Here is a 55975-nt window from a genome sequence, read left to right as displayed (position 1 = left end):
GGGTGGCCCGGTCGAAGGCCCGGACGAACGCGGTGGCGCCGAGCCCGGCCAGAGAACGCCACTGCGCGCTTCGGCCGGTGTGCCCGAGCCGGGCCGCCTGGGCCTCCCGGATGCGACGCACGGAGTCCAGCAGGAGGAAGCTCATCCGGTACGTCACCAGGGCGACGTCGACGACCGCCGCGGGAATCCCGGCCCGGACCAGGCGCGGCAGTAGATCGGACATGGGTGTGGTGAAGGCGAACAGCAGCAGGCCCAAGGAGGCCGCCGAGGTGCGCAGCAGCAACTCCCCGGCCCGCAGCGGCCCGTCGGCGGCGAGGGAGACGAGGCCGCCCGGGCCGCCCACCTGGACGAGCAGCGTGACCGCGCCGGTCACACAGAAGCCCAGCGGCACCCGGTAGGCGCGCCACAGCCGCCGGCCCGGCACGCCCGCCGGTCCCAGCAGCAGCACCACGGCCGCCACCACCACCACGGCCGCGCCCGGCCAGGGCGGCAGCGAGATCGCGAGCACGGTCAGGCCGAGTCCGAGCACGGCCTTGTCCACGGGGTGGCGGCGGCGCCAGCGACTGCTGTGCGCCGCCGCGTCGATCGGCAGCACCCCGGCTCAGTCCTGCCCGTCGGCGGACTTCCCGGCACCGGCGGGCACGTTCCCGGCTTCCCGCTCCACAGCGCGCTGTTCGCCCTGCCGCCGCCCCCGGTGCAGGCCGAAGTAGTAGGCGAGGACACCGGCGCCGAGAGCCGCCTGGAGGGAGAACAGGGCCGACTCGATCTCCCCGGACGGCGGTTCGTACAGCGGGGAGAACCACGGCTCGTAGTCCGGCTCGATCTCGGTGATCGCGGACTCCGCCTCACCGTCGGCGCCCGCGAACGGCTCCTTCTTGTGGTCGCCGAGCCCGAGGGCCAGCGGCAGCACGGCGAGCGCGGCCACGACGAACAGCAGCACCAGGTTGATCTTCGTGTTCCTGCTCATCGGGTCACCGCCTCGGTCTCGGTCCGGGTCTGCTTCTTGGCGCGGAGCACGCCCAGCCGGGTCAGCTCGCCCTTGCTGGACTGCACCAGCAGCCGCATCACGAGCACGGTCAGCAGACCCTCGCTCACCGCGAGCGGGATCTGGGTGACGGCGAAGATGGAGCCGAACTTGCCGAGCGCGCCGAGGAACCCGCTGCCCGGGTCGGGGAACGCGACCGCCAACTGCACGCTGGTGACGCAGTAGGTGGACAGGTCGGCGACGAACGCGCCGGAGAACACGGCCACCATCAGCGGCGCGTTGGAGCGCCGCAGCAGGGTGTAGACGGCGTATCCGGCCCAGGGGCCGACGATCGCCATGGAGAAGACGTTGGCGCCGAGCGTGGTCAGGCCGCCGTGCGCGAGCAGCAGCGCCTGGAAGAGCAGGGTGATGGTGCCCAGCACCGCCATGACGGGCGGCCGGAACAGGATGGCTCCGAGGCCCGTGCCGGTGGGGTGTGAACAACTGCCGGTGACGGACGGCAGTTTCAGGGCGGACAGGACGAAGGTGAAGGCGCCGGACGCACCGAGGAGCAGGGTGCTCTCGGGGTGCTCGCGCACTTCACGGGTGAGTGACCGGACCCCGTGGACGACGAATGGCGCCGACGCGACGCCCCAGGCGACCGCGTGCGCCGGAGGAAGGAAACCCTCGGCAATGTGCATGGCTCAGCAGACCCTCTCCAGCACCTCGTGGATGGTTGACGCGCCTTGGCCGGTCTCCTGGCTGACGGGTACCACCGCCCGAACTCCGCCTTCCCGGGTCGCGTTGACCCAGTGGCTGCCCGTGAGGGCTGGAGCCGGACTTCCCGATTCACAGTGGCGAGGGCCGCACCGGCATCACACCGGATTTCCCGTTCACCAAGGCCTGGTGACAATAAGGCCGGGGTAAGGGCGATGACAAGCCACCCCGGGGGCGCGCGAGGGGGCGTCCGCTCGCACACCGGCGCATCCCCCGGCTGATCCACGCGCTGCGGGAAGGATTCCGTCGCGCGCCGTCCGGGCCGCGTCAGTCGTCGCCCCCGTCGTCTCCGCCGTCGTCGCTCTCCCTCTCTTCCCCGACGGGGCGCGGCTTCTCCGGCTTCGGCTGCTCCGGGCCGCCGTCGCCCGCTTCCCCGGCGGGAGTCGGGGTGCCGGACTCGGGCGCGTAGGGGGTCGGGGAGGCGGCCGGCGTGGACGGAGTGACATCGGCCACGGTGCCGGTGCCCGGCGTGCCGGCGGTCTCGGGGGCGGCTGCCGGGCCGGTGTCCGGGTCGGAGGAGACAGACGTGGCGGAGTCGGTGGCGGGCGTGGCGGCGGGGCTGCTCGCGGACGGGGAGGCGTCGGGTTCCGTGCCCTCCGTGGTGGTGTCGGGCGAGAACCAGCGCATGCCGAGGAGCATCGCGGCGAGGAAGAGCGCCGCGGCGGCGGCCGTCGCGGCCACCCGGGAGCGGTTGCCGGGGCCGCCGGGCCCGCGTGAGCGCCCCGAACGACCCGCCTGGGCCGCCCGGGCCGCGGTGCGGTGTCCCGTGGTCGCGGGCAGCGCGTAGGTGGTCGGGCTGCTGGTCTCGTCGTACGGGCCCGGCACGGCGGACGGCGTCGCGGACGCGGTCTTCGGCCGCAGCGGCGGCGAGACCTCCGGCAGCGGCTCGGGCAGGCCCCGCCAGGCGCCCCCGGCGAACCACTCGGCGGTCTGCTGGGCGGTGGGCCGGTCCTCGGGCTGCTTGGCGAGCAGACCGAGAAGGTAGTTCTCGAACGCCGGCGGCAGTCCGGAGACCCCGAGCTCGCGAGGCGGCACGGGAGCCGAGTCGAGATGCTGGTGGAGCAGGGCGACGGCGGTGTCGGCCTGGAACGGCGGGCGGCCGCTGAGGAGCTGGTAGAGCACGCAGCCCAGGGAGTACATGTCGGAGGCGGGCCCGGCGGGCTTGCCCAGGGCCCGTTCGGGCGCGAGGTAGAGGCCGGTGCCGACGATCTGGCCGGTGGCGGTCAGCGCGGCGCCGGGGTCGTCGAGGAACCGCGCGATGCCGAAGTCGCCGATCTTCAGCGTGCCGTTGGCGTCGAGCAGCAGGTTGGCGGGTTTGACGTCGCGGTGCACGATGCCCTGCCCGTGCGCGGCGGCGAGCCCCGCCGACGCCTGCGCCGCGAGATGGGCCACCCGCTCGGCGGGCAGCGCGCCGGAGCCGTTCAGCACCCCGGCGAGACTGTCGCCCTCGACCAGTTCCATCACCAGGTACAGCCGGTTGTCGAACTCGCCGAAGTCCAGGACGCCCACCACGTTGGGGTGGTTGAGGCGCCCGGCGGTCTGAGCCTCCAGACGGAACCGGGAGGTTGCCGTGGCGTCGGTGTCCTGGGGCAGCAGCAGCTTGACGGCCACCGTTCTGGCGAGCGTCTCGTCGTACGCACGCCAGACCTCGCCCATTCCACCGCGCCCGATCTCAACATCCAGCCGGTAGCGGCCCGCTAGCAGCACTCGTCCTCGTCTCATGCATGTGGGAAGGTCATCGCCGCAGGCCGAACTCCCCGCTTACGCACGGGGGTTGGTGGGGGTGCCGCAGCCGACCCAGGATACTGGCGCGGCGAGCCCCATGATCTCCACCGCGGTCTCCCCGGAGGGTGCGGTCCGGAAAACCCCGAGCGGGGAAAGCGCCCGCCGGGGTGACGCACTTCGGGCCTCCGCCCGCTAGTGTCCCGCGCCGGAAGTTCCTAGGTAGTTCCCGCTGAGCTGCGGACGGTCAACGCCCCTGGTCGGCGGCGAGAATCCGACCGCCGAGACGAGACAGATCTACCGACGGATTTCTGGCGCAGCACACTAGCCGCACGGCCCCCACCGCAAGGGCGACCGCCTCCGCATCGCTGACGACCGCCGCGCTCCCGCGCACCGGATGCAGGGATGTGCCGGGCGCCTCCCGACGCCGTATCAGGCCGTCGCGCCCGCCCCCTGCGCCCGGCGCGGCAGCAACGCCACCGCCAGGGCGGGTACGGCCGCGAGGACCAGCCACGGCACGGCGGCCGGCAGGCCCAGGTCGAGCAGGGAGCCTGTGGCCGCGCTGCCGACGAGGACGATCAGGCCCGAGACCGACGACAGCGCACCCGTGTAGAGGCCGAGCCGGCCCTCCTCGGCCAGGTCGGGCACCCAGGCGCGGGCGGCGGGAACGACCAGCATCTGCCCCACGGTGAGCAAGATCACGAAGCCCGCGGCCGGCAGCAGCCCGGCGATCCCCGTCCAGCCCGCGGGCCGCGCCACGGCCACCACCGCGAAACCGGACGCGATCAGCAGCAGCCCCGCGGCCATGGAACGGCGCAGATCGAGCCGGACGCCCGCCCAGCGCGTCACCGGCAGCTGGGTGAAGACCACCAGCACGGAGGACAGCGCGAAGAGCCAGGACAGGGGCGCCTGGGACCCGGTCGCGCGCTGCACCTCGTCTGGCAGGGCCAGATACAGCTGGTTGTAAGCGAGGAGATAGGTGCCGTAAGCACAGCACAGGGCGAGGAAGCGGCGGTCGCGCAGCAGGGCGCGGGCCCCGCCCCGCTCCCGGACGCGGACCCGGCCGGGAATGTGCTGCGGCATCAGCCACAGGTGCCCGGCGAGGACGAGCACGAACACCGCGGCACCGGCGAGGCACGCCGTGCGGAAGTCGACGGCGAGCAGCAGCGCGCCGAGCAGCGGCCCGACGAACGCCCCGGCCTGGCCCGCCACACTGAACAGGGCCAGGACCCGGGTGCGCGGGCCGTGCCCGTCCTCCTCCCAGACCACCGCCTGGCGGGCCACCTCGGACTCCACGGCGGGGGAGAACAGCGCGGCGGCGAAACCGATCACCAGCACCGCCCCGATCACGGCCCCACTGGCCTGTGCGTACCCGAGCCAGGCGAATCCGGCGATGCGCAGCACACAGCCCGCCAGCACCACCGGCCGCACCCCGAACCGGTCGACGAGCCAGCCGCCGACCACGAACAGGCCCTGCTGGCTGAAGGTGCGCAGCCCGAGCACGAACCCGACCAGCCAGCCCGCCATGCCGATCGCGGTGCCGAGGTGCTCGGCGAGGAACGGCAGGACGGCGTAGAAGCCGACGTTGAAGGCGAGCTGGGTGAGGATCAGCAGCCGCAGCAGCGGCGACAGCTCCATGCAGAGCCGCCAGGTGCTCTCGCGCGGCGCCCGGGACGCCTCCTTGCCGGCGGACGCGCGGGCGGTCCCGCGGGCCAGCACGCGGGAGATGAGATCGGTCATCGTTCTTCTGTCGGTGAGGCGGACACGGGGGTCAGGAGGGCATCGGTGCGGTCCGGCCGCCGCTGCGGGCCGGGGGCGCCCCGATCCTCCGCCGATACGGCCGGGGCCGTGGGCCGGGTGCGCCGCCGGGGCCGTCGCAGGCCGCCGGCGGCCGTCACCGCGAGCGCCCCGAGCAGGGCGAGCACGGCGGCGGGGAAGAGGACGGCCCACGGGGCGCGCTCGGCGTAGGGCTGGTTCTCGGCGAGCAGCAGGCCCCACTCGGGGGACGGCGGCTGGGCACCCAGCCCGAGGAAGCCGAGCGCGGCGAGGCTCAGGGCGATGCCCGGCAGCCGGAGCAGGGCGTGCCGGGCGACCGGCGGCACGACGGCCGGCAGCAGCTCGTGCCGGAGCAGGTACCAGCGGCCGGCGCCCAGGGCCCGGGTGGCCGTCAGATGGACGGTCGCCCGCTCCTGCCGCAGCAGGGAGGAGGTGTGCGCGGCCAGTGGGGACCAGGCGACGACGGCCACGGCCAACGCGGGCGTCCAGGGCCCGCTGCCCGCGATGCCGGTGACGAGGAGGCCGGCCAGCACCGGCGGCAGCGCGCTGAAGGTGTCGACCAGCGGTCCGGACAGCCTCGGCAACAGACCCAGCAGGATCCCCGTGACGAGGGCTGCGGCGCTCACCGCGAGGGCGAGGCCGAGGGTGGTCAGCGCCCCGTGGGAGATCCGGGCGAGGACGTCCCGGCCGAGGGCGTCCGTCCCGAAGGGGTGCGCCAAGGAAGGGGCTCGGAGCCGGGCGAGCGCGTCCAGGGCGAGCGGGTCGCGGGGCAGCCCGAAGCCGATGACGGCCGCCAGCAGTCCGCCGTAGAGCAGCGGGAGCGCGCGGGGCGCGGGCGGCCGGGGCCGGTGCAGGGACTGCAGGGCGCCGTCGCGCAGCGCCGGACCGATCAGCAGCCGGGCGGCGAGCCGGGCGAGGACCCCGGCGGTGGCCGCGACCAGTACGAGGGCGAGCGTGCCGGTCTGCAGGACGGGCAGGTCCTGGGCGAGTGCGGCGTGCAGGGTGAGCCGGCCCAGGCCCGGGATGTCGAAGATCTGCTCGACGGCGACCGATCCGCCGGTCAGACCGACGACGAACAGCCCCAGGTTGGGCAGCAGTCCGGGCACGCAGCGGCGCACCGCCTGCCGCGCCACGGACCTCTGCGCGACACCGCGTGCCGCGGCCGCCATGGCCCAGGGTTCCGCGAACGCGCTGGGCAGCAGGTCGTCGAGCATCCGGCCCAGGACCGCCCCGGCGGGCAGGCCGAGGGCGAGCGAGGGCAGCACCATCCACTGCGGCCCGTACCAGCCCAGCGCGGGCAGCCAGCCCAGCTGCACACCGATCACCGAGACCAGCACCGAGGCGACGAGGAACTCGGGCAGCGCGGCCAGCACGGCCGTCGCCGTCCCGCCGGGACGGCGCGCCCCGAGCCGGCCGCGCGCGCCCAGCCGGAGCGTACGGGCGCAGACGGCGGCCGCCGTGCCCGCGGCGACCACCAGGGCTCCGGCCATCAGCAGCAGCGACACGCCGAGCGCCTGCGCCACGCCCGGCAGCACCTGGCTGCCGGACACCCAGGACGTGCCCGCGTCCCCGTGCAGAAGCCCGGTCAGCCAGCGACCGAGGAGGGCCGGCGGGCCGTCGTCGAGGCCCAGTTGGTCCCGGATGGCGCGCAGGGTCTCGGGAGTGGGATCGCGGTCCGCCGACCGCGCCCTGAGCACGGTCAGCGCGGGATCCGTGCGGGACAGCCACGGCAGCAGGCCGATCCCGCACACCAGGCCGGCCACGAGCACGGACCGCCACAACAGCGCCGGGGCGCCGCTGCGGGCCAATGCGCGCAGACCCGCGGCGGCGCTCTTCATCGGGGGCGATGTGTCGCTGTTCAGCGCCGGGTCCCCGTACCGATGAGAGTGCGCTCGTACGGGTCGGGCAGTGCGCCCTGCACGGCGGTCGCGATGCCCGCGACGAGCTTGAGATGCACCAGGGGGATCACCGAGTCGGTGCCGAGGACGGCCGCCTCCGCCTTCAGGGCGGCGTCCTGCCGCTCGGCCGTGTCGGACTCGTTCTGGGCGGCGGCGACCAGTTTGTCCACGTTCTTGTCGCACAGGAAGGACAGGTTGTTGGAGCCGTCGCAGGTGTAGTCGCTCGCCAGGACGGTGACCGGGTCGCCGGTGTCCAGCATCATGTTGCGGGAGAAGACGACGGCGTCGAACTTCCCGGCCAGCATGTCGCCTTCGAGGCGTGCGTAGGTACGCACCTCGAGCTTGACCTTGAAACCGGCCTTCTGCAGCTGCTGCTGAAGTATCTGGGCGGCCTCCGGCATCTCGGGCCGGTCGGTGTAGGTGGCGAGGGTGATGCTCTTGCCCTCGGGGTCGGCCGCCTTCGCCCGCCCGGTCGGCTCGGTCCGCTTGCCGGCCGCCCAGGTCAGGGCGGGTCCGTAGAGGCCTTGGGCGGGCACGGCGTGTCCCTCGTAGGCGCCCTTGGCGACGACCGAGGTGTCGATCGCCTCGCGGGCGGCTGCCCGCAGCCCCGCGTCGGTGAAGGCACCGGACTTGGTGTTGAGGTAAAGGCTGGTGTTGCGGGCGGTGTTGACCTCGTGGACGTCCTTCTCGTCCAGGGAGGCGACCTGGGCGACGGGAAGGGACTCGGCGATGTCGACGTCGCCGGTGCGCAGGGCGTTGGCGCGGGCGGTGCCGTCGGAGACGAACCGTGCGGTGACGCCGGCCGCCTGGGCCCGGCCGCCCCAGTAGTCGTCGAAGCGGTTCAGTGTGGCCGCGGAGTCGCCGTCGATCTTGGCGAGTGCGAAGGGGCCGGTGGCGGTGCCGACGACGTCCACCGTGCCCTTCTTGGCGTACGCCTTCGGCGCGAACACGGCGAGGGACGGGTTCGACAGCCGCAGGGGCAGGACGGGGTCGGCCTTCGCGGTGCTGACCCGGACCCGCTTGCCGTCCTCGGCCGTGGCGGTCAGCTTCACGCCGGAGAGGGCGGAGGGTGCCGGGTCGGCCTTCGCGGCGGCCGTGAGGGCGGCGGCGACGGCTTCGGCGGTGACGGCCTCGCCGTCCTGGAACCTCGCGTCCCGCAGGGTGAACACCCAGCTCTTGCCGCCGTTCTCACTGCTCCACGACTCGGCCAGCGCGGGTACCGCGGTGCCGTTGGCGTCCAGCTTGGTCAGCCCTTCGATGACACCGAGCCGGGACAGGAGCATCGCGTCCTGGCCGTACGGCGAGTAGTTCTCGGTCGGGGCGAAGGGGAGGGCGACACGCAGGCGCGCGCCACCGGCCGAGCCGGACGAGGCCGGGGCGTCGTCGCCGGAGGACGCGAAACAACCGGAGAGCAAGGGCAGCGCGAGCAGGCCGGACAGGAGCCGACGGCGGGAGGTTCTCATAGCGTATATGAATATCATTTTCGCTAGTTGAGGGGTATCTCGAAGTGCACGGCGCCGCTGCCGCCGCCGGGCACCTCCTCCCGCTCGTCGCACAACTCCTTGCCCAGCGCTCGCCACAGGCCCAGCGCGCCGGGGGAGTGCGGGTGCGTGTGCAGATACACGGACCGGTATCCGCCGTCGGCCCGGGCGAACTCCAGCAGCGCTCCCACCAGATGGCGGGCCAGTCCGCGCCGCCGGTGCTCCGGGCGCACGTTCACCCGCCGGAGCTGCGCGGTCTCACCCGACGGGAATCGCTCGGCCAGCCAGCGGGGGTTCGGTGGGTGCGCCGGGCCGCGCGCGTCCAGTGCCGCCGTGGCCGCCACCGTCCCGTCCCGCTCGTCCACGGCGACGAGGAGGGTGTGCCGTGGCGGCTCGATGTAGAACGACGCCGGATCGATGATGTCGGCGTGCCACCGCGGCACGTAGCCGGTGGCGAAGTCGCGGTACACCGTGTCGAGCATCACCGCCCGGGCCCCGTCGATGTCGGCCACCGTGGCTTCCCTGATGCTGTAGTCACGCATTTGCACATCATATGCAAAAAGGTGCCGGGTGATCGCCGCCCGCCCCTCACCCCGTACGTCCCGGCGGCGGGCCGGACTTCAGCTCTCGGACGGGGTGAGCACCACGAAGTCCGCGTTCGCCGGGTCGAGGCAGACGGCGAGCCGGCCGACACCCTCCACGTCCTCCGGGCCCATCTGTACGCTGCCGCCGCTCTCGGTGACCTTGGCCACCGCGGCGTCGCAGTCGCCGACCGCGAACACCGGGTGCCAGTACGGCCGCCCGCCCGTCAGCGCCAGGTCCTCCGCGCGAAGCTGCATGAGGCCGCCGTGCATCCGGTCCTCGGGCAGCCCGGCCGGGGTGATCAGGGTGTACGTGCCCGCGTCCCCCGCCAGTGGCATGTCGCTGAACTGCCAGCCGAAGAGGCTGCCGTAGAACTCCCGCGCGCCCGCCGCGTCGGTCGTGAACAGTTCGGTCCACGACAGCGAGCCCGGCTGGTCCACCAGTTCCAGGCCCTTGTTCGTCCCCGGCTGCCAGACGGCGAACTGGCCGCCCAGCGGGTCGCTGTACTGCGCCATCCGGCCCCAGTCGTCGAGGTCCATCGGCGCGACCCGCACGGTGCCGCCCGCCTGTTGTACGGCCTGGGTCGTGGCGTCGGCGTCGTCGACGCAGTAGTAGAGCATCCAGGCCGGTCGGGCGCCCTCCTCGGTGAGCTTGCCGAGCCCTGCGACGATCTTGCCGTCCTTCTTGAACATCCCGCCCTCGAAGTCCTCGCTCTCGCCCATGGACTCGTAGTCCCACCCGAGGACCGCGCCGTAGAAGTCGGCGGCGCCCGGGACGTCCGGGGCGCCCAGGTCGAGCCAGCAGGGGGAACCGGGGACGTACTCCGTGGTGATCATCGCGATGCTTCCCTTCCGCGGGTCGTGTCCGCCCAGCGTGACACCGGGCACCGGCCACCGCCCGTCGGCCGCTCCCCGTTCGGGGGAGTACCGGTGACCGACCCGGGCGTGGAACCATCGGGATCATCGCCCGGGCGGGCGGTCTCGGATCTGCGTGCGGTGAGGGCGGTGGTGGGGGTGGCGGCCGGCTGGGAGTGGGACGACACGTTGTTCGCGGGGACCGCCGCCCACTACCGGCGCGGCCGGCTCCCGTACGCCCCCGGGCTCGCGGACGCGCTGGCCGAGGCGCTACGCCCGGACGGGCGCGGGCGTCTGATCGACGTGGGCTGCGGTCCTGGCACCATCGCCCTCGATCTCGCCCATCTGTTCGGTGAGATCGTCGGTGTGGACCCCGACAGCGGGATGATCGCCGAAGCCGGACGCGCCGCCGCCGGGCGCGGAGTCGACGGGAAGTGCCGGTGGGTGCGGGCCCGTGCGGAGAGCCTGCCCGCGGGGCTCGGCACCTTCACCGTCGCCTCGTTCGCCCAGTCCTTCCACTGGATGGACCGTGGCCCGGTGGCGGCGAGAGTCAGGGACATGCTCCGGCCCGGCGGGGTCGTGCTGCACATCGCGGACCTGAAGGGGGAGTCCCGGGCCGTCGACGGCCTGCCGCACCCGGCGGTCCCCTACGCGGCCCTCGACGACCTGGTCAAGCGGTATCTGGGGCCCGTGCGGCGGGCCGGGCGCGGGGTACTGCCGCAGGGGACACCGGGGGGTGAGGCCGAGGTGTTCGCCCGTGCGGGATTCGCCGGGCCCCGTCGGCTCGTCGTCCTCGGCGGGCAGGTGCTGGAGCGGACCTGCGACGACATCGTCGACCAGGTGTTCTCGATGTCGTTCTCCGCTCCGCACCTGTTCGGAGGGTGCCGGGACGCCTTCGAGGCGGACGTGCGGCGCTCGTTGCGGGAGGCGTCACCGTCGGGCCGGTTCTCCGAACGGGGGCCGAGCACAGAGGTCTTCGTGTGGGGGAAGGACTCGCCCGGAGGGTGACCCGGCCACCGGACGGTTACGGTTGCATCGGCGGCGGGCTGCTCATGCTCGTCGTGCGCGGGGACGGCATCAGTGGACGGACAGCCCGCCGTCGACGAAGACCGACTGCCCGGTGACGTAGGCGGAGGCCGCACTCGCCAGGAAGACCGCCGCGCCCGCGAAGTCCTCGGGCAGGCCGTTGCGGCCCACCATCGTGCGGGCGGCGAGGGCGGCCACCTTCTCCGGGTCCGACGACAGGCGTGCGTTGAGCGGGGTCATGACGAAGCCCGGCACCAGGAGGTTGCAGGTGACGCCGCGCGGCGACCACGCCTCGGCCTGGGAGCGCGCCAGTGCCTCCAGCCCGCCCTTGGACGCGCCGTACGCGCCGCTCTGCACGAACGCGCGATGCGCCTGCTGCGAGCTGATGTGGATGATCCGCCCGTACCCGCGCTCCGCCATGCCGGGGCCGAAGCGCTGCCCCAGCAGGAACGGCGCCTCCAGGTTGACGGCCATCGTGGCGTCCCAGACGCCCTCGGTGAGTTCGTCCATCGGCGGACGCAGGTTGATCCCGGCGCTGTTGACGAGGATGTCGGGCTCCCCGAACGCCTCGACCGCCCGCTCGGCGGCCGTCCGCACCCCCTCGCGGGTGCTCAGATCCGCGCTGACCCACGCGGCGCGGCACCCCTGTGCCGTCAGCCCCTCGACCGTCGCGGTCAGTTCGGCCTCGCCGCGAGCCACGACCACCACCCTCGCCCCGGCGCGCGCGAGGGCACCGGTGATGGCACGGCCGATGCCGGAACTGCCACCGGTGACCACCGCGACCCGCCCTTCGAGGGAGAACAGCTCCGCCAGGTAGGCCCGGGCTGCGGGCGCCGGCTGTGTGGGTGAGGTCGGCTGTGTCGTCATGACGGCCCACTCTAGGGCGATCAACGTGCCGGGTCTCGCGCATATACGCCCTGCACTGCCTGACCGGCTGTGCCGTCGGGGAGAGGCTCGGCACGGTGATCGGCACGACACCGGGACGGGGCAACGTACCCACGACGCTTCCGGCGACCGTGGGCGCCGCGTCCATGGCAGTGGCCTGGATCACATGGCCGGGATTGAGTGCCCGGCCCCGGTGATCTCCGTACTCATGGGTGTCGGAGCGGGGCCGGATGCGAGGATGAGGCGCCATGACAGCTGGGTGGTGCGCTCGCACGACACGGGCCGCGGTGTTCGCGGCCGTCTGTGTCGTGCTCGCCGCCCTGGGGCACGTCATGATGTCCGGCGACCATGTGCCCCTGCCGACGCTGGTGGCCGGCTGGGCCGTCACGGGCGTGGTGGGCTGGTGCCTGGCGGGACGCGAGCGCGGACCGGGGACGGTCATGGCCGTCGCCGTGGCCGTCCAGACGGCTCTGCACTCGGCGTTCTCGCTCGGGCCGCCGACACCGGCCGCGCGTGGGGCGGACTCCAGGGACATGCCCTCCATGGGCCACTCCTCCATGGACCACACCATGCCGTCCACGGGGCACGACATGGGATCCATGGCGCACGACATGGGCTCCCTGCCCCTGCACACAGGGCACTTGGGGCACGCACCGGGCGGTGACGCGTCCCTCGGCATGCTCGCCGCCCACCTCCTGGCCGCGCTGCTGTGCGGCCTGTGGCTGGGCCACGGGGAGCGGGCCGTCTTCCGGCTGCTGCGTGCCGTGGGCAGCCGGCTCGCCGCACCACTGCGGCTCCTGTTCGCCCTGTCCACGCCGCCGCCCCCGCCCGTGCGCGCACGGCGGCGGCCGTCGCACCGCACGCCACGGCGTCTCCTTCTCGTCCACGCGATCACCACCCGGGGACCACCCGCGGGGGCCGCTGCCGCCTGACGGCAGCCGGTGGTGACCCGGGGCAGCCCCTTGCGCGCCCCGGCCGCGGCCGTCCCTCCGTACTCGTGCGCACCCGCCGGCGGCCACGCCTTGCCGGTGCGCCGTACGGGCACGCCCGCACCCCCCGCTCACCGGACCGCGCCCGCGCACGGCCGACACCACGGCCTGCTCCGTGTCCACGCGGTCCCGGACTCCGAGAAGGACACCAGGTGATCACTCCTGCCCTGCCCCTTCCGCACGCGAGATCGGCGTCGGCCGACGAGTCGATAACCGCCTGGGCGCTGGCCGCCCGCGGCGGCGACTCCGAGGCCGTCGACCACTTCGTGCGCGCCCTGCACCGTGACGTCATCCGTTACGTCGCCCATCTGTGCGCCGACCCGCAGGCGGTGGACGATCTCGCGCAGGACACGTTCCTGCGCGCGCTCGGCAGCCTGCACCGGTTCGAGGGCCGCTCCTCGGCACGGGCCTGGCTGCTGGCCATCGCCCGGCGGGCGGTGGCCGACAGCATCCGGTACGCCGCCGTACGCCCCCGCCCGGCCGACCTGCCGGACTGGGAGCCTGCGGCCGAACTCGCCCAGCCACGCGGCCTGCCCGGTTTCGACGACGGTGTGGCACTGCTGGAACTGCTGGCCGGGCTGCCGGACGAACGCCGCGAGGCGTTCGTCCTGACCCAACTGCGCGGCCTGCCCTACGCGGAGGCCGCCGCCCTGAGCGACTGCCCGGTCGGCACGATCCGTTCCCGCGTGGCCCGCGCCAGGGCGACGCTCATCGCGCTGCTCGCCGAGGCGGAGGAACGGGAACCCGCCCTCGCCGCCGCCTGACGCACCGGCACCGGCGGCGCCCCCCGGACCTGCCGGGCGGGCACCGCCGGCGACGGCCGCGCAGGACCGGGAACGACCGCGCCGCCGGACACCCGTCGACCGCTCACCTCACCCGCCGTACCGACTGCCGGATCACCAGCCGGTGCTCGGCGCCGCGTGGCCGTCACGGGCAGGTCGTCTTCGAACGGTGAGGCGCCCTCAGACCGCCCGCACCGCCGTACACCGCGCCACCCACCGCCGGTTCCGGTATCGGCCGGGGCGACCCGGCACACCGCGTCCACCGTGAACGAGATCGTCGTGACGTACGGGCTGATGGGGACGCCGCTGCCCAGCGCGAGGAGGCGGTCGACTCCTGGACATCGGCTGGACTGTCTATCCAAGTGCTGGACGAACGGTCTAGAGTGGGGGAGGTGAGAGGGGGCCGAATGGCCGACGAGCTGAACACCGAACGGGACGCGATCCTCGCGGCGCTGGCACCGGTCGTGGAGGGCATCGCCGCCACGTTCGGGCCGGTGTGCGACGTCGTGCTGCACGACTACCGCACCCCGGACCAGTCGGTGGTCGCCGTGGCCGGATCGGTGACCGGGCGAAGGGTCGGCGGCGCGATGAGCGAGATCGGCATGCGCGTCCTCGCCCGTGGCGACGAAGCCTCCGACGAACTGAACTACGTCACCCGCACCCGGAACGGGACGCTGGTGAAGTCCTCCACGATGGTGCTGCGCGACTCCTCGGGAGCCGTGTTCGGCGCCCTCTGCGTCAATGTGGACGTCGGTGCCGTCACCCAGGTGCACGGCCTGCTCGGCGCGCTCGCCGGGCTCGGCGCCACCCCGGCGGAGCTGCCGACGACCACCTTCGGCAACGACATCGACTCCGTGGTCGACGCCCTCTTCGACGCCCACCGGTCGAAGCAGCGGGGCAGCTGGGCGGAGCTCGACCGCGCGGAGCGCCTGGAGCTGTTCGGCGGGCTGGACACCCGCGGTGTCTTCGCCGTGCGCGGTGCGGTCGAGCAGGTCGCCGCCCGGCTCGGCATCTCCCGCGCCTCCGCCTACCACTACCTGGCCCAGGCCCGGGCCACCCACGACACCGCCATCGGAGGACCCGCGTGACGACCACCACCCCACCGGTCACCCTCGACGACGTCCGGGACGCCGCAGCCCGGCTCAAGGGCGTCGCCCACCGCACGCCGGTGCTGCGCTCCCGCACCCTGGACGCGCTCGCCGGAGCCGAGATCTCCCTCAAGTGCGAGAACTTCCAGCGCATGGGCGCCTTCAAGTTCCGCGGCGCCTACAACGCCGTCTCCCGTCTCACCCCCGGGCAACTGTCCCGGGGCGTCGCCTCCTACTCCTCCGGCAACCACGCCCAGGCCGTCGCCCTGGCCGCCCGCGAACTCGGCACCACCGCCGTGATCGTCATGCCCGAGGACGCCCCGCCGTCCAAGCGCGCGGCCGCCGCCGCCTACGGCGCCGAGATCGTCACGTACGACCGTTACACCGGCGACCGCGTCGCCATCGCCGAGGCCCTCGCCGCCGAGCGCGGCCTCACCCTCATCCCGCCGTACGAGCACCCGCACGTCATGGCGGGGCAGGGCACGGCCGCTCTTGAACTCCTCGAAGAGGTGGGGGAGCTCGGGGCGCTGCTGACGCCGGTCGGCGGCGGCGGGCTGATGGCCGGCAGTGCCACCGTGGCCAAGGCCCTGCATCCCGGCATCAGGACCATCGGCGTGGAACCGGAGGCCGGGGACGACACCAAGCGCTCGCTGGAGGCCGACCGGCGCGTCAGCGTCCCGGTCCCGCACACCATCGCCGACGGCCAGGCCCTGCACACACCCGGGGAGCTGACCTTCTCGGTCAACCGACGGCTCCTGGACGAGGTCGTCCTGGTCACCGACGACGAGATCCGGGACGCCATGCGCTTCGCCTTCGAACGCCTGAAGATCGTCGTCGAGCCGAGCGGCGCCACCCCGCTGGCCGCCCTGCTGACCGGCCGCGCGGGCACGCTTCCACCCCGGGTCGGCGTCATCGTCTCCGGTGGCAACATCGACGCGGAGCGTTTCGCCGAGCTCTGCCGCGGCGGCTCCCGCTGAGATGGCGCCGCCCGTAGGACGGACGGAGGATGGAAGCCCACCTAGTCGAGGAGGAGCGTCATGTTCGAAGTGAAGACGCTCGACAAGCCGGACGAGCGGCGCGACTATCCCCGAGGCCACCTGGAAGCCGTCCACATGACGGGACTGGACTTCGCCGTGGCGACCTTCGAACCGGGCTGGCGCTGGTCCGAGTCCGTGGCCCCGATCGCCGGGACGGACAGCTGCCGGATCCACCACAACGGCTACGTCGTCTCGGGCCGTATGCACATCCGCATGGACGACGGTGCGGAGAGCGAGGTGGGACCCGGCGACGTGTTCGTCTGCTCGCCCGGCCACGACGCCTGGGTCGTCGGCGACGAGCAGTGCGTGGTGTACGACTTCGCGGGCAGCATGGCCAAGGAGTACGCCAAGAAGGACTAGCACCGGCACCCGCGCGTCACACGGTGATCACCACCTTGGCCCGTGCGTGTTCCACCTCCAGGTACCGGATCGCCTCGGCCGCCTCGCTGAGCGGATACGTCCGCTCGACGACCGGGGCGATCTTCCCGGACTCGGCCAGCTCCCGCAGCACCGCCAGATTGGCCCGGCTCTGCCGCGCCGAGACCTCCAGCAGCCGCCGGCCGCGCGTGAAGGGAGCCAGGATCCGGCGCTCGAGGAAGAGCCCCATCGGCCCCACGACGCTGCCGCCCTCGTACACCCCTCCGCAGGACAGGACGAGCGTCCCGGAGGGAGTCAGCACGCGCCGGAACTCCCCGAGTGAGCGGTTGCCCACCAGGTCCAGCACGACGTCGTACCGCCTCCCGCTCCGGGCGAAGTCCTCCCGCGTGTAGTCGATGACCCCGTCCGCGCCCAGTGAGCGGACCAGCTCCACGTTCCGCGTGCTGCACACCGCCGTCACGTCCGCCCCGAGGGCCTTGCCGAGCTGCACGGCGAACGTGCCCACGCCGCCGGAGGCCCCGTTCACCAGGACCGCCTGCCCCGGCCGCACACCGGCGACGTCGCGCAGGGCCATGAGGGCGGTGTTGCCCGCCAGCGGCACCGCTGCGGCCTGCTCGAACGTGAGGTTGGCGGGCTTGGGGCCCACCTCGCCGTCCCGCGCGCACACGTACTCCGCGAACGCGCCGTCCGCCTCGCCGTACACCTCGTCACCGGGCTTCAGCCCCGTGACCCCGGGTCCCAGCGCCTCCACCCGGCCCGCGAAGTCCCGCCCCCGCACCGCAGCCCTGGGCCTGCGCAACCCCATCACGCCCCGGCCGAGCAGGGGGTCGCCACGCATGAAGTGCCAGTCGTAGGCGTTGACCGAGGCCGCGTGCACCCGCACCAACACCTCACCGGCGCCCGGCACCGGCCGGTCGACCTCCCGGTACTCCAGCGTGTCGGCCGAGCCGTACCGGTCCTGCACCACTGCCTTCATGAGACCCCCTCCGCTGCCGGCGAGCGTAGGAGCACACCAGGGCGCGGACCATCGGGGACGAACCCTGATCCTTCCCGGAGGCCGGATGCCCGCCCCCGAAAGACAACGCCCCTTCCACCTGCCTCACCCCTTGCCCTCGGAAACCGATCGGTTTATGCTTCCCGGCAGGGGAAACCGATCGGTTTCCAACGCGAGACATCATGGGAGACCCGCATGACCGCCATCGAAGGTTCCGTCGCACTCGTCACCGGCGGCAGCCGCGGCATCGGCCGGGCGCTGGTCGAGGCCCTGTACGAGCGGGGCGCGCGGAAGGTGTACGCCACCGCCCGCGACCCGCGCACCGTCACCCATCCCGACGCCGTGCCGCTGGCCCTGGAGGTGACCGACCCCGCGTCCGTCGCCGCGGTGGCCGAGCAGGCGCAGGACGTCACCCTGCTGATCAACAACGCCGGCGCCTCGGTGAACGCCAACTTCCTCGACTCGTCCGTGGAGGACGTGCGCCGGGAGTTCGAGACCAACTTCTACGGGCCGCTCCTGGTGACCCGGGCCTTCGTCCCCGTCATCGAGCGCAACGGTGGCGGCCACCTCCTCAACGTCCACTCCGTGCTGTCGTGGATCGGCCTCGCCGGCTCCTACAGCGCCTCCAAGGCGGCCTTCTGGTCGCAGACCAACTCGCTGCGCCTGGACCTGAAGCCGCGCGGGATCGACGTCACCGGCCTCCACGTCGGCTACGTCGACACGGACATGACCGTCGGCGTCGACGCCCCCAAGTCCACGGCCGCGTCCGTCGCCGCCCAGGCACTCGACGGCATCGCGTCCGGCGCCTACGAGGTGCTGGCCGACGACGTCTCACGGCAGGTCAAGGCAGGGCTGGCGGCCGACCCCGCGGCCCTCTACCCGCAGCTCGCCGCCGCCTGATCACACCGGCAGCAGCCGCGCCACCAGCACACTCAACTGCCGGGCGTTGCGGCACTCGTGCATCTCGACCAGCTCGGCGTAGGTGGGCGCGACCGAGTCGCCGGTGCCCCAGCGGGAGCGCTGCTCGGGATTCAGCCAGTGCACGCGACGGGCGCGTTCGGCGATCCGCCGGACGGCGGACAGATTCGGGTCGCTCCGGTTCGTGCGGGCGTCACCGAGGACGAACACCGTCGTGCGCGAACCGACCGCGTCCCCGTACCGCTCGGCGAACTCGCCCAGCGCCATGCCGTAGTCGCTGCTGCCGTGGTAGCCCGTGACCGCCGCTTCCGCCTGGATGCGGACACCCAGTCCTTCCGGGTCGGCCCTGCCGCGCTCCAGCAGCCCGGTCACCTCGTCGATCCGGTTGACGAAGGCGAACACGCGCACCTTGCTGAACTGGTCGTGCAGTGCCTGCACCAGCAGCATGGTGAAGTCCGAGAAGCCGGAGACCGACCCCGACACATCGCACAACAGCACCAGTTCGGGCCGTGCGGGACGCCGTCGGCGCAGCACCGGCTTCATCGGCACCCCGCCCGTGGAGAGCGAACCGCGCAGGGTCCGCCGCAGATCGATCATGCCCCGGGAGGCGCGTCGGCGCCGGGCCGCGAGGCGCGTGGCGAGTTTGCGGGCCAGCGGCTGGACCGTCCTGCGCAGCTCGGCCAGCCGGTCCTGCCCGGCGAACAGGAAGTCGACCCGGTCGGCGGTCGGAGCGACCGCCCGCCGGGCGATCTCGTCCCGGCCGCGCCGCTCGGCGACCCGCCGCCGCGCCTCCGCGGCCACCAGGGCGCGGAAGGCGTCGACGCGCCGCCGGATCTCGTCCTCCAGCAGCCGGTCCGCGAATCCGGAACTGCCGCCCCGCCCCCGGATGTTGTCGCGCACCCGGGCCAGCAGCGTCTGCGGCCGCAGCCGTTCGAGCGTCTGGTACGACGACCAGCCGTCCGACTCGGGGGAGGAACCGTAGCCGCCGAAGCCGTCGACCGCCTCGATCGCCAGCCGGCCCAGCATCGCCCGGTCGTCGGCTGCCAAGGCGTCCACCAGCCGGTTCCGCAGTTCCTCCCGCCCCGCCGCCCGCTGCTCCGGGCCGCCGACCCGGCTCGGGAAGTAGAGGTCGAAGACCGGGTCGAACACCTGGCGCTGCCCGGGCCCGTGCAGCAGCGTGGCCGCGAGCCCCTCGCGCAGCAGCTCCCGGTCCGCGAGGCCGAGTTCCTCGACCGCCCGTGCCGCGTCGACGCTCTCGCCGGTGCCGATCCGCACGCCGTGCGCGCGCAGCGCCCCGACCAGGGACGTCAGCCGTTCGGCGACGCCCGCCGGCGTGGTCACAGGGCGTCCAGGTCGAGCTTCGCGGACGCCTTGAGGACGTCGTCCTGGTGCTTGAGGAGCACGCCGAGCGTGGCCCGCACGACGGTCTCGTCCAGGGTGCCGGCGCCTAGGGCGAGCAGGGTGTGCGCCCAGTCGACGGTCTCGGCGACCGACGGCACCTTGCGCAGGTCCATCGCCCGCAGCGCGCCCACGACCCGCACGACCGAGCGGGCCAGCGCCTCGTCGAGACCCGGCACCTTCAGCCGTACGATCCGGCGCTCCAGCTCCTCGTCGGGGAAGCCGATGTGCAGGAAGAGGCAGCGGCGGCGCAGGGCCTCCGACAGCTCCCGGGACGCGTTGGAGGTGAGGACGACGAAGGGGCGGCGCGTCGCCGTGATGGTGCCCAGCTCGGGGACGGTCACCTGGAAGTCGCTCAGCACCTCCAGCAGCAGGCCCTCCACCTCGACGTCGGCCTTGTCGGTCTCGTCGATCAGCAGCACCTTGGGGTCGTCGCCCCGGATCGCGGTCAGCAGGGGCCGGGTGAGCAGGAACTCCTCGCTGAAGATGTCGGTGCGGGCCTCGTCCCACGTCTCGTCGCGGCCCGCGCTGATGCGCAGGAGCTGCTTGGCGTGGTTCCACTCGTACAGCGCCCGGGACTCGTCGACCCCCTCGTAGCACTGGAGGCGGACCAGCCGTGCCCGGGCGACCTGGGCGACCGCCTTGGCCAGCTCCGTCTTGCCGACGCCGGCCGGGCCCTCCACCAGGAGCGGCTTGCCGAGCCGGTCGGCGAGGAAGACGGTCGTGGCCACGGCGGGCGAGGCGAGATAGCCGGTCTCGGCGAGGCGTGCGGAGACGTCGTCGACGGATGTGAACAACGGTGCCTCCAGGACGGCGGCGTCGGGCGAACGGGCAAGCACTATCTAAGCGCTTGTTCACCCGCACTGTCACGGGGTTCCCGTCCGGGCAAGCGGCAAAACCGATCGGTTTCCCCGTAGCGCGTGACGCGGTACTCTCGGCCCTATGGCCACAACCGACAAGGCGTCCACCAGGGACCGGCTCCTCGACGCGGCGGCCGAGCTGTTCTACCGCGAGGGCGTCTCCCTCGGCGTCGAGGCGCTGTGCCGCAGCGCCGGGGTCTCCAAGCGGTCCATGTACCAGCTCTTCGCCGGCAAGGACGAGGTCCTCGCGGCGAGTCTGGCCCGGCGGCTGCCGGAGTACGAGGAGCGGCTGGTGCCCGGCCCGCAGGAGGAGGCGGGCGGCCCGCGCGCGAGGATCCTGCACGTCTTCGAACAACTGGAGAAGGCGTCCGCCGAGCCCGGCTACCTCGGCTGCCCCTTTCTCGCCGCCCTGGTCGAGCTGAAGGCCCCCGAGCACCCGGCGAGTGTCGTCGCCCACGGGGCGAAGGAACGGCTGCTGGGCTTCTTCCGCACGCAGGCCGAGGAGGGCGGGGCGCGGGATCCGGAGCTGCTCGCCCGCCAGCTGATGCTGGTCTTCGACGGGGCCGGCGCCCGGGCCGGAGCCAGGATCGAGACACTGGACGGCCTGACCACGACGACCGTGACCGCGCTGCTGGACGCCTCCGGCACCTTGGTGAACGGGCGGCCGCCCCGGCGCGGACCTCGGTGAGCGGCACGATCCCCGCGGGCGCCGCCGCGATGCCGAGGAAGGCGGCCCACTGGCCGGAGGAGATCGTCGGCATGGTCGTCTGCCTCGCCTCCGACCAGCCCTCGGCGACCACGGGCGGTGCCCGCGGAGCGACGGTGGTTACGTCGACTCGATCCTGCCCTGACGCACCAGCACCACCTCCAGCGTGCGCGGACCGTGCACCCCCTCGACCCGGTCCAGCTCGATGTCACTGGTCGCCGACGGCCCGGAGATCCACGTCAACGGGCGGGCCGGGTCGAGGCGTTCAAGTCCCTGCGGCACGGAGGAGACCACCTGGTCCGGCACCCGCACGACGCAGATGTGGTGGTCCGGGACGAGGGTGATCCGGCGGCGGCCCTGGTCGGGCGAGCCGTCCAGCACGAGGGTGCCGGTCTCGGCGATCGCCACCGCACAGGCCGTCACCACACTGTCCACCCGGTCCAGTTCGCCCGGAGTGCTCTCCGCCCGGTCCGCCACCCGCGTCACCCCGGTCGCCCCGAGCCACGCCTCGTCCAGTCCCGGCGGCACGAGCACCGAAGTCGCCCCGCGTTTGTCCAGCAGCCCCGCGATCAGGGCGGCCAGACCACCGGCGTCCGTGCGGTGCACGAGGGCCCGGTAGTCCGCCAGGTTCTCGGCGAGCAGTTCGACGGTCTGCTCGGCACTGCGGTCCCCGTGCTCCCGCACATAGTCACGCGGTACCGCCCGCTCGTACGGGGTGTCGTCCCGCGGTACGTCCGCCAGTGCGCGCCGTACCCGCCCCAGGATCCGTTCCCTGCTGTTCACTTCGCCCCGTCCTCTCCGCCGCGCGTGCGCTGCCACCAGTCCCGGAACGGCTCGGCGGGCACCGGCGGCAGCTCCCGGGTCCCGCTCCAGGCCCGGCCGGGGCCGGGCAGCGTACGGGGATGGAAGCGGCGTGTGCGGGAGGCGGCGCGCTGGCCGGTGCGCAGCGCGCCGGGGTGTGTGAACGCCCAACGGGCCGCCCGCATCGCCGCGCGCTCGGCGGCATGCCCCTTCGCGGGCCGCAGCACCACCTTGTTGCCCTCCCGCGTGACCTCACCGCCCTGCACGACCCGCTCCCGCAGATGCACCAGCACCTCGGGGATGTCGATGGCGACCGGGCACACCTCGTAGCACGCGCCGCACAGCGAGGACGCGTACGGCAGCGAGGCGTCGATCTCGCTGGCCGTGCCGCGCAGTTGGGGACTGAGGATCGCGCCGATCGGCCCCGGGTACACCGAGCCGTAGGCGTGGCCGCCGGCCCGTTCGTACACCGGGCACACGTTGAGGCACGCCGAGCAGCGGATGCAGCGCAGAGCCTGCCGGCCGACCTCGTCGGCGAGGGTGTCGGTGCGGCCGTTGTCCAGCAGCACCAGATGGAAGGTGCTCGGCCCGTCCCCGTCCATCGTGCCGGTCCAGGTCGACGTGTACGGGTTCATGCGCTCGGCGGTCGAGGAGCGGGGGAGGGTCTGCAGGAACACCTCCAGGTCCCTCCACGTCGGCACGATCTTCTCGATGCCCACGACCGAGATCAGCGTCTCGGGCAGCGTCAGGCACATCCGCCCGTTGCCCTCGGATTCCACGACCACGAGCGTGCCCGTCTCGGCGACCATGAAGTTGGCGCCGGAGATGCCGACCTTGGCGCGCAGGAACTTCTCCCGCAGGTGCAGCCGGGCCGCCTCGGCGAGTTCGGCGGGCGTGTCGGTGAGGCCCTCGGGGGCGGGGCGGCCCCACTCGCTCATCTCGGCACGGAAGATGTCCCGGATCTCGCCCCGGTTGCGGTGGATGGCCGGCACCAGGATGTGGGAGGGCCGGTCCTTGCCCAACTGCACGATCAGCTCGGCGAGATCGGTCTCGTAGGCACGGATGCCCTCGGCCTCCAGCGCCTCGTTCAGACCGATCTCCTGCGTGGCCATCGACTTGACTTTGACGACCTCCGACTCGCCGGTCATCTTCACGAGCCGGGTCACGATGTCGTTGGCCTCGGCCGCGTCGGCGGCCCAGTGCACGACGCCGCCCGCGGCCGTGACCGACTCCTCCAACTGCTCCAGAAAGCGGTCCAGATGGCGCAGCGCATGGTCCTTGATCCGCTTGCCCGCCTCACGCAGCTCGGCCCAGTCGGACACCTCAGTGACGGCCTTCGCCCGTTTGGCGCGGATGGTGTGGGTGGCGTGCCGCAGATTGCCGCGCAGGGTCGGGTTCGCCACGGCCTCGCGCGCGGCCTCCGGAAACGCCGGCATGCCGACGAACGTCCCGCTCATACGGCCGGTTCCTCCTCCGTGCTCGCCAGGATCTCCGCGATGTGCACCGGCCGCATGCCGGTCCGCAGCCGAGCCATCGTCCCGCCGATGTGCATCAGGCAGGAGTTGTCGGCCGCGCACAGCACCTCGGCGCCCGTCGACTCGGCGTTGCGCACCTTGTCCGCGCCCATCGCGGCCGAGACGTCGGCGTTCTTCAGCGCGAAGGTGCCGCCGAACCCGCAGCACTCGTCGGCCCCCGGCAGCTCGGCCAGCTCCAGCCCCTTCACGGCCTGGAGCAGTCGCCGCGGCCGGTCGCCGAGGCCCAGCCCGCGCAGGCCGTGGCAGGTCGGATGGTAGGTCACCTTGTGCGGGTAGTACGCCCCGACGTCCGTCACGCCCAGCACGTCGACCAGGAACTTGGTGAGCTCGTACGTCTTGGGCGCCACCGGGGCGAGTGTGGCGGCCAGGGAGCCCCCGCGCCCCTCCGCCCGGGCCCGCTCGCCCATCCGCGGATACAGCTCCCGCACCATCGCCCCGCACGACCCGGACGGCGTCACGATCGCCTCGTACGAGCCGAAGACATCGGAGAAATGCCGGGCGAGCGGCTCGGCCTCGTGACGGTATCCGGTGTTGTAGTGCGCCTGCCCGCAGCAGGTCTGCGCCATCGGGAAGTCGACCTCAACGCCCAGTCTGGTCAGCAGCTTCACCACGGCGCGCCCGGTGTCCGGATAGAGCGTGTCGTTGACGCAGGTCAGGAACAGGGCGACACGCATCGCGGCTCCTTGTGGTCGGTCGTCGGATGAATGTTAGCGGCCCCTCCCACACGCGGTCAGCGTAGTGGGGGAGCAGCAGGGGGACGAGGCGCGGGGGAGACCCCGTCAGTACGGCGACCCCGCCTCTGCGGCGGGTGGGGCCGCGACGGTGTGACCGGCGAGCCGGTCCTGTGCGGCGCGCCACCGCCCGGTCCCGCCGCGCGGCTCGTACCGCGTGAGCGGCTGTGTGTGCACCAGCAGCCGCCGCATCCCCGCGAGGTCGCCGGCCGGCCCATGCGCCCGTGCCTGCACCAGCACGTTCCCGAGTGCGGCGGCCTCGGTCGGTCCGGCCACCACCGGCAGCCCGCAGGCGTCGGCGGTCAGCTGGCACAGCAGCGCGTTGCGCGTACCGCCCCCGACGACATGCACGACGTCGACCGCGTGCCCGGCGAGCCGCTGGGCGTCCTCGACGGCCTTGCGGTGCGCGAGGGCGAGGGAGTCGAGGATGCAGCGCGTCACCTCGGCCGGCGACTCGGGCACGGGCTGCCCCGAGGCCCGGCAGGCCTCGGCGATCCGCTCGGGCATCCGCCCCGGCGCGAGGAACGCCGCGTCGCCCGCGTCCACCACCGACCGCAGCGCCTCCACCCTGGACGCCTCCAGCAGCAGCGCGCCCAGATCCGTCTCGCCCCAGGTCCGTACGCACTCCTGGAGCAGCCAGAGCCCCATGATGTTGCGCAGATAGCGGACCGTGCCGTCCAGGCCCAGTTCGTTGGTGAAGTTGGCCGCCCGGCTCTCCTCGGTCAGCACCGGAGCCTCCAGCTCCACACCGGCCAGGGACCAGGTGCCCGTGCAGATGTAGGCGAACCGCTCGCCCGACGCCGGTACCGCGGCGACCGCCGAGGCGGTGTCGTGCGAACCGACCGTCGTCACCGGCACGGGACCCGTGAGCCCGGTGGTCTCCAGCACCTCGGGGCGCAGCAGTCCCGCAGCGTCACCGGGCTGCCGCAGCGGCGCGAACAGACCGAGGTCGATCCCGAGGCGCTCGGCGACGCCGTACGCCCAGTCGCGGGTGCGCGGATCGATCAGCTGGGTCGTGGAGGCGTTGGTGAGCTCCGTGCCCTGCTCGCCGGTGAGCCAGTACGTCAGCAGATCGGGCATCAGCAGCAATCGCCGGGCCTGGGCGAACTGAGCCGTCGATCGCGCGGCGGTCAGCTGGTACAGGGTGTTGAAGGGCGCGTGCTGCAACCCGGTCGCGGCGTACAGCTCCCGCGCGGGCACGGTCGCCCACACCTTCTCCGCGACCCCCTCCGTACGGGAGTCCCGGTAGTGCACGGGGTTGCCGAGCAGGGCCCCGTCCGCGTCGAGCAGTCCGTAGTCCACGGCCCAGCTGTCGATGCCGACGGAGTCGACCCGCCCGGCCGCGTTCAGCCCGTCCAGCACCCCGGCGTACAGTCCGAGCACATCCCACCGCAGCCCCTCGGGCACCCGGACCGGCCGGTTGGGGAAGCGGTGCGCCTCGGCCAGCTCCAGGCTGTCCGGGCCGACACGGCCGACCATGACGCGCCCGCTGGACGCGCCGAGGTCGACCGCGGCGTAGCACCTCACAGCCGCGCTCATCGCAGGAAGGCGGCCGCGACGCCGGCGTCGACCGGGATGTGCAGACCGGTGGTGTGGGTCAGGTCCCCGCCGGTCAGCGCGAAGACCGCGTTCGCGACATGCTCGGGGAGCACCTCCCGCTTGAGGATGGTCCGCTGCGCGTAGAACTCACCCAGCTTCTCCTCCTCCACCCCGTACACGGCGGCCCGCTGGGCGCCCCACCCACCGGCGAAGATCCCCGAGCCGCGCACGACACCGTCGGGGTTGACCCCGTTGACCCGGATGCCGTGCTCGCCCAGCTCGGCGGCGAGCAGCCGCACCTGGTGGGCCTGGTCGGCCTTGGTGGCGGAGTAGGCGATGTTGTTGGGACCGGCGAACACGGCGTTCTTCGAGGCGATGTAGACGACGTCACCGCCCAGTTCCTGGGCGATCATCACGCGCGCCGCTTCCCGCGACACCAGGAAGGACCCACGCGCCATGATGTCGTGCTGGAGGTCCCAGTCCTTGGCGGAGGTCTCCAGCAGCGGCTTGGAGATCGAGATGCCCGCGTTGTTGACGACGAGGTCCACTCCGCCGAAGGCCAGCACGGCCGCCCGGAACGCCTCGGCGATCTGCTCCTCGGACGTGACGTCCACCGTCACGGCGACGGCCTTGTCGGACCCGCCCAGTTCCTCGGCGACGGCCCGGGCGTTCTCCGCGTCGAGGTCGGCGACGACCACGCACGCCCCCTCGGCGACGAGCCGGTGGGCGATGGCCTTGCCGATCCCGCTGCCGGCACCGGTCACCAGCGCCACGCGGGTCGCCAGTGCCTTGGGCTTCGGCATCCGCTGGAGCTTGGCCTCCTCCAGCGTCCAGTACTCGATCCGGAACTTCTCGGACTCTTCGATCGGCGCGTAGGCGGACACGGCCTCGGCCCCGCGCATCACGTTGACGGCGTTGACGTAGAACTCGCCGGCCACCCGGGCGGTCTGCTTGTCCTTGCCGAAGGAGAACATGCCCACGCCCGGTACCAGCACGATCGCCGGGTCGGCGCCCCGCATGGCGGGGGAGTCCGGCTCGGCGTGCCGCCGGTAGTAGGCGGCGTACTCCTCGCGGTACTCGGCGTGCAACTCCTTCAGCCGGGCGATCGCCTCGTCGAGCGGAGCGGTCGGCGGCAGGTCCAGCACCAGCGGGCGGACCTTGGTGCGCAGGAAGTGGTCGGGGCAGGAGGTGCCGAGCGCGGCCAGACGCGGGTGCTCCGCCCTCGCGAGGAAGTCGAGCACGACCTCGGAGTCGTCGTAATGCCCCACCTGCGGCCGGTCCCGGGAGGCGAGGGCGCGCACGTACGGCGCGAGGGCGGCGGCCCGCTCGCGCCGCTCGGCGGCGCCCAGCGCGGAGTACCCCTCGATCACCGGACCGAAGGGCTCGGCCCTGCCACGCTCGGCGAGGAACCGCTCGGCGGTGCGGATGATGTCCAGCGAGTTCCGCTCGCACTCCTCGGAGGTGTCACCCCAGGCGGTGATCCCGTGCCCGCCGAGAACACACCCGACGGCTTGCGGGTTGGCCTTCTTCACGGCCGCGATGTCCAGCCCGAGCTGGAAACCGGGCCGCCGCCACGGCACCCACACGACGCGGTCCCCGAAGCACTCCGCGGTCAGCTTCTCCCCGTCGGCGGCACAGGCCAGCGCGATCCCCGAGTCCGGGTGCAGATGATCGACGTGCGCGGCCTCGACCAGCCCGTGCATCGCGGTGTCGATGGAGGGAGCGGCCCCGCCCTTGCCGTGCAGGCAGTAGTCGAAGGCGGCGACCATCTCGTCCTCGCGCTCGACTCCCGGATACACGTCGACGAGCGCCCGCATCCGGTCGAGCCGGAGCACGGCCAGCCCCGCCTCGGTCAGCGTCCCGAGGTCGCCGCCGGACCCCTTGACCCACATCAGCTCGACGTCCCCACCGGTGACGGGGTCGGTCTCGGTGCCCTTGGCGGAGGCGTTGCCCCCCGCGTAGTTGGTGTTCCGGGGATCGGAGCCGAGCCGGTGCGACCGGGCCAGCAGAGCGGCAGCTTCGGGATGGACAGCCATGAACGGTTCCTTTTCAGAAGAGAGAGGGGAGGGAGGTGCCTTCTTCGGGGCGCGGGGCGGCGCTGATCAGCGGCTCCGCCGCGGGGCGCGACCAGCCACATGCGGCGCGCACCCCGCAGAGAACAGAACCCGGCAGACGCTCACGCCCCCCAACCGGCCTGCTGCCCACCGACCCGCTCGGCGACGATCTGCTCGGCCCACCCGGACCGCCGGTACGCGGCGAGCGGCTCGGGGTCCAGCCCCATCTCCTCGCGCACCTCACGCAGCAGAGGCCGCACGTCCGTGTTGTAGGCGTCCATCACCACGGCGTTCGCCTCCAGCACGTCGCCAGCCCGCTGCGCCGCGGCCAACGCGTCACCATCGACCAGCAGTGCCTTGGCCGTGGCCTCCTGGACGTTCATCACCGACCGGATGATCGCCGGGATCTTCGCCTCGATGTTGTGGCACTGGTCGAGCATGAAGGCGACGTCGGGCGAGAGCCCACCGCCCCGCACGACTTCGTACATGATCCGGAAGAGCTGGAACGGATCGGCGGCCCCGACCATCAGGTCGTCATCCGCGTAGAACCGCGAGTTGAAGTCGAACCCGCCGAGCTTCCCCTCACGCAGCAGGGTCGCCACGATGAACTCGATGTTGGTTCCCGGCGCGTGATGCCCCGTGTCGACGACGACCTGCGCCTGCGGCCCGAGCTTCAGGCAGTGGGCATAGGCGGTTCCCCAGTCCGGCACATCCGTCGTGTAGAAGGCGGGCTCGAAGAACTTGTACTCCAGCAGCATCCGCTGCCCGTCCCCGAGCCGCTCGTAGACCTCGGCCAGCCCCTCGGCCAGCCGGTCCTGCCGCCCACGGATGTCGTCCTGCCCGGGATAGTTCGTCCCGTCGGCGAACCACAGCTTCAGATCCGTCGAGCCCGTCGCATCCATGATGTCGACGCACTCCAGCAGATGATCCACGGCCTTCCGCCGCACGGAAGCCTCCGGATGGCAGATGCTCCCGAGTTTGTAGTCGTCGTCCTGGAAGGTGTTGGAGTTGATCGCCCCGAGCCGCACGCCCCGCTGCTCGGCATGCTTCGCCAGGGCCGCGTAGTCCTCGACCCGGTCCCACGGAATGTGCAGGGCCACCGTCGGTGCGACCCCGGTGAACTCGTGGACCTTCGCCGCGTCGTCCAGCTTCTCGAACGGGGTGCGCGGCACGCCCTGCTGTGCGAACACCTTGAACCGTGTGCCCGAGTTCCCGTACGCCCACGACGGCGTCTCGACGGCCTGTGTCTTGAGAGCGGCCTTCGCCGCGGCGAGCTCGGTCACGTCAGGCTCCTGTGACATCGGGTCGTGACGACCACTGAATGAAACGATTCAGGACGCGAAGCTATGGGCCCCCCCGAAGGGGTGTCAACCCCTCCGGCCAAGGCGGTTCCCCGTGACCCATGCGTGACCTTCTGTGCTCGAAACTTTTTCGACCGGAACCCATTGACGTGACATGCGCGGCCCGCCTAACGTCCCGGCAACCCAGTTGAAACCTTTCACGACGCCGAGAGGGCCGACCCACCGGCGTCGTCGAGGAGCCCTCATGACCCACCCGTCCACCACGGGTCCGGCCCCGGTTCTCGCACTGAGGGACGTCTCCAAGTCCTTCGGCGCGGTCCGCGCACTGCGGGACGTCTCCCTGGAGCTGTTCCCCGGGGAGGTGCACGCACTCGCCGGTGAGAACGGTGCCGGCAAGTCCACCCTCATCAAGACCCTCGCCGGGGTGCACCGCCCGGACGCCGGCCAGGTGCTGCTCGACGGCGCACCCGTCGCCTTCCACGGCCCCGGCGACGCCCGCGACGCCGGCATCGCCGTGATCTACCAGGAGCCCACGCTCTTCCCCGACCTGTCGATCGCCGAGAACATCTACATGGGCCGCCAGCCGCGCCGCGCCCTCGGCCGGATCGACCACAAGGCCACCCACAACGCGACGGCCGCCCTGATGGAGCGCCTCGGGGTCGAACTCGACCCCGACCGTCCCGCCCGCGGTCTGTCCATCGCCGACCAGCAGATCGTGGAGATCGCCAAGGCGCTCTCCTTCGACGCCCGAGTCCTGATCATGGACGAACCGACGGCCGCCCTCACCGGCAGCGAGGTCGCCCGCCTCTTCGGCGTCGTGCGCACCCTGCGCGACCAGGGCGCCGCCGTGCTGTTCATCTCCCACCGGCTGGAGGAGATCTTCGAGATCTGCCGGCGGGTCACCACCCTGCGCGACGGCGCCCGGATCGCCAGTGAGCCCCTGGAGGGCATGACCGAGGACGACCTCGTGCGCCGCATGGTCGGCCGCGACCTCGACGAGCTGTATCCCAAGCAGGAGGTCGAGCCGGGCGAGGTCGCCCTCAGCGTGCGCCGGCTGACCCGCGAAGGCGTGTTCACCGACGTCTCCTTCGAGGTCCGGCACGGCGAGATCGTCGGCCTGGCCGGACTCGTCGGCGCCGGGCGTACGGAGGTCGCCCGGGCCGTGTTCGGCATCGACCGCTGGGACGCCGGTGAGGTCTCCGTCCACGGCAAGGCGCTGGTCAACGGTGCGCCCTCCACCGCCATGGCCGCCGGAGTCGCCCTGGTCCCCGAGGACCGGCGCGCCCAGGGCCTGGTGATGGACATGTCCATCGAGCGGAACATCGGGCTGACCGGGCTCCGCACGACCGTGAAGGCCGGGCTCATGGACCGCGGCGCCGAGCGCAGCCGCTCCCTCGACTGGGCCGTCAGGCTCCAGGTGAAGTACGCCCGGATCGCCGACACCGTCAACACGCTCTCCGGCGGCAACCAGCAGAAGGTCGTGCTCGCCAAGTGGCTGGCCACCGGCCCGAAGGTGCTGATCGTCGACGAGCCCACCCGCGGCATCGACGTCGGCACCAAGGCCGAGGTGCACCGCCTGCTGTCCCAGCTGGCCGCCGACGGCGTGGCCGTCCTGATGATCTCCTCCGACCTGCCCGAGATCCTCGGCATGGCCGACCGCGTGCTGGTGATGCACGAGGGCCGCCTCACCGCCGAGATCCCCCGCACCGACGCCACCGAGGAAACCGTGATGGCCGCAGCCACCGGGAGGGCCGCCGCATGACGGTCGTCACCCCGCAAGAAGCCCCCGTGGCCGACGTGCCCAAGTCGAGCGGCACCCGGCTGGTCGACCGCGTCTTCAAGATGCGTGAACTCGCCATCCTGCTCGTCTTCCTGGTGATGATCGGCGTCACCCAGGCCGGCAACAGCGAGTTCCTGTCCGAGCAGGGCATCAAGGACCTGCTGCTCAACGCGACCATCCTGGTCCTGGTCGCCACCGGCCAGTCCCTGGTCGTCATCACCCGCAACGTCGACCTGTCCGTCGGATCCACGCTCGGCATCAGCGCGTTCGCCGCCGGTGTCCACCTCCAGGGCGGCGGCAACCCCGTCGTGGCGATCGCGCTGGCCGTGCTGTTCGGCATCGGCTTCGGACTGCTCAACGGCCTGCTCGTCAGCCTCGGCCAGGTGCCCGCGCTCGTCGTCACCCTCGGCACGCTCTACATCATCCGCGGCATCGACTCCATCTGGGTCGGCTCACGCCAGATCACCGCGGCCGATCTGCCCGGCGGATTCGTCGACTTCGGCTCCGGCGGCATCTCGGCGGTGCCGTACCTCGCCCTGATCGCGCTGGCGGTGCTCATCGCCACCGCCTACTACCTCAAGCACTTCGCCAGCGGCCGCGAGCTCTACGCGCTCGGCTCCAACCCGGAGGCCGCCCGCCTCGCCGGCATCCCCGTACGCAAGCGGATCCTCGCCGCGTACACCTTCTGCGGCGCCCTCGCCGGACTCGCCGGCGCGATGTACCTCGCCCGGTTCGGCAACGTCGACTCCGGCACCGGCAACGGCTACGAACTCACCGTCGTCAGCGCGGTCGTGGTCGGCGGCGTCGTCTTCACCGGCGGTTCCGGCAGCGTCTACGGCGCGGCCCTCGGCGCGCTGCTGCTGACTTCCATCAACAGCGTGCTGCCCGCCCTCGGCGTCAGCTCCGTCTGGGTGCTCGCCATCAACGGCATCCTGCTCATTCTCGCCATCGCGGTCGACCGGGTCGTCGCGCTGCGCGTGGCCTCCGCCCTGAAGAAGAGGAACGCCCGCCATGGCTGACATCTCCCCGAGCCGGGCGGCCGGCTGGTCCGGCCTGAAGAGGTGGGATTCCGCCGTCGGCGCCCTGCTCGTCGTGGTCCTGCTGTTCTCCTTCGGTTTCGTCGACGGGTTCGGCAACGCGCTCAACCTGTCGTTCCTGATCGGCAACACGCTGCCGATCGCACTGATCGCGCTGCCGATGACCCTGCTGGTCGTCTCCGGTGAGATCGACCTGTCGGTCGCCTCCACGGCCGGTCTGTCCGGTGCCGTGATGGGCGCCCTGTGGAACCAGGGCATGACCATCGAGACGATCATCCCGATCTGTCTGCTGCTCGGTGTCGTGTGCGGGCTGGTCAACGGGCTGCTGGTGACCAGGCTGGGGCTGCCGTCCCTCGCCGTCACCATCGGCACGCTCGCCGCCTACCGGGGTATCGCCCAGATCGTGCTCGGGTCCGACGCGGTGACCGACTTCCCGGTCCAGTACCTGGACTTCGCGTCCGGGCGCATCGGCGACACGTTCGTCCCGTACGCCCTCCTGCCGTTCCTCGTCCTGCTCGCCATCGCCGTGGTCGCCCTGCACGCCACACCGTTCGGACGGTCGCTGTTCGCCACCGGGGCGAACGAGGAGGCCGCCCGCTTCGCCGGCATCCGGGTCAAGCGGCAGAAGCTGATCCTGTTCACCCTGACCGGTCTGATGGCCTCGCTGACCGGCATCTTCTGGGCGCTGCACTACGCCAGCGCCCGCTACGACAACGCCACCGGCCTCGAACTGTCCGTCGTGGCCGCCGTCCTGCTCGGCGGCATCGACTTCGACGGAGGCAAGGGCACGCTCGGCGGCGCGATCGCCGGGGTGTTCCTCCTCGGCGCGCTCCAGAACGTGATGAGCCTCCAGGACGTCTCCGCCCAGTCCCAGATCGTCGTCACCGGCGTCCTGCTCGTTCTGTCCGTGCTCGGCCCCCGGGTCCTGCGGCAGATCTCCACAGCGAGGGCGGGCCGCAGAGCCGCCTCGACTCCTCTCTCGTCATCCAGCCCTTCCTCGTAAAGGACCAACGCCATGCGAAAGTCAACCCTGCGCCGCAGCTGCGCGGCCCTCGCCACCGCCACCTCACTCGCGCTCGCGCTCACCGCCTGCGGCGGCACCACCAAGAAGGACGTCGCGAACGAGGGAGCCTCGGCCGCCACCGCCGGCAAGGCCGACCCGAACGCCGCCACCAAGAAGGGCCTCACCGTCGGGTTCCTGCCCAAGCAGGTCAACAACCCGTACTTCACCAGCGCCGACAAGGGCGGCGAGAAGGCGCTGAAGGAGCTGGGCTCCAGCTACAAGGAGGTCGGGCCCTCCAGCGCGACCGACACCGCCGGGCAGGTCTCCTACGTCAACACCCTCACCCAGCAGCAGGTCGACGCGATGGCCGTGTCCGCGCAGGACCCGGGCGCCCTGTGCACCGCGCTCAAGCAGGCCATGAAGAACGACATCAAGGTCGTCACCTACGACTCCGACACCACGCCCGACTGCCGCAACGCCTTCGTCTCGCAGGCCTCCGCCGAGGACCTGGGGCGCACCGAGGTGCAGTTGCTCGCCAAGCAGATCGGCTACAAGGGCGAGATCGCGATCCTGTCCGCCGCCCAGACGGCGACGAACCAGAACACCTGGATCGACTTCATGAAGGACGAGCTGAAGAAGCCCGAGTACAAGAACATGAAGCTGGTGAAGGTCGCGTACGGCAACGACGACGCCCAGCAGTCCTTCCAGCAGACCCAGGGCCTGCTCCAGGAGTACCCGAACCTGAAGGGGATCATCTCCCCGACCACCGTCGGCATCAAGGCCGCCGCCCAGTACCTGTCGGGCTCCAAGTACAAGGGCAAGGTCAAGCTGACCGGCCTCGGCACCCCGAACGACATGCGCAAGTACGTCAAGAACGGCACCGTCGAGGCGTTCGAGCTGTGGGACCCGGCCAAGCTCGGCGAACTGGCCGCCCGCACCGCCGTCGCCCTGTCCTCCGGGCAGATCACCGGCAAGGAGGGCGAGACCTTCAAGGCCGGCTCCATGGGCGAGTACACCATCGGCAAGGACGGCGTGATCAGCCTCGGCAAGCCGACCGTGTTCGACGCCAAGAACATCGACCAGTTCGACTTCTGATCCCCACGGGCCGATCCCCGCGTTCCGGCCACCGCGTTCCGATCACCGAAAGGGCTGTTGATGCAGCGCGTGTGCTTCCTGCTGAAGGTCCGGGCGGACCGCCTCGACGAGTACCGCGAGCGGCACGCCGCCGTATGGCCCGAGATGCTCCAGGCACTCTCGGACACCGGCTGGCACAACTACTCGCTCTTCCTGCGCGAGGACGGACTGCTCGTCGGCTACCTCGAGACCGAGGACTTCGCGGCCGCCCAGGCCGGAATGGAAGCCACCGACGTCAACGCCCGCTGGCAGGCGGAGATGGCGCCGTTCTTCGAGTCGCTGGACGGCGCCAGACCCGACGAGGCCATGAAGCCACTCACCGAGGTGTTCCACCTCGCCTGATCCCCACCTCGCCTGCTCCCCAGGCTCGGGACACCCCGGATCGCATTCCCCCCGCTTTGCGTGTCCCCCCAGACTTGAGGAAGACCCGCTCGAACCCCTTTCCCTGCCCTGCCCCCCACCCCCCACCCCCCACCCCTCCCACCTCACACGACAATGGAGTCCCCTGAGATGAAGAGACGCACACTGCTGGGCGCCGCCCTCGCCGGTGCCGTGGTGACCCCCGCCCTCGGTTCCGGCACCGCCCGGGCCGCGGACCCGGGCCCCTCGGTCACCCTGACCGGCAGCACTCTGCTCGACTCCCAGGCCATCTTCTTCGTCTCCTACGACGGCCTGGTCAACAACAACGCGTTCCAGAAGAACGGCATGCTGACCTACAAGGGCTACCAGTACGCCGTCTGGTACACCGCCGACCGCAACGCCGTCGTCGGCCGCCGCAAGTTCCCCTCGAGCACCTGGCAGACGGTCAAGGTCGGCCACACCCTGCGGTACAACGACTCCCACAACGTCATTTCCATGGGCGTCTCCGAGGTCGACGGCCGGCTGCACCTCAACATGGACTCCCACAGCGACGGCTTCACCTACGTCAAGTCGGTGGCCGGCCTCATGGACAACCCGGACGGGATGAGCTGGACCGCGAGCCGCTTCGGCGCTCCCCAGTCCACCCTCGACGGGCTCGCGCTCACCTCGCAGTTCACCTACCCGCAGTTCATCTCGACACCCGAGGGCAGGCTCCAGCTGAGCTACCGCGTGGCCGTCTCCGGCAACGGCCGAAACGCGCTGGCCGAGTACGACGGCACGTCCTGGAGGAACCTCGGCGAGTGGAGCAGCTCCACCGGCACCTACAGCAGCGAGCACGGCTCCTCGACGGCCCGCAACATGTACCTGCACGGCATCGACTACGACAAGAACGGGCGTCTGCACTCCTTCTTCACCTGGCGCGAGCAGAACAGCGCCGTGATGTGCAACAGGGGCGGCATCACCAACCACGACACCGGCTACGTCTACTCGGACGACCGCGGCCGTACCTGGCGCAACAACGCGGGCACCGTCGTCGGCACCACCGGCACCTCCGACCGGGTCTCCGTCACCGACGCCGGGCTGGTCGTGGACCCGCTCAACCCGGACCACTCGCTGATGAACCAGGAGGCCCAGTTCACCGACTCGGCCGGTCTGCCGCACGCGATCATCAGCTACGTCCCCGGCCGCTTCGGCCAGTGCACGACGAACTACGTCGCCAACCGCACCGCCAACGGCCGTGCCTTCCACGTCCGCAAGAACTCCTCCGGCGCCTGGCAGAAGACCGAGATACCGGTCCCGCTCAACTCCAGCCAGCGCACCAAGCTCATCCTCGACACGTACGACAACGCGTATGCGATCTTCCCCTTCTGCCGGATCGCCGGAGCCTCCAAGGCGTCCGGGTACACCGACTGGAGGGTCCTGTACGACGGCGTCGCCGCCGGGCTGAACGCCTTCGGCGAGGTCGTGATCGACGAGATGCGGATCGCGCAGGACAACTTCCTGTCGGTCATGTACCAGGAGAAGTCCAGCGGTACCACGCCCTCGGCGCTCCGCTCGCTGAACTTCCGGCTGCCCGCCTGACCACGACCGGTTTCCGGGGCGGCGTGCCGGTAGGGTGATGCCGCCCCGGCCGCCGCCCCCCAACTCGTCTCCCTCTGGAGGTCCCTGCCCGATGGTCCAGTCGGTGGGTATCAAGGACGTCGCCCGCGTCGCCGGAGTCTCCGTCGGCACGGTCTCGAACGTGATCAACCGCCCCGACACGGTCGCGACCGAGACCCGGGCCCGGGTGCTGTCCGCGATAGACCGGCTCGGATACGTCCGCAGCGAGTCCGCGCGCCAGCTGCGCGCGGGCCGCAGCCGCATCATGGGGCTGCTCGTCCTCGACATGGGCAACCCCTTCTTCGTCGACGTCGCGCGTGGCGCCGAGCGCGCCGCCCGGCAGGCCGGACTCGGCGTGATGGTCTGCAACAGCGCCCAGAGCCCGGGTGAGGAGGCCGAGTACCTGTCGCTCTTCGCCGAGCAGCGGGTGCGCGGTGTGCTGCTCACCCCCGCCGACGCGACCGGCCGCAACATCGAGGCGTTCCGCCGGCACGGCATCCCGTTCGTGCTGGTCGACCGGGTCGCCGAGGGCACCACGGAGTGCTCGGTCTCCGTCGACGACGTGGCGGGCGGTGCCCTCGCGGTACGCCACCTCGTCGACGCCGGGCACCGCTCCCTCGCCTACGTCAGCGGCCCGCCCGGCCTCAACCAGGTCCGTGACCGGCGCACCGGCACCCTCGCAGCGCTCGCCGAGGCCGGGCTCGGCCCCGACGCGCTGCGCGAGCTGCCCACCGAGCGGCTGGACGTCGCCGCGGGCCGTGACGCCGGGGCCCGGCTGCTCGGCCTCGCCGACCGGCCCACCGCCGTGTTCTGCGCCAACGACCTGCTCGCCCTCGGCGTCCTGCAGGCCATGTACGCGGCCGGTGTCGGCGTCCCCGACGACCTGGCCATCGTCGGCTACGACGACATCGAGTTCGCCGCCGCCGCTGCCGTCCCCCTCACCTCGGTACGACAGCCCGCGGTCACCATGGGCGCCATGGCGGCAGACCTGCTCCTGGAGGAGACGGAGGAGGAGGGCGCGGCGCGACCGCACGAGCACCGGCGGGTCGTCCTCCAGCCCGAGCTGGTGGTGCGCCGCTCCAGTCTGTCCGCGCGCTGAACCTGAACCGCCGTTCAGCGGGATTTCATGATCCGAAGGGCCTCCGCCCGGACGTTCACTGTGATGAACTGGGACGCGGCCAGTACATCCGTCCGTCCCGGGAGCCCTGTTGTCCCTCAGCTACCGTCAGCCCGGAGTCGTCCTCACCGACCGTCGCTTCACCGTCCCCCTGGACCACGACCGGCCCGAGGGCGAGACGATCGAGCTGTACGCCCGCGAGGTCGTCGCGAGCGACAAGACGCACCAGGACCTGCCGTGGCTGCTCTACCTCCAGGGCGGCCCCGGATTCGGCGCCGACCGGTCCGTCGGCCGGCCCGGCTGGCTGGGCAGGGCGCTGAAGGAGTACCGCGTCCTGCTCCTCGATCAGCGCGGCACCGGCCACAGCACGCCCGCCAACCGGCAGACGCTCCCGCTGCGCGGCGGCCCGGCCGAGCAGGCCGACTACCTCACGCACTTCCGCGCCGACGCCATCGTCGGCGACTGCGAGGCCGTCCGCGCGCAGGTCACCGGCGGCAAGCCCTGGACCGTCCTCGGCCAGAGCTTCGGCGGCTTCTGCGCGACCACCTATCTGTCCCTGGCCCCGGAGGGACTGGCCACCGCCGTGATCACCGGCGGTCTGCCCGCCCTCGACGCCCACGCCGACGACGTCTACCGGGCCGCCTTCCCGCGCATCGAACGCAAGGTCGCCGCCCACTACGCCCGTTACCCGCAGGACGCCGAGCGTGCCCGCCGCATCGCCGACCATCTGCTCACCCACGACGTGGTCCTGCCGAACGGCTACCGGCTGACCGTCGAGGCCTTCCAGTCCCTCGGCATCGTCCTCGGGACCGGCGACGGCACCCACCGCCTGCACTACCTCCTGGAGAACGCCTTCGTCCGCACCCCGCAGGGCCTCACACTCTCCGACGCGTTCCAGGAGCAGGTCCAGGCCATGCTCTCCTACGCCCGACACCCGCTGTACGCCCTGATCCACGAGTCGATCTACGGCCAGGACGCCCGGCCCACCGCCTGGTCGGCCGAGCGGATCCGCGCCGAGTTCCCGCAGTTCGACGCCGCCAAGGCACTCGCGGGCGACGAACCGCTGCTCTTCACCGGAGAATCGATTCACCCCTGGATGTTCGACTGCGACCCGGCCCTGCGCCCGCTGCGCGAGACCGCCGACCTGCTCGCCGCCCGCACCGACTGGACGCCCCTGTACGACCCCGCCCGCCTCGCCGCCAACACCGTGCCGGTGGTAGCGGCCGTCTACCACGACGACATGTACGTCGACACGGCCCACTCCCTGCGCACCGCCCGCGCGATCCGGGGCCTGCGCACCTGGATCACGGACGAGTTCGAGCACGACGGCGTGCGCACCGGCGGCCCCCGCGTCCTCGACCGGCTGCTCGCGCTGGTCCGGGGCGAGGAGTGATGCCGCGCCGGAGCCCTGGTGATGTCGGTGGCGCGGATTAGTCTGCGGGCATGACGACCACTCAACTCCAGCCCATGCCCGGCGACTGGCGGCGTGCCCTCGCGGTCGTGGCCCACCCGGACGACCTCGAGTACGGCTGCTCGGCGGCGATCGCGGCCTGGACCGACGAGGGCCGCGAGGTCGCCTACGTGCTCGCGACCCGGGGCGAGGCGGGCATCGACACCCTGGAGCCCGAGCGGTGCGGGCCGCTGCGCGAGCGGGAGCAGCGGGCGAGCGCGGCGGTGGTCGGGGTGTCGGAGGTGGAGTTCCTCGACCACCAGGACGGCGTCATCGAGTACGGCACCGCGCTGCGCCGCGACATCGCCGCGGCGATCCGCCGGCACAAGCCCGAGCTGGTCATCACCCTCAACCACCGAGACACCTGGGGCGGCGTCGCCTGGAACACCCCGGACCACGTGGCCGTGGGCCGGGCCACCCTCGACGCGGCCGGCGACGCCGGCAACCGGTGGATCTTCCCCGAGCTCGTCGAACAGGGCCTCGACCCGTGGGACGGAGTGCGCTGGGTGGCCGTCGCCGGTTCCAGCACCCCCACCCACGCCGTCGACGCGACACCCGGGATGGAACGGGCGGTGCGCTCCCTGCTGGAACACCGCACCTACATCGAGGTGCTGACCGACGAGGACCCGGAGACGTACGTGCGCGGCTTCCTGACGCAGCACGCCGAGGCGACGGGGGAGCGGTTCGGGGGCCGCCCGGCGGTGGCGTTCGAACTGTTCGGCAGATGACCGGCGATCGACCGGCGGACGACGGGGGAGACCATGACAGGCAGCGCGGAGCTGGCCGACCGGTTCGAGGAACAGCGGGGGCATCTCAAGGCGGTGGCCTACCGCATGCTCGGATCGCTCTCCGAGGCGGAGGACGCTGTCCAGGAGGCCTGGCTGAAGCTCGGCCGCACCGACCCGGACGACATCGGGAACCTCGGCGGCTGGCTGACCACGGTGACCGGCCGGGTCTGTCTGGACCTGCTGCGCTCGCGCGCCGCCCGCCGCGAGGAGCCGATGGGCGACGCCTTCGTACCGGACCCGGTGCTCCGACCCCTGGCGCAGGTCGTCGACCCGGCGGAGGAGGTGCTCCAGGCCGACTCCGTGGGCCTGGCCCTGCTCGTCGTGCTGGAGAATTTGGCGCCCGACGAACGGCTCGCGTTCGTGCTGCACGACATGTTCGCCGTGCCGTTCGACGACATCGCGCCGATCGTGGAGCGCGGCCCGGCCGCCACCCGTCAGCTGGCGAGCCGCGCCAGGCGCCGTGTGCGGGGTGCCACCCCCTCGTCCGAGCCCGACCTCGGCCGGCAGAAGGAGGTGCTCGATGCCTTCCTCGCCGCCTCCCGCGCCGGGGACTTCGAGGCGCTGCTGACCGTCCTGCACCCGGATGTGCTGCTGCGGGCCGACGCGGGCGCAGTCGTGCGGGGCGCGGCCGCCTCCAAGCTGGTCCAGGGCGCCACGGCGGTGGCGGAGCAGGCGCTCATGTTCGCCCCCTACACGCGGTCCCCGCGGCTGGTGCTGGTCAACGGCTCGGTCGGCATGGTCGACGCGGCCGGCGGGCGCGTGCGGTCGGTCATGGGCGTCACCATCGAGGGCGGCCGCATCACCGGCATGTACATCCTGGCCGACCCCGAGCGGCTGGAGCGGCTGGACGCCGCCGAGGTCGCGGGGTGAGCGGATCTCATCGATGACGGGTCGTTTCGTATGCTGAACGGCATGCGAGATCATCAGGCCGGGTGGGCGGAGTTGCGCGGGGACTGCGAGCAGTGCTTCGGGCTGTGCTGCGTCGCCCTGCCGTTCGCGGCCTCGACCGACTTCGCGGTCGACAAGGCCGCCGGCACGCCCTGCCGCAACCTCCGGGACGACCACCGCTGCGGCATCCACGCGAAGCTGCGGCAGAAAGGATTCTCCGGCTGCACGGTCTACGACTGCTTCGGCGCCGGGCAGCGGGTCTCGCAGATCGCCTTCGGCGGCCGGGACTGGCGCTCCGGACCACCGGAGCAGGCCCGCCGCATGTTCGAGGTGTTCCCGGTCGTCCGGCACCTGCACGAACTGCTGTGGTACCTGACCGAGGCCCTCGCCCTCCCGGCGGCCCGGCCCGTCCACGCCGGACTGCGCAAGGCGCTGGCGAAGACCGAGGAGCTCGCCGCCGGCACCCCGGAGGAGCTCGCCGGGCTGGATGTGGCGGCCCACCGCCAGGACGTCAACGTGCTGCTGCTGAGGACGAGCGAGCTGGCCAGGGCCGGCATCAAGGGCCGCAGGAAGGACCGCCGGGGCGCGGACCTCATGGGCGCCCGTCTCAAGGGCGCCGACCTGCGCGGCGCCGGCCTGCGCGGTGCCTGTCTGATCGCCGCCGACCTCACCGGCGCCGACCTGCGGGGCGCCGACCTGATCGGTGCCGACCTGCGCGACACGGATCTGACGGACGCCGACCTGACCGGGGCGTTCTTCCTCACCCAGCCGCAGCTGAACGCGGCCCGGGGCAGTGCCGGGACCCGGCTGCCCGGCTCAGTCACCCGCCCCCGGCACTGGACGGCGCAGGTCTGAGGCCGGCTCCCGCACCGGGGCGCGGCGCTCCGGGCGCAGCCGCAGGGCCTCCGGCATCAGCGTCAGCCGTTCCGTCACGCGCAGTCGGTGGGCCGGTCGGGCCGCAGCTCGTAGCGGCGCAGCAGCAGCCCGAGCCCCAGCGTGGCCTCGTGCGGCGCGAACTGGCGCCCTACGCACACTCGCGCGCCCGCCCGAACGGCTTGTAGGTGTGCGGGGGGTGGGACCGTACGGCCTGAGCGTCGAAGCGGTCGGGGTCGAACCGCCCGGCGTCCGCGCCCCACACCTCGGGGTCCCGGTGCAGCATCGGCGTCAGCACCAGCGCCCACGCCCCCCGCCGCATGGGATGCTCCCCGGCCAGCACCGTGTCCTGCCGGGCCTCCCGGGAGAACGCGGGCGCGGTGGGCCACAGCCGCGGTGACTCGTCCAGGACCCGGCGGACGTGGCGCAGCCTCGCCATCTGCCCGTAGGCCGGTTCCGCCGCGTCCCCCCACACCCGGTCCACCTCGGCGCGGGCCCGGGCCGCGATTCCGGGTGGCGGGCGAGGTGGTGCAGGGCGAGGGAGGGCGCGCCGGACGTCGTCTCGTGGCCGGCGACGAGGAAACGGCCGCGGTGTCCGGCGTCCCGGTCCGCGGGCAACTCGCGGCGGGTCCGGAGACGTTCCTGGAGTACGTCGAGGCGCACGCGCACGGCTGTCGCGCCCTTCATCGCGCCGACGCGGCCGGGGACCGGTCGGTGCGGCGGGTCTACCAGCGGGCCCTGGCCGAGCAGGAGCGGCAGATCCTCGCCGCGCTCGCCGCGGACCCCGAATTCGGGCCGGCGTTCGAGGAACGGCCGGAGGTCCGGCTGGCCGTGCGCGGCTGGCCGGCGTTCACCACGGCCGTCTGCCTGGAGTGGCTGCGCGACACGGAGTTGAGCAGGCGACAGGTGCGTGAGCTGTGCGCACGCGCCCTGCTGGGCGTCCTCACTCCCTGAAAGATCTCACTGAGAGCCCGTGACGTGGTTGGCGAGCACCCCGATCTTCGGTAAGTTAGGTGAGGCTTACCTAAGGAGGTCTGGGATGGGTGACGACAGCCACAGCCGGACGGCGGCTCCCGCCGCCGCCGAACGGGCACGCTCGGTGCTCGCCGCCGCGTGGTCCTGCTCGGTGACCGCGGAGGGCACACGGGAGGAGCTGGTCGGCGCGCACACGGTGCAGAAGGACGGCCGGGTGTTCGTGGAGGTGCCCGAGGACAGCGCCCTGCTCGCGGCCGCGATCTGCGCGCCCCGCGGCGAGCCGTCCGCGGTGCTGGAGTTCGCCGATGTCGCGCCCGTCCCCGTACGCGACCGGATCCGGGCCCGGCTGTGGCTCGCCGGCTGGTTCGCCGTCGAGGGGGAGAGGCTCGCCTTCACGCCCACGCGCGTGGTGCTGCGGCAGCCGTCCGGCTCCGTGGTCGTGGACCTCGACGACTTCGCCGCCGCCGCTCCCGACCCGCTCACCACGGCCGAGGCCCGGCTGCTGACCCACCTGGCCGACTGCCACGCCGACGCCGTCGAGCGCCTCACCCGGCTCGTCGACTCCGAGAGCCTGTACGGCGCGGTCCGCGTCCAGCCGCTCGCCGTCGACCGGCACGGACTGACGCTCCGCATCGAACGCGCCCGCGCCCACGGTGACGTACGCCTGGCGTTCCACGGGCAGGCCGACGACGTCGCGCAGCTCACCGAGCGCATGCACCTCCTGCTCTCCCAGGCGAACGCCGCCTCCTGCCCGCGGGCCCTACAGCGGCAGCGCACAGACGGCGACGGGTGAGCGGAACGATTCGCCCGCCCGCCGCAGTTCGCCGTTCGCCTCGTCCACGTGGAAGACGGTGACGGTGGAGGACTTCTGGTTCGCCGCGAACAGCAGCGTGCCCTCCGGGGAGAAGGCGATCTGGCGCGGGAAGTCCCCGCCCACCGGCACCGTGTCCAGGAGCCTGAGCCGGGCGCCGTCCGCCTCGACGGCGTAGCGGGTGAGGCTGTTGTGCCCGCGGTTGGCGAGGTACGCGAACCGGCCGTTCGCGGTCACCAGCAGCTGCGCCGGGTAGTTCGTCCCCTCGCCCGTGCCCGTGGACTGCGCCTCGCCGACGCTCACCCGGCCGGAGGCCCCGTCGTACGAGCAGACCGCCACCGTGTTGTCGACCTCGTTGGCGAGATAGGCGTACCGGCCGCCCGGGTGGAACGTGAGGTGGCGCGGTCCGGCGCCCGGCCGGGTCCGCGCCCGCGCGACCTCGGTGAGCGTGCCGGCCTTGTCGTCCAGCCGGTACGTGTAGACGGTGTCGGTGCCCAGATCGACGGCGAGAACATGGCGCCCGTCCGGGCTCGTGACGAACTGGTGGGCGTGCGGGCCCTCCTGACCGGGGCCGGGGGCCGGGGCGGAGTGCCGGACGAGGGCGGTGCGCTCGCCGAGCGTGCCCGAGGCGTCGATGGGGTGCACGGCCACACTGCCCGAGCCGTAGTTCGCGCTGAGCAGCCAGCGCCCGCCCGGGTGCACCGACAGATGGCAGGGCGCCGCGCCACCGGTGCTCCGGCTGCCCAGGACCTTCCGGTCGGACAGCCGGACGGCGCTCACGGCACCGTCGTCCCGCTCGTCCACCGCGTACAGCGTGCGGCGGTCCGGGTGGATCGCGAGGTACGACGGGTCACCGACGCCGGTGATGGTGCCGACGGCGGTGATCCGGCCCGTCGCCGGATCGTAGGCGGCCAGGCCGATGCCCTTGCCGCCGCCCTCGACGGAGGTGTAGGTGCCGAGGTGGAGCGGGCGGGGCCCGGAGGGGCGCCGGGCCCCGCGGGACGGGCCGGCACTCGGCTCGGGCACCGGGGCCGCAGTCGTCGTGGGCGCGGGTGCGTCGTCGCAGGACGGCAGCGCCGCCGCGGCCGCCCCGCCCGCCAGTGCGCCGACGAACCGTCGCCTGCTCCAGCCACCACTGTCCATATCGCCCCTCAGATCGTCACGCGTCCCCGTCGTGACAGCCACCTTGACGTTTCCCGGCCTTCGGGTGCAACAACGGCAGCGGGTGGTGCGCGAGGCGCAACGGGGCCGGTTACCAGTTCCCGTCCGCCACGGGGTTGCCCGGGGCGTCCCCCAGTTGCTGCGTCTGGTCCGGCGCGGGCGGCTGCCAGGGCTCGTGGTCGTCACCGAGCCAGTCGCCGACCGGCTTCACGGATCCGAGTGTGTCCGTCGGGGCGAGGTCCTGCGCGTCCTCGTCGTCATAGTCGAACCAGGGCAGGCCCGCGCGGGTGTACGCGGCCCGGTCAACCGGCGACGGCGGCGCGGCCTCGCCGGTGATCCGACGCCACTCCGGCGGCGTCACCAGGTGCACGAACACCCGCCCGCCCGGCCGCTCCGACCAGTGCGAGAGCGGCCGGTCGTCCTGGTAGACCTCCTGACGCATGGAGCCGCCGACGCCGAGACCCATCGCCGCGGCCGCGCGCGGCGGACCCGCCGGGGCGGCACCGGGGGCGGGCGCCGGGACCGCTCCGGGCGCGGGCGGGGCCGCCATGGGCATCGGGGCGCCGAAGCCGCCGGACGAGGGCGGCGCCGCCATGGGCATCGCGGCGCCGTAGCCGCTGTGCGGCGGCGTCAGCCGCTGCCGCTCCGCCCGCTGCCGCTCCTCCTCCCGCCACCGCGCCCGCTCCCGGTCGTTCAGCGCGAAGGACTGCAACTGGACGCCGCCCCACACCTCCTCGCCCGTGACCTGCCCCTCCACGGTGGCACCCAGACCGAGCGGGACGGCCACGAACTGCCGGACCGTGCCCGTGCCGGAGTTGATGCCGTCCAGCCAGGGCTGGCGGGGGAGCACCACGTAGTTCTGCGGGCCGCGCGCCAGGCGGTCGCTCCAGGGGCGGCCCGAGACCGCGCACACCTTGCCGACGCCGACCTGGAGTGCGGCCGGTTCCGAGGTGCCCGCGAAGCTCAGCCACATCGCCTCGCGCAGATACACCGGGAGCATCACACCGCCGCGTGCCCGCCACGCCTCGGGCACCCTGTCCGCGTAGTCCGCGACCCGCCGCACCGGGAAGTCGCCCAGACCCGGCGGCAGCGGATGGGTGCCGGTCTCCGGCAGACGCAGGGTGCGGATGAACCGGACCGCCACCCCGCCCGGCAGCCGCAGTGTGTTCCCGTCGATCCGCACGGTCGTGTCGGCCATCGGCCCGCTCCTCGCATCAGGTGCCGGCCCCCTGCCGGCGCTCCGCTGAGGGGTCATTCACCAGGCCCGTCCCGGCCGTTCACAGTGAAAGGACCCCTTCAGGGATAACGCCCGCCGAACCCCGCGCGGTTCCGCCACATCTGTTCCGTGACGCCCAGCCGCTCCCGCAGTCGCGTCAGTCGTGGCATCCGCGCGCGCTGTTCCCCCGACACACGGTCCAATTCCTCGAACAGGCGCCGCGTGCGGTGCTCGGTGTCGAGCTCGTCGAGGATGCGGTTGACCTCCGTCAGGACGGCCCCCGGAAGCTGCCAGTGCCGCGGGTCGCGCTCGGCCTCCTCGCGCAGCAGCAGGGCCAGTTTGTCGCGGGTGCCCGCCGCCGTGCGCAGTTCCGCGGCGAGACGTTCCTCCGCCGACTCGGCGCTCGCACTGAGGTGGGTGGTGACCAGCACCGCGAAGCTCACGACCGCGTCGCCGATCTCCGACAGCAGCTGTTGCAGGGCGGCGCCCGTCTCGGCCTCGAACAGCGGCTCGGGTTCGCGCTCCTTCGCCAGGTCGGTGAGGGAGCGGGCGAGCACGCGCAGGACGACCGTGCAGATCTCCAGCGTGTCCAGGCCGGTGCGCATCACGACCCGGTGCAGCACGCTGTCCTGCACACGCGGGTTGAGCCGCAGACTGTCCTCGGCCTGCGTGAGGGCCGCGTCCACCTCGACGATGTCGTGATCCAGGCGGCGCGCCTCGTGCAGTTGCTTCTCCGCGCGGTGCACGGGCGTGCCGCCGGCCGTCTCCTCGCCCATGCGCAGCATCAACTGCCGCAGCCGGCGCGCCAGGCCCTCGATCGACTCACCCGCCTCCTCCACCCACACCGGCGGAGCCAGCAGCAGGTTGCAGGCGAGTCCGACGACGGCGCCGATCAGCGTCTCCACCACCCGGGACCAGGCGGTGTCCCCGACGGTGGTGACGCCGAGGACGAGCATCGCGCTGATCGCGACCTCGGGTACGTACTCCTCCACCCGGACCAGCCGTCCCACGGCCAGTGAGGCCACGAGGAGCAGTGCCAGGCTCCACCAGGTCAGGCCCACCAGCAGGCTGAAGGCGATCGCGACGAGGACGCCGGTCACCACGGCGTTCACCCGCCGGAAGCCGTTGGTGATCGTGGCGTACAGCGTCACCTGCACGACCAGCAGCGCCGTCAGGGGAGCGGTGAGAGGTGCCGGCTCGGGGCTCAGCCGCAGTGCGATGACGTACGCGACCGTCGCCGCGAACGCGGACCGCAGCGTCTGGACGACCACGGGATCACGACGCTTCCGCACGATCCGCCCGGCGTGCGCCGTCCACTCACGTACCTCTCGCATCCTCTGGCTGTTCCCCTTCCCCGGTGTAACGAACGCATCCGTGATCACATCCATGACGGACGCTCACGGAGGACGTTAACGCCGGGCGAAACCAGGGGCGACCCTAGGACGGTCGGGCGGACACCTCGTCTCAGGCGGACACCTTGTCGAGGAAGGCGGCCAGATGGCCCGCGGTCCGCTCGATCTGCTGCTCCAGGGTGAGGCTCTCCTCGAACCGGGCCCCGGTGTCCGGTGTCTTCTTCCCGCGTACGTACAGGGAACAGGCGAGGTCGGTGCACATGTACACGCCGACGGAGTTGCCCTCGCGCCCGGCCGCCCCCGCCTTGCGCGCGGTCATCAGCGCGACCCCGCCGCGCGGGTGCGTCGTCAGGCAGAGCGAACACATACTGCGGTGCAGGAACCCGCGCCGCGCGGTCTGGAAGCGCATCGCGACCCCGACGAGCCGCCCTTCCCGCTCGGTGACCAGATAGCTCCGATCCGGTGCTCCCGGATCCCGCCACCCGAGGAAGTCGAGGTCGTCCCACGGGCGGTCGTCGAGGTCCCGGGGCACGGCGAGGCGCTTGGCCTCGCCCTTGGAGCAGTTGACGAAGGAGGTGCGGATGTCCTGTTCGCCGAGTGGCTTCACGGGGATGCTCCAGGGGTGGTCGTCGCGAAACCTGAGGGTCCTCGGTTCGTGGGCCGGGTCAGGGTAGGCAGCCGCGCCGGAACGGGGCCACCGGATTTCCGGGACGCCTCCCGCATGGCGCCCCGGATGCGGGAGGCGTTCCGTATCCTGTTGCGCGGGCATGCGCCGGACGCCGACGAGGCCGCCCCCGAGCGGTGGCTCGACGGGCTGATCGCGGACGGGCGTCACGTCGAGGACGTGTACGCGACCGGCTGACCGCAACGGCAGGGGAGAGGTGGGCGCACGGTGGCGGACTCCTGGGAACGGGCCCGGCACATCCTTCGGACGGCGGGCCTGGACCCCGGCCGCCTCGCCCACCTGGCCCCGCTGGCCGGGGGCACGTACAACACGGTCGAGGAACTCCGCCTCACCGACGGCAGCCGCTACGTGCTGAAGATCCCGCCCACCGCGGCCGTCCCCGGCCTGCGGCACGAGAAGCGGCTGCTGGTCTCCGAGTCCGAGTTCTACCGCTCGGCCACCCGGGTCGGAGTCCCCACCCCGCGGGAGGTGTCCGCCGGGGAGGACTTCCTGCTGATGACGGCTGTCCCGGGTGATCCGTGGGACGGGACGCTCACCGGTGCGGAGCAGACCGCCCTGCGCACGGAACTGGGGCGGCAGGTGGCCCGCTTGCACCGCGTGACGGGCCCGGGCTTCGGCTACCCCTCCGGCGCCCTCGGGCCGCTCGCCCCCGACTGGCGCACCGCCTTCACGGTGATGTTCGACGCCGTCCTCGACGACGCCCGGCGCTACGGGGCCCGACTGCCCCGCCCGGTCGACGCGGTGGCCCGTGCCGCCGCGTCCGCCTACGGAGTGCTCGACGAGGTCACCGAACCGTGTCTCGTCCACTTCGACCTGTGGCCGGGCAACATCCTCGTCGAGCGCCCCGAGGGACAGGCCCGCATCGGTGGCCTCATCGACGGCGAGCGGATGTTCTGGGGCGACCCTCTGGCCGACTTCGTCTCCCTGGCGTTGCTCGAGGACATCAGGAACGACGAGGCGTTCCTGGCCGGTTACCGGGAGGCGGACGGCCGGGCATGCTTCGACGCCCCGGCCCGCCTGCGACTCGCCCTGTACCGCACCTATCTGTACCTGATCATGCTCACCGAGACGGTCCCCCGCGAGGCCGATGAGCAGCAGGAGCGCTGGGTGTGGCAGCGGGTCGCCCCGGAACTCGTGGCGGCTCTGGACGAGATCGAGGAGGCCCGCAGGCCCCACTGAGTGCACCTCTCGTTAGCTCACACCATGAAATAAGGGGTGGAGGAATAGCGCGCCGACCCCGGCCCCGACGGTATGTTGCAGGTCGGACAGGGGATGCGAGGGGAGCCACATGGCGGCGCGGAACGGGCGCACGGTACGCGATCTCAGGCGGGCCAACCGCACGGCCGTGCTGCAACGGCTCTACTTCGACGGCCCGCTCAGCCGCTTCGAACTCGGCCCGGCCACCGGGCTGAGCTCGGGTTCCGTCAGCAACGTCGTCGCCGACCTGGTCGCCGACGGGCTGGTCGAGGAGGCGGGCAGCGTCGACTCCGACGGCGGCCGGCCCCGCACCCTGCTGCGCGTGGCGCCCGGCAGCGGCCACATGATCGGCGTCGACGTCGGCGAGACCAGGGTCCGTGTCGAACTGTTCGACCTCACCCTCACCGAACTCGCCCGGGCCGAGCACCCGCTCACGCCGCAGCGGTACGACGTCGAGGTCATCGTCGACCACATCCTCCAGGGCATCGCCGAGGTCCTGGACACCGCCGGCCTGGCGCCCGAGCGGCTCCTCGGCGTCGGCATCGGCGTCCCCGGCATCGTCGAGCGCACCGCCGACCGCGGCGCGCTCGTGCACGGGCAGACCATCGGCTGGGACGCCGTCCCGCTGGAGGCCCTGCTCCGCACCGGATCCCCGCTGCCGGACACCGTCCCGTACTTCATCGACAACGGAGCCAAGACGCTGGGTCAGGCCGAGATGTGGTTCGGCGCCGGCCGGGGCGCCCGCAACGCCGTCGTGGTGCTCTTCGGCTCCGGCGTCGGCGCGAGCCTGGTCACGCCCGACGTGGAGCAGGGCCGCGCCGTCGAATGGGGGCATCTGACCGTACGGGTCCGGGGCCGCCGCTGCCGGTGCGGGGCCCTGGGCTGCCTGGAGGCGTACGCGGGCGCCGAGTCGCTGCTCGCCCGCTGGCGCGAGGAGGGCGGCCGGGTCCCCGACGGCACCGACGAGGAAACCGCCCTCACCACGATGCTCGCCGCGGCCCACCCGCCCGAGGGCGGCACGGCCGACCCGGTCGCGCTGGCCGTCCTGGAGGAGACCGCCGAGTACCTGGGCGCGGGCCTGTCCGACCTGATCAACCTCTTCCAGCCCGAGCGCATCCTCATCGGCGGCTGGGCGGGCCTGGCGCTCGGCTCCCGCTTCCTGCCCGCCGTACGCCGCCACGCCATGTCGTACGCGCTGCGCCACCCGGCCGGGAAGGTGACCGTCGACCTCGGCAGGCTCGGGCCCGACGCGGTCGCCGTCGGCGCCGCGATCCTGCCGCTGGCCGACTTCTTCGCACGCGGCGGACGGCGCCCCGATCCGGCGCCGGAGTATCCCCTCCCCGCCTGGCGCACCGCCCTCGAGGAACGGACACCGCGCTGAGGTTTCGCCGATCACCGCGGAGGTACTCGCGTGGCGCCCGGACCACAGAAGGGAGCACGCCGTGACCGACCACCGCCTCGAAGGACCCGGCGAGAACGGTGAGCCCATTCCACGGGACATGCCGGACCAGCAGGCCGACGACGGCGAGGACCCGTGGGACGTCGCCCCGCGCTTCACGGGCACCGGCAAGGACGACCGGGGCGAGAGCGACGACGAGACCGACGAGCCCGCCGGTGACGTCCCCGACACGGACGAGGCGGGGACGGGCCGGCAAGGAGCACCGCGCTCGGGAACGGTTCCCTCCGAGCACCCGGTGCCGGACGAGCCCTCCGCCTAGGAGGGCATCCCAGCGAGGGCCGCAGCCGACTGTGGGGGTCGGCTGCGGCCCTCGCGCATGTCCCACGCCCGAGGCTGCCCGAGGACGCGCACGGGTCCCCGGATCAGCCCACCTTGCGACCCCGCAGTGGTTCCGTGCGCGCCCCGGCACCCTGCCGCAGGCCGAGCAGGAACTCCTCCAGCACCTCCGGCGCCCTGTGCTCCGGTCGCCAGCCGAGCTCCCTGTGGGCGCGCGTCGAGTCCATCAGCGGCAGCCGCAGCACCGCGTCGAACAGGTGCGGGGAGGCGGGCAGCAGATGCAGGCCCCAGGCGGCGGCGATCGCGGACCGGGCCGCCGTGCGCGGCAGCCGTACCGGGCGGGCGTCGAACATCTCGCTCAGCAGCCGCGCGTCGATCGGCGGGTCGGCCGCCAGGTTGAAGGCGCCCCGGACATCGGAGTGCAGGGCCAGCCGGTACGCGTTCGCCGCGTCGTCCGTGTGCAGCGCCTGCACCCTCAGCCCCGGGATGTCGGGCAGGAAGGGCAGCAGCTCCGGGCGGGCCAGCGGGCCGGGCAGGAAGCGGCCGCCGAAGATGCGGCGCTGCTCGCTCGCCGACTCCCGCTGGAAGAGGAAGGCGGGCCGCATCCGCACCACCCGCGTCCCCGGACGGTCGCGTTCGAACGTGTCCAGCGCCCGCTCCAGATACGCCTTCTCCCGGCAGTACGCGGCGTCCGGCCAGCCGTGCGTCGGCCAGGACTCGTCCACCGTCTCGTCCTTCGGGCCGGGCGAGTACGCGCCGACCGACGAGGCGTGCACCAGCGTCGGCACTCCGGACGCCGCCACCGCCTCGAAGACCCGCATGCTGCCCAGCACGTTGGTGCGCCAGGTCGCCGCCGGGTCGTGCGTCGGCTGGAACGCCCAGGCCAGATGGACCACCGCGTCGGCGTCCGTGAACCGCTCCGCCAGATCGGGCCGCTCGGAGGACAGATCGACGGCGGCCCAGTCCGTCTTCGGGGGCGACCAGTCGGGGATACGCCGGGCCAGGCCCAGCACCGACGCGACGCCCGGGTCCTCCGAGAGCAGGCGCACCACGCTGGTGCCCACGTTGCCGGTGGCGCCCGTGACCACGACCCTCATGCCTGTTCCGTTGCTCACCTTGCGCTCCTCTCGGCCGCGTGGTGCCACGACAGGTGCCGAGTACCCGGGCGGAGCGGATTGCACATGGGTACGGAGAAGCCCCGGCCGGACGGGGGAATCACGGCCGGGGCGGCTGAAGGGCGGGTCCTGTCCGGACCCACACCTTGTTCAACGGGCAACCACCTCTGGATGTTCCGGGGTCACCGCACCAGCCCGGTGAGGTGCGTCACCGTGCCCGGTCGTCCGGGACGGTCTCGACCCAGAGGTTCTCCGCCTGGAGGAGCAGCGTGCCCAGCACGGCGGTGGGGGCGGCTCCCTCCCCGGCGTCACGGCGCAGCCTGTCCTGCAGTTCCTCGTGCAGCTCCCGCATCGCCTCCTCGGCCCCGTCGTCCGGCCGGGCGGTCACGGCCCCGTCGCACAGGCCGTCGGCCTGAGCACGCAGCGCGTCCCCGATCAGCTCCAGCAGCCGGGCGTACGTTCGCAGGGCCGGCCCCTCGGGCGGGGCGGGCGTCCGGTTGTCGTCCACGGACACCGCGAGGGCCCGGGTGAGCGTGGTGACGTGCCCGGTCACCCGGCCGAGCCGCTCGTCCTCCTCCTCGGCGGGCAGAACACCCGCGTGCGGTACGCGGTGCAGGGCGCGCAGCGGCGCGTAGGTCAGGCGCAGGCTCTCCTGGCTCCACCGGCGTGCCGAGCGCAGCGTCTTCAGCCGGTGGTCCAGCCGGGCCGAGGCCTTGACCCAGCCGTAGGCGGTCTGCGCGTCCCACTCGCCCTCGCGCAGATCGGCGGCGACCGTGTGCAGGACGTCCCCGGCCTCCCGGGCCAGCGCCGCCAGGTTCTCCCGCACGTCCCGCAGATGGATCGGAGGCAGAACGAGCGCGTTGACGGCGACGCCGATGACCGCGCCGATCGCGGCCTGACCCACCCGGTGCCCGACGGCGGGCAGACTCACCATGCCCGAGGAGATGACGAACAGGGCCGTGGTCGCCGCATAGATGCCCTGGTCGCCGAAGCGGGGCCAGTTCGCAAGCAGCATCAGCACCGGTACCGACAGGGCGAGCGCGCCCGTCGTGTTGTCGGTGATGGCCTGCGCCCCCGAGCCGACCAGGGCGCCGACACAGATCGCCCCGAACTGGCGCGCACCCTGCACCAACGAGCTGAAGACGGTGGCCTGCACCAGCACCAGCGCCACCCAGGGCGCCATCAGCGCCAGCGGGTCGCCCATCCAGACGCCGCCCACCAGCCAGGCCAGCACCGCCGCCCCGGCCGCCTTCAGCGACTGAACGACCAGATCCCGCTCCCGGCCGGGCCCGCGCCACGCCGCTCGCAGAGCGTTGCAGGCACCCAGCGTGTCGCGCCGCACCGCGTCCATCGGCCGGACGGAGCGCGCTCCCTGCTCCAGGCCGCGCATCCGCCCCCGGGCCGTCGGCGCTCCCCGAGGCCGCGCACCCGGGGTCGCCCCCTGGTCTTCGTCCTTGTCCTTCCGCCCGCGGAAGGCTCCCGCCGTCCGCCGTACCGCACTCGTCACACGCGTCATGCGCTGCGGGTATCCGTGTGACCGGGGGTTTCACGTCGCGTCATGACAGCGGGCTGTCGCCGAGGGCCGACAGCAGGTGCGCGGGGTCGGCGTAGACCACGTCCGCGCCGGCCTCCTCCAGATCGGCGCGCGGGACACCGCCGCACAGGACGCCCACACAGCGCACCCCCGCCCTGCTGCCCGCCCGCATGTCCCACACGGTGTCGCCGACGAACACCGCCCGCTCCGCCGGGACCCCGGCCAGCTCCAGGGCGTGCTCGACCGGCTCGGGGGCGGGCTTGCCCTCGTCGACGTCGTCGGCGCTGGCCGTGGCGGCGATGGCCTCGTCCGCGTCGATCGCCCGGCGCAGCGCGCTCAGCTCCGCGCCGCCCGCCGAGGTGGCCAGCACCACCGTCCAGCCGTCCCGGTGCAGCCGCCGCAGCAGCCGTCCGGCCTCCGGCAGCGCGGGCAGCCGGTTGAAGTACTGCCCGTACAGCGCCTTGTGCCCGGCGCTGAGGTCGGCGTCCTGGTCCGTGTCCCGGTCGTCACCCAGCAGATGGGCGATCAGGTCGGTCGACGGCAGGCCCACGGCCCGGTGAACGGCGTGCATCGGCACCCGGTGGCCCGCCTGCCGGAAGGCCTCCCACCAGCTGACGACATGCAGATGATTGGTGTCGACCAGGGTGCCGTCGACATCGAACACGGCCGCCCGTCCCGCGCTTCCCATAAGTGCTGTCCTTTCCTCTCGGCCGTGCGGGTACCACGTCAGGCGCCCGCCACGCCCGACGGCACACGCCGCTCTCGCGTCCAGGCCAGAAGCTCGTCGAGGGACCACGTGGTCACCACCCGCTCGGGCGGCACCCCGCACTCCTCCGCCCGCGCGCACCCGTTGATCTGCCAGTCCAGCTGCCCCGGCGCGTGCGCGTCGGTGTCGACGGAGAACAGCACACCGGCGTCCACCGCCCGGCGCAGCAGCCGCCGGGGCGGGTCGAGCCGCTCCGGCCTGCTGTTGATCTCCAGGGCGGTGCCCGTCTCCGCGAGCGCCGCGAACACCTCCTCCGCGTCGAACTCCGACTCCGGCCGCCCCCGGCCGGTCACCAGCCGCCCCGTGCAGTGCCCGAGCACGTCCGAGTGCGGATCGCGTACGGCGGCCACCATCCGCCGGGTCATCGACCGGGCGTCCATGCGCAGCTTGGAGTGCACCGACACCACCACCACGTCGAGCCGATCCAGCAGCTCCGGCTCCTGGTCGAGCGAGCCGTCCTCGAGGATGTCGCACTCGATGCCGGTCAGCAGCCGGAACGGCGCCCAGGTCTCGTTCAGTTCCGCCACCACGTCCAGCTGCTCCCGCAGGCGTTCGGGCGACAGGCCGCGCGCCACCGTCAGCCGGGGCGAGTGGTCGGTCAGCACCGCCCACTCGTGGCCCAGCTCCGCGGCGGCCCGCCCCATCTCCTCGATGGGGCTGCCGCCGTCCGACCAGTCGGAGTGCAGATGGCAGTCCCCCCGCAGCAGCGCCCGCAGCGTCTCCCCACCCCGCACGGCGGGCCGTTCCCGCGCCTCGCCCTCCAGTGTCGACAGGTAGCCGGGCACCTGGCCGGCCAGCGCCTCCCGCACCACCTGCGCGGTCTTCGGACCGACCCCTTTGAGCCGCTCCAGCGAGCCGTCCCCGGCTCGCCGGCGCACCTCGTCCGCGCCGAGGTCCTTCAGTACGCGGGCCGCCGTACGGAAGGCGCGCACGCGGTAGGTCGGTGCCAGGGACCGCTCCAGCAGGAAGGCGATCCGGTCCAGTGCCTCGACGGGGTCCATCGCCACCTCCACCTCAAGGGTTCCCCAGCGCCCGGCGGGCCGCACGACGGGGTGCGCGGTTTGCCCCGGATCCCCCCGGGTACTGCGATGCCTCGTCCCGCCCCCGTCGACGAGGAGGCTCGTCATGTCCGCTCCCAGCGCGTCGCCCAGCAAGGTCGCCGTGATCACCGGCGCCGATTCCGGCATCGGCCGGGCCACCGCCGTACGCCTGGCGCAGGCGGGCATGGACATCGGGATCACCTACCACAGCGACCGCGAGGGCGCGGAGGAGACGGCCGACGAGGTGCGCTCGCACGGGCAACGGGCCGAGGTCGCCCGGATGGATCTCACCCGGCTGCCCGAAGCGGCCGACACCGTCGACGAGTTGTGCGAGCGGCTCGGCCGGATCGACGTGCTGGTCAACAACGCCGGAACCGGCACCATGACGCCCTTCCTCGACCTGGAGCTGTCCGATGTGCGCGAGGTCCTGGACGTCGACCTCGTCGGACCGTTCCTCTGCGGGCAGAAGGCGGCCCGGCACATGATCGGGCACGGCGAGGGGGGCCGGATCGTCAACGTCACGTCCGTCCACGAGCACCAGCCGCGGGTGGGCGCCGCCCCCTACTGCGCCGCCAAAGGCGGTCTCGGGCTGCTCACCCAGGTCATGGCCCTCGAATTGGCCGAGCACCGCATCACCGTCAACGCCGTCGCGCCCGGCGAGATCTCCACGCCCATGACCGGCCAGGAGGACACCGATCCGCACACCGATAGCCGCCCGGGCATCCCGCTCGGCCGGCCCGGTGACGCGCGCGAGGTCGCCGCCGTCATCGCGTTCCTCGCCGGCCCGGACGCCTCGTACGTCACGGGCGCCTCCTGGAGCGTCGACGGCGGCATGCTCCGGATGGGCCCGCAGGCCGGGTCCCACCTGGCCGGTCACGACTGGCGCCGTCCCTGAGCGGGCCTGCCGGTCGGCGGGCGCCCTGAGCCCGCGTCGGCGCCGGTTGCGTTCTACGCTCGATGCATGACCGAAAGCGCGAGCCCGTACATGTCCCACCCGCGGATCATGGTGCTCGGGGTGCAGCCGGGCACACCGCCGTTCCGGATCGTGCAGATCGACGGCCAGGTGGTCGGGGAGGCTCGGGCCGTCACCGACGTGCTGGCCGCCGCGGCCGCGTTCGGCATCACCGTGCACGACATGGACGATCCGGACGTGGTCCGCTGGGTGGGCGGAGACAAGTTCACCTGGACGGTGCACTAGTGCCTGCTGCGGCACCAGGCCGCTTCTGATGGATCTCCGCGGCGTCGCGACGCCCGGCACGCTCCCCCGTTCTCGGCTTCGCTCG

At 72.7% G+C, this 55975-nt stretch carries 53 protein-coding genes, 3 pseudogenes and 1 riboswitch (1 of these 57 cut by a window edge); of the genes and pseudogenes, 28 read left to right on the top strand and 28 right to left on the bottom strand.

The window, feature by feature from the left end:
* The 9 genes from cbiQ to QNO09_RS03060 all read right to left on the bottom strand — a co-directional run.
* A protein-coding gene (cbiQ, locus tag QNO09_RS03100; protein ID WP_283968460.1) for a cobalt ECF transporter T component CbiQ crosses the window boundary here: on the bottom strand, window positions 1-595 show its 5' portion. It extends 155 nt beyond the left edge of the window; 595 of the gene's 750 nt are visible here — the first part of the coding sequence; it begins with the start codon at window positions 593-595; its stop codon lies beyond the left edge, outside the window.
* Window positions 596-601: 6 nt separating this feature from the next.
* Window positions 602-967: an energy-coupling factor ABC transporter substrate-binding protein gene (locus QNO09_RS03095; RefSeq protein WP_283968459.1), complete on the bottom strand. Its 366-nt coding sequence runs from the start codon at window positions 965-967 to the stop codon at window positions 602-604.
* Complete coding sequence (locus QNO09_RS03090; protein ID WP_283968458.1) at window positions 964-1665, bottom strand: energy-coupling factor ABC transporter permease; 702 nt, start codon at window positions 1663-1665, stop codon at window positions 964-966. The genes QNO09_RS03095 and QNO09_RS03090 overlap by 4 nt, the downstream gene beginning before the upstream one ends.
* A 30-nt stretch (window positions 1666-1695) precedes the next feature.
* A riboswitch (cobalamin riboswitch) is annotated at window positions 1696-1880 on the bottom strand.
* A gap of 128 nt (window positions 1881-2008) precedes the next feature.
* Complete coding sequence (locus tag QNO09_RS03085; RefSeq protein ID WP_349636945.1) at window positions 2009-3463, bottom strand: serine/threonine-protein kinase; 1455 nt, start codon at window positions 3461-3463, stop codon at window positions 2009-2011.
* Window positions 3464-3895: 432 nt separating this feature from the next.
* Window positions 3896-5203, bottom strand: coding sequence for an MDR family MFS transporter (locus tag QNO09_RS03080; RefSeq protein WP_502962234.1), 1308 nt, complete (start codon window positions 5201-5203; stop codon window positions 3896-3898).
* Window positions 5200-7077, bottom strand: a complete 1878-nt coding sequence (locus tag QNO09_RS03075) for an ABC transporter permease subunit (protein WP_283968457.1) — start codon at window positions 7075-7077, stop codon at window positions 5200-5202. Before QNO09_RS03075 ends, QNO09_RS03080 begins: the two co-directional genes overlap by 4 nt.
* A 20-nt stretch (window positions 7078-7097) precedes the next feature.
* Entirely contained in the window at window positions 7098-8600 is a 1503-nt protein-coding gene (locus QNO09_RS03070) for an ABC transporter substrate-binding protein (RefSeq protein ID WP_283968456.1), read from the bottom strand.
* A gap of 23 nt (window positions 8601-8623) precedes the next feature.
* Window positions 8624-9160 carry a GNAT family N-acetyltransferase gene (locus QNO09_RS03065; protein WP_283968455.1) on the bottom strand — a complete coding sequence of 179 codons (537 nt, stop codon included), beginning with the start codon at window positions 9158-9160 and terminating at the stop codon, window positions 8624-8626.
* Between the two features lie 78 nt (window positions 9161-9238).
* The gene (locus QNO09_RS03060; RefSeq protein WP_283968454.1) at window positions 9239-10036 is read right to left on the bottom strand and encodes a VOC family protein; all 798 of its coding nucleotides are present in this window, start codon (window positions 10034-10036) and stop codon (window positions 9239-9241) included.
* Between the two features lie 177 nt (window positions 10037-10213).
* Between QNO09_RS03060 and QNO09_RS03055 the strand changes: the two genes are divergently transcribed.
* Window positions 10214-11062 carry a class I SAM-dependent methyltransferase gene (locus QNO09_RS03055; protein WP_283968827.1) on the top strand — a complete coding sequence of 283 codons (849 nt, stop codon included), beginning with the start codon at window positions 10214-10216 and terminating at the stop codon, window positions 11060-11062.
* A gap of 69 nt (window positions 11063-11131) precedes the next feature.
* On the opposite strand, the gene QNO09_RS03050 is transcribed toward QNO09_RS03055, so the two are convergent.
* Window positions 11132-11947 carry an SDR family NAD(P)-dependent oxidoreductase gene (locus QNO09_RS03050; protein WP_283968453.1) on the bottom strand — a complete coding sequence of 272 codons (816 nt, stop codon included), beginning with the start codon at window positions 11945-11947 and terminating at the stop codon, window positions 11132-11134.
* 41 nt (window positions 11948-11988) lie between these two features.
* Between QNO09_RS03050 and QNO09_RS39835 the strand changes: the two are divergent.
* The 6 genes and pseudogenes from QNO09_RS39835 to QNO09_RS03025 all read left to right on the top strand — a co-directional run.
* A pseudogene (locus QNO09_RS39835) lies at window positions 11989-12099 on the top strand (DUF4396 domain-containing protein); the annotation flags it as partial.
* Window positions 12100-12213: 114 nt separating this feature from the next.
* Window positions 12214-12897, top strand: coding sequence for a hypothetical protein (locus QNO09_RS03045; protein ID WP_283968452.1), 684 nt, complete (start codon window positions 12214-12216; stop codon window positions 12895-12897).
* A 209-nt stretch (window positions 12898-13106) separates the two neighbouring features.
* Entirely contained in the window at window positions 13107-13718 is a 612-nt protein-coding gene (locus QNO09_RS03040) for a sigma-70 family RNA polymerase sigma factor (protein ID WP_283968451.1), read from the top strand.
* A 425-nt stretch (window positions 13719-14143) separates the two neighbouring features.
* Window positions 14144-14824, top strand: coding sequence for a helix-turn-helix transcriptional regulator (locus tag QNO09_RS03035; RefSeq protein ID WP_283968450.1), 681 nt, complete (start codon window positions 14144-14146; stop codon window positions 14822-14824).
* On the top strand, window positions 14821-15801 hold the full coding sequence (locus tag QNO09_RS03030; RefSeq protein WP_283968449.1) for a pyridoxal-phosphate dependent enzyme: 981 nt from the start codon (window positions 14821-14823) through the stop codon (window positions 15799-15801). Before QNO09_RS03035 ends, QNO09_RS03030 begins: the two co-directional genes overlap by 4 nt.
* Before the next feature lie 60 nt (window positions 15802-15861).
* Entirely contained in the window at window positions 15862-16221 is a 360-nt protein-coding gene (locus QNO09_RS03025) for a cupin domain-containing protein (protein ID WP_283968448.1), read from the top strand.
* A 16-nt stretch (window positions 16222-16237) separates the two neighbouring features.
* Here the strand turns inward: QNO09_RS03025 and QNO09_RS03020 are convergent, their stop codons facing one another.
* The gene (locus QNO09_RS03020; protein ID WP_283968447.1) at window positions 16238-17215 is read right to left on the bottom strand and encodes an NAD(P)-dependent alcohol dehydrogenase; all 978 of its coding nucleotides are present in this window, start codon (window positions 17213-17215) and stop codon (window positions 16238-16240) included.
* A 213-nt stretch (window positions 17216-17428) separates the two neighbouring features.
* Here QNO09_RS03020 and QNO09_RS03015 point away from each other — a divergent pair, with 213 nt between their 5' ends.
* Entirely contained in the window at window positions 17429-18133 is a 705-nt protein-coding gene (locus QNO09_RS03015; RefSeq protein ID WP_283968446.1) for an SDR family oxidoreductase, read from the top strand.
* Here QNO09_RS03015 and QNO09_RS03010 read toward each other — a convergent pair whose 3' ends face one another.
* A complete protein-coding gene (locus QNO09_RS03010; RefSeq protein ID WP_283968445.1) occupies window positions 18134-19492 on the bottom strand; it encodes a vWA domain-containing protein in 1359 nt (452 codons plus the stop codon).
* The gene (locus QNO09_RS03005; RefSeq protein WP_283968444.1) at window positions 19489-20346 is read right to left on the bottom strand and encodes an AAA family ATPase; all 858 of its coding nucleotides are present in this window, start codon (window positions 20344-20346) and stop codon (window positions 19489-19491) included. The genes QNO09_RS03010 and QNO09_RS03005 overlap by 4 nt, the downstream gene beginning before the upstream one ends.
* Before the next feature lie 145 nt (window positions 20347-20491).
* Between QNO09_RS03005 and QNO09_RS03000 the strand changes: the two genes are divergently transcribed.
* A complete protein-coding gene (locus tag QNO09_RS03000; protein WP_283968443.1) occupies window positions 20492-21097 on the top strand; it encodes a TetR/AcrR family transcriptional regulator in 606 nt (201 codons plus the stop codon).
* 138 nt (window positions 21098-21235) lie between these two features.
* On the opposite strand, the gene QNO09_RS02995 is transcribed toward QNO09_RS03000, so the two are convergent.
* The 6 genes from QNO09_RS02995 to rhaI form a co-directional block, all read right to left on the bottom strand.
* Window positions 21236-21898 carry a LutC/YkgG family protein gene (locus QNO09_RS02995; protein ID WP_283968442.1) on the bottom strand — a complete coding sequence of 221 codons (663 nt, stop codon included), beginning with the start codon at window positions 21896-21898 and terminating at the stop codon, window positions 21236-21238.
* On the bottom strand, window positions 21895-23373 hold the full coding sequence (locus QNO09_RS02990; protein ID WP_283968441.1) for a LutB/LldF family L-lactate oxidation iron-sulfur protein: 1479 nt from the start codon (window positions 23371-23373) through the stop codon (window positions 21895-21897). Before QNO09_RS02990 ends, QNO09_RS02995 begins: the two co-directional genes overlap by 4 nt.
* Window positions 23370-24125, bottom strand: a complete 756-nt coding sequence (locus tag QNO09_RS02985; protein WP_283968440.1) for a (Fe-S)-binding protein — start codon at window positions 24123-24125, stop codon at window positions 23370-23372. The genes QNO09_RS02990 and QNO09_RS02985 overlap by 4 nt, the downstream gene beginning before the upstream one ends.
* Before the next feature lie 105 nt (window positions 24126-24230).
* Window positions 24231-25721 carry a rhamnulokinase gene (locus QNO09_RS02980; RefSeq protein WP_283968439.1) on the bottom strand — a complete coding sequence of 497 codons (1491 nt, stop codon included), beginning with the start codon at window positions 25719-25721 and terminating at the stop codon, window positions 24231-24233.
* The gene (locus tag QNO09_RS02975; protein WP_283968438.1) at window positions 25718-27757 is read right to left on the bottom strand and encodes a bifunctional aldolase/short-chain dehydrogenase; all 2040 of its coding nucleotides are present in this window, start codon (window positions 27755-27757) and stop codon (window positions 25718-25720) included. Before QNO09_RS02975 ends, QNO09_RS02980 begins: the two co-directional genes overlap by 4 nt.
* Before the next feature lie 140 nt (window positions 27758-27897).
* Complete coding sequence (rhaI, locus tag QNO09_RS02970) at window positions 27898-29058, bottom strand: L-rhamnose isomerase (protein ID WP_283968437.1); 1161 nt, start codon at window positions 29056-29058, stop codon at window positions 27898-27900.
* A gap of 262 nt (window positions 29059-29320) precedes the next feature.
* Here rhaI and QNO09_RS02965 point away from each other — a divergent pair, with 262 nt between their 5' ends.
* From QNO09_RS02965 to QNO09_RS02915, 11 genes are all read left to right on the top strand, one after another.
* A complete protein-coding gene (locus QNO09_RS02965; protein ID WP_283968436.1) occupies window positions 29321-30838 on the top strand; it encodes a sugar ABC transporter ATP-binding protein in 1518 nt (505 codons plus the stop codon).
* Window positions 30835-31875 carry an ABC transporter permease gene (locus QNO09_RS02960; RefSeq protein ID WP_283968435.1) on the top strand — a complete coding sequence of 347 codons (1041 nt, stop codon included), beginning with the start codon at window positions 30835-30837 and terminating at the stop codon, window positions 31873-31875. Before QNO09_RS02965 ends, QNO09_RS02960 begins: the two co-directional genes overlap by 4 nt.
* Window positions 31868-32896 carry an ABC transporter permease gene (locus QNO09_RS02955; RefSeq protein ID WP_283968434.1) on the top strand — a complete coding sequence of 343 codons (1029 nt, stop codon included), beginning with the start codon at window positions 31868-31870 and terminating at the stop codon, window positions 32894-32896. Before QNO09_RS02960 ends, QNO09_RS02955 begins: the two co-directional genes overlap by 8 nt.
* 12 nt (window positions 32897-32908) lie before the next feature.
* Window positions 32909-33991: a rhamnose ABC transporter substrate-binding protein gene (gene rhaS, locus QNO09_RS02950; protein ID WP_283968433.1), complete on the top strand. Its 1083-nt coding sequence runs from the start codon at window positions 32909-32911 to the stop codon at window positions 33989-33991.
* Window positions 33992-34051: 60 nt separating this feature from the next.
* Entirely contained in the window at window positions 34052-34372 is a 321-nt protein-coding gene (locus tag QNO09_RS02945) for an L-rhamnose mutarotase (protein WP_059414378.1), read from the top strand.
* 168 nt (window positions 34373-34540) lie between these two features.
* The gene (locus QNO09_RS02940; RefSeq protein WP_283968432.1) at window positions 34541-35971 is read left to right on the top strand and encodes a BNR repeat-containing protein; all 1431 of its coding nucleotides are present in this window, start codon (window positions 34541-34543) and stop codon (window positions 35969-35971) included.
* A 91-nt stretch (window positions 35972-36062) separates the two neighbouring features.
* On the top strand, window positions 36063-37088 hold the full coding sequence (locus tag QNO09_RS02935) for a LacI family DNA-binding transcriptional regulator (RefSeq protein WP_283968431.1): 1026 nt from the start codon (window positions 36063-36065) through the stop codon (window positions 37086-37088).
* Window positions 37089-37197: 109 nt separating this feature from the next.
* Entirely contained in the window at window positions 37198-38499 is a 1302-nt protein-coding gene (locus QNO09_RS02930) for an alpha/beta fold hydrolase (protein ID WP_283968430.1), read from the top strand.
* A 50-nt stretch (window positions 38500-38549) separates the two neighbouring features.
* The gene (locus tag QNO09_RS02925; RefSeq protein WP_283968429.1) at window positions 38550-39284 is read left to right on the top strand and encodes a PIG-L deacetylase family protein; all 735 of its coding nucleotides are present in this window, start codon (window positions 38550-38552) and stop codon (window positions 39282-39284) included.
* 33 nt (window positions 39285-39317) lie between these two features.
* On the top strand, window positions 39318-40214 hold the full coding sequence (gene sigJ, locus QNO09_RS02920) for an RNA polymerase sigma factor SigJ (RefSeq protein WP_283968428.1): 897 nt from the start codon (window positions 39318-39320) through the stop codon (window positions 40212-40214).
* Window positions 40215-40244: 30 nt separating this feature from the next.
* The gene (locus tag QNO09_RS02915; protein ID WP_283968427.1) at window positions 40245-41087 is read left to right on the top strand and encodes a pentapeptide repeat-containing protein; all 843 of its coding nucleotides are present in this window, start codon (window positions 40245-40247) and stop codon (window positions 41085-41087) included.
* Here the strand turns inward: QNO09_RS02915 and QNO09_RS02910 are convergent.
* Window positions 41049-41687 (bottom strand): annotated as a pseudogene (locus tag QNO09_RS02910) (cytochrome P450); the annotation flags it as partial. The gene QNO09_RS02915 and the pseudogene QNO09_RS02910 sit on opposite strands and share 39 nt — an antisense overlap.
* Between QNO09_RS02910 and QNO09_RS02905 the strand changes: the two are divergent.
* Window positions 41688-42059 (top strand): annotated as a pseudogene (locus QNO09_RS02905) (TetR/AcrR family transcriptional regulator); the annotation flags it as partial. It lies immediately after the preceding pseudogene.
* Between the two features lie 85 nt (window positions 42060-42144).
* Window positions 42145-42873: a DUF2470 domain-containing protein gene (locus tag QNO09_RS02900; RefSeq protein WP_283968426.1), complete on the top strand. Its 729-nt coding sequence runs from the start codon at window positions 42145-42147 to the stop codon at window positions 42871-42873.
* Here the strand turns inward: QNO09_RS02900 and QNO09_RS02895 are convergent.
* The 4 genes from QNO09_RS02895 to QNO09_RS02880 all read right to left on the bottom strand — a co-directional run bounded on the left by QNO09_RS02895 (window position 42841) and on the right by QNO09_RS02880 (window position 47227).
* The gene (locus tag QNO09_RS02895) at window positions 42841-44034 is read right to left on the bottom strand and encodes a lactonase family protein (protein ID WP_283968826.1); all 1194 of its coding nucleotides are present in this window, start codon (window positions 44032-44034) and stop codon (window positions 42841-42843) included. The two genes, QNO09_RS02900 and QNO09_RS02895, sit on opposite strands and share 33 nt — an antisense overlap.
* Before the next feature lie 109 nt (window positions 44035-44143).
* Complete coding sequence (locus tag QNO09_RS02890; RefSeq protein ID WP_283968425.1) at window positions 44144-45250, bottom strand: hypothetical protein; 1107 nt, start codon at window positions 45248-45250, stop codon at window positions 44144-44146.
* 98 nt (window positions 45251-45348) lie between these two features.
* Entirely contained in the window at window positions 45349-46602 is a 1254-nt protein-coding gene (locus QNO09_RS02885) for an FUSC family protein (protein WP_283968424.1), read from the bottom strand.
* 130 nt (window positions 46603-46732) lie between these two features.
* Window positions 46733-47227, bottom strand: coding sequence for an FBP domain-containing protein (locus QNO09_RS02880; protein WP_283968423.1), 495 nt, complete (start codon window positions 47225-47227; stop codon window positions 46733-46735).
* A gap of 114 nt (window positions 47228-47341) precedes the next feature.
* On the opposite strand from QNO09_RS02880, the gene QNO09_RS02875 reads away from it, so the two are divergent.
* From QNO09_RS02875 to QNO09_RS02860, 4 genes are all read left to right on the top strand, one after another.
* Complete coding sequence (locus tag QNO09_RS02875; protein ID WP_283968422.1) at window positions 47342-47482, top strand: hypothetical protein; 141 nt, start codon at window positions 47342-47344, stop codon at window positions 47480-47482.
* 30 nt (window positions 47483-47512) lie between these two features.
* Window positions 47513-48484, top strand: coding sequence for a phosphotransferase family protein (locus tag QNO09_RS02870; RefSeq protein ID WP_283968421.1), 972 nt, complete (start codon window positions 47513-47515; stop codon window positions 48482-48484).
* Window positions 48485-48593: 109 nt separating this feature from the next.
* Window positions 48594-49883: an ROK family transcriptional regulator gene (locus QNO09_RS02865; protein WP_283968420.1), complete on the top strand. Its 1290-nt coding sequence runs from the start codon at window positions 48594-48596 to the stop codon at window positions 49881-49883.
* Window positions 49884-49944: 61 nt separating this feature from the next.
* Window positions 49945-50220, top strand: a complete 276-nt coding sequence (locus QNO09_RS02860) for a hypothetical protein (RefSeq protein ID WP_283968419.1) — start codon at window positions 49945-49947, stop codon at window positions 50218-50220.
* A 103-nt stretch (window positions 50221-50323) separates the two neighbouring features.
* Here QNO09_RS02860 and QNO09_RS02855 read toward each other — a convergent pair whose 3' ends face one another.
* The 4 genes from QNO09_RS02855 to QNO09_RS02840 all read right to left on the bottom strand — a co-directional run bounded on the left by QNO09_RS02855 (window position 50324) and on the right by QNO09_RS02840 (window position 54653).
* On the bottom strand, window positions 50324-51352 hold the full coding sequence (locus QNO09_RS02855; RefSeq protein WP_283968418.1) for an SDR family oxidoreductase: 1029 nt from the start codon (window positions 51350-51352) through the stop codon (window positions 50324-50326).
* Window positions 51353-51560: 208 nt separating this feature from the next.
* On the bottom strand, window positions 51561-52703 hold the full coding sequence (locus QNO09_RS02850) for an FUSC family protein (protein ID WP_283968825.1): 1143 nt from the start codon (window positions 52701-52703) through the stop codon (window positions 51561-51563).
* A gap of 205 nt (window positions 52704-52908) precedes the next feature.
* Window positions 52909-53574 (bottom strand): HAD family hydrolase, encoded by a 666-nt coding sequence (locus QNO09_RS02845; RefSeq protein ID WP_283968417.1) that lies wholly within the window; start codon window positions 53572-53574, stop codon window positions 52909-52911.
* Window positions 53575-53612: 38 nt separating this feature from the next.
* On the bottom strand, window positions 53613-54653 hold the full coding sequence (locus QNO09_RS02840) for a PHP domain-containing protein (protein ID WP_283968416.1): 1041 nt from the start codon (window positions 54651-54653) through the stop codon (window positions 53613-53615).
* 124 nt (window positions 54654-54777) lie between these two features.
* Here QNO09_RS02840 and QNO09_RS02835 point away from each other — a divergent pair, with 124 nt between their 5' ends.
* Complete coding sequence (locus QNO09_RS02835; protein WP_283968415.1) at window positions 54778-55587, top strand: SDR family oxidoreductase; 810 nt, start codon at window positions 54778-54780, stop codon at window positions 55585-55587.
* Window positions 55588-55653: 66 nt separating this feature from the next.
* Window positions 55654-55890: a hypothetical protein gene (locus tag QNO09_RS02830; protein ID WP_248502216.1), complete on the top strand. Its 237-nt coding sequence runs from the start codon at window positions 55654-55656 to the stop codon at window positions 55888-55890.
* Window positions 55891-55975 lie beyond the last annotated feature (85 nt).

It is taken from the genome of Streptomyces sp. 378 (genome assembly GCF_030124145.1).
Taxonomy (GTDB): domain Bacteria; phylum Actinomycetota; class Actinomycetes; order Streptomycetales; family Streptomycetaceae; genus Streptomyces.
This window is presented reverse-complemented; position numbering and strand designations above follow the sequence as displayed.

Bases quoted from the DNA above. Each gene is read 5' to 3' on its own strand.
- QNO09_RS02840 (WP_283968416.1), bottom strand. From the start codon at position 54,653: ATGGACCCCGTCGAGGCACTGGACCGGATCGCCTTCCTGCTGGAGCGG.
- QNO09_RS03080 (WP_502962234.1), bottom strand. From the start codon at position 5,203: ATGACCGATCTCATCTCCCGCGTGCTGGCCCGCGGGACCGCCCGCGCG.
- QNO09_RS02850 (WP_283968825.1), bottom strand. From the start codon at position 52,703: ATGGACGCGGTGCGGCGCGACACGCTGGGTGCCTGCAACGCTCTGCGA.
- QNO09_RS02990 (WP_283968441.1), bottom strand. From the start codon at position 23,373: ATGAGCGGGACGTTCGTCGGCATGCCGGCGTTTCCGGAGGCCGCGCGC.
- QNO09_RS02830 (WP_248502216.1), top strand. From the start codon at position 55,654: ATGACCGAAAGCGCGAGCCCGTACATGTCCCACCCGCGGATCATGGTG.
- QNO09_RS03020 (WP_283968447.1), bottom strand. From the start codon at position 17,215: ATGAAGGCAGTGGTGCAGGACCGGTACGGCTCGGCCGACACGCTGGAG.
- QNO09_RS02935 (WP_283968431.1), top strand. From the start codon at position 36,063: ATGGTCCAGTCGGTGGGTATCAAGGACGTCGCCCGCGTCGCCGGAGTC.
- QNO09_RS02985 (WP_283968440.1), bottom strand. From the start codon at position 24,125: ATGCGTGTCGCCCTGTTCCTGACCTGCGTCAACGACACGCTCTATCCG.
- QNO09_RS03095 (WP_283968459.1), bottom strand. From the start codon at position 967: ATGAGCAGGAACACGAAGATCAACCTGGTGCTGCTGTTCGTCGTGGCC.
- QNO09_RS02845 (WP_283968417.1), bottom strand. From the start codon at position 53,574: ATGGGAAGCGCGGGACGGGCGGCCGTGTTCGATGTCGACGGCACCCTG.
- rhaS (WP_283968433.1), top strand. From the start codon at position 32,909: ATGCGAAAGTCAACCCTGCGCCGCAGCTGCGCGGCCCTCGCCACCGCC.
- QNO09_RS02945 (WP_059414378.1), top strand. From the start codon at position 34,052: ATGCAGCGCGTGTGCTTCCTGCTGAAGGTCCGGGCGGACCGCCTCGAC.
- QNO09_RS03045 (WP_283968452.1), top strand. From the start codon at position 12,214: ATGACAGCTGGGTGGTGCGCTCGCACGACACGGGCCGCGGTGTTCGCG.
- QNO09_RS03000 (WP_283968443.1), top strand. From the start codon at position 20,492: ATGGCCACAACCGACAAGGCGTCCACCAGGGACCGGCTCCTCGACGCG.
- QNO09_RS02955 (WP_283968434.1), top strand. From the start codon at position 31,868: ATGGCTGACATCTCCCCGAGCCGGGCGGCCGGCTGGTCCGGCCTGAAG.
- QNO09_RS02835 (WP_283968415.1), top strand. From the start codon at position 54,778: ATGTCCGCTCCCAGCGCGTCGCCCAGCAAGGTCGCCGTGATCACCGGC.
- QNO09_RS02960 (WP_283968435.1), top strand. From the start codon at position 30,835: ATGACGGTCGTCACCCCGCAAGAAGCCCCCGTGGCCGACGTGCCCAAG.
- QNO09_RS03090 (WP_283968458.1), bottom strand. From the start codon at position 1,665: ATGCACATTGCCGAGGGTTTCCTTCCTCCGGCGCACGCGGTCGCCTGG.
- QNO09_RS03070 (WP_283968456.1), bottom strand. From the start codon at position 8,600: ATGAGAACCTCCCGCCGTCGGCTCCTGTCCGGCCTGCTCGCGCTGCCC.
- QNO09_RS02965 (WP_283968436.1), top strand. From the start codon at position 29,321: ATGACCCACCCGTCCACCACGGGTCCGGCCCCGGTTCTCGCACTGAGG.
- QNO09_RS03065 (WP_283968455.1), bottom strand. From the start codon at position 9,160: ATGCGTGACTACAGCATCAGGGAAGCCACGGTGGCCGACATCGACGGG.
- QNO09_RS02885 (WP_283968424.1), bottom strand. From the start codon at position 46,602: ATGCGAGAGGTACGTGAGTGGACGGCGCACGCCGGGCGGATCGTGCGG.
- QNO09_RS03060 (WP_283968454.1), bottom strand. From the start codon at position 10,036: ATGATCACCACGGAGTACGTCCCCGGTTCCCCCTGCTGGCTCGACCTG.
- QNO09_RS03025 (WP_283968448.1), top strand. From the start codon at position 15,862: ATGTTCGAAGTGAAGACGCTCGACAAGCCGGACGAGCGGCGCGACTAT.
- QNO09_RS02900 (WP_283968426.1), top strand. From the start codon at position 42,145: ATGGGTGACGACAGCCACAGCCGGACGGCGGCTCCCGCCGCCGCCGAA.
- QNO09_RS03015 (WP_283968446.1), top strand. From the start codon at position 17,429: ATGACCGCCATCGAAGGTTCCGTCGCACTCGTCACCGGCGGCAGCCGC.
- QNO09_RS03075 (WP_283968457.1), bottom strand. From the start codon at position 7,077: ATGAAGAGCGCCGCCGCGGGTCTGCGCGCATTGGCCCGCAGCGGCGCC.
- QNO09_RS02890 (WP_283968425.1), bottom strand. From the start codon at position 45,250: ATGGCCGACACGACCGTGCGGATCGACGGGAACACACTGCGGCTGCCG.
- QNO09_RS02975 (WP_283968438.1), bottom strand. From the start codon at position 27,757: ATGGCTGTCCATCCCGAAGCTGCCGCTCTGCTGGCCCGGTCGCACCGG.
- QNO09_RS02915 (WP_283968427.1), top strand. From the start codon at position 40,245: ATGCTGAACGGCATGCGAGATCATCAGGCCGGGTGGGCGGAGTTGCGC.
- QNO09_RS02875 (WP_283968422.1), top strand. From the start codon at position 47,342: ATGGCGCCCCGGATGCGGGAGGCGTTCCGTATCCTGTTGCGCGGGCAT.
- QNO09_RS03035 (WP_283968450.1), top strand. From the start codon at position 14,144: ATGGCCGACGAGCTGAACACCGAACGGGACGCGATCCTCGCGGCGCTG.
- QNO09_RS03085 (WP_349636945.1), bottom strand. From the start codon at position 3,463: ATGAGACGAGGACGAGTGCTGCTAGCGGGCCGCTACCGGCTGGATGTT.
- QNO09_RS02940 (WP_283968432.1), top strand. From the start codon at position 34,541: ATGAAGAGACGCACACTGCTGGGCGCCGCCCTCGCCGGTGCCGTGGTG.
- QNO09_RS02895 (WP_283968826.1), bottom strand. From the start codon at position 44,034: ATGGACAGTGGTGGCTGGAGCAGGCGACGGTTCGTCGGCGCACTGGCG.
- QNO09_RS02865 (WP_283968420.1), top strand. From the start codon at position 48,594: ATGGCGGCGCGGAACGGGCGCACGGTACGCGATCTCAGGCGGGCCAAC.
- QNO09_RS02980 (WP_283968439.1), bottom strand. From the start codon at position 25,721: ATGAGCGCGGCTGTGAGGTGCTACGCCGCGGTCGACCTCGGCGCGTCC.
- QNO09_RS03050 (WP_283968453.1), bottom strand. From the start codon at position 11,947: ATGACGACACAGCCGACCTCACCCACACAGCCGGCGCCCGCAGCCCGG.
- sigJ (WP_283968428.1), top strand. From the start codon at position 39,318: ATGACAGGCAGCGCGGAGCTGGCCGACCGGTTCGAGGAACAGCGGGGG.
- QNO09_RS02925 (WP_283968429.1), top strand. From the start codon at position 38,550: ATGACGACCACTCAACTCCAGCCCATGCCCGGCGACTGGCGGCGTGCC.